Here is a 57,671-nt window from a genome sequence, read left to right as displayed (position 1 = left end):
TTAATAAAAACGAAGTGCCTATCTTGACCTTCACTACTAATTCATCTGGTAGTATTTTGCCCTTTTCCACTTTATCCTTTATCGGTTACAAATCTAAAACTAATTATTTTCCCGAGTACGAGGTCAGATCACGCTTGCCATTACAAATAATGACGCGTATTTTTAGTGATGCTTATTCAGTTAGAACTGATTTTTACAAGAGCAAATAAAAAGAGTCTGGGAAAAAACTCTAACTTAACTAAAAAGGCTGACAAATCACGTCAATAAAACGTTGATTTGTCAGTCTTTTTAAATTGTGAAATTTTTTAATTTAACTTCAAAGAGCACTTTTTTCCCACACACTTTTTTAACTTCTAATTATCAAAGCTGGTAAAATTAGTCAGCAACTTCTAACTTATCACGCCAAGACTTGGCACCTTTAAGTGCCTCATTTAAATTTTCAATATTTTCTCTGCCGTGAGTTGATAGCCACTTTCTACCGGCTGTTTCACTTTCAGCAGCAAATGGCTTGATAGCTGGTTTCCAAGTAGCACGGCCGCAAAGAACGCCGTTGAAGTCAGCACCCGCTTCTTCAGCCATTTTAATTTCAGCAATAAATTCTTCACTGGTTACACCAGCAGATAAGAAAATATAAGGCAAATCAGTTATCTCTGACTGCTTTTTAAGCAGATCCTTAGCTTCTTCTTGAGTGTAAACAACGTTGTTGTCCCCATTATAGCCTTCAACAAACTTGATATTAAATGGAATTTCCACTTTAAGTACAGTTACATCATATTCAGGCTTTGAAAATTCTTTCATTGTCTTCAAGACCTTATCAGCTTTAACTTTCGCAAATTCTTCGCTCTTAGCATCAGCAATATTGGCATCATAAGTCAGAACTTCCAAAAAGAATGGTAATTCGTTCGCTTTTGCTTCTGCACCAACTCTCTCAACGAAAGCTTGTTTTTTATCATTAATTTCTTGACCTTCGTCAGGATCATAGTAAACCAAAAACTTAATGGCATCTCCGCCTTCATTTTTAATTCTTAATCCAGACTGATTAGCAATTAAGTCAGGCATTCTGCCAGGTTCGGTGGTATCATAGCCGGTTTTTTCATAAGAAAGTAATAATCCACAATTTTTGTCTCTAACTTTAGTTGCCGGCAAACCATATTCCGGGTCAGTCAAAATTGATGAAGCGTAAGGAGTTAACTCACTGGAAACTGCTTTTTTAAAATCAACAATAGTTGTTTCATCAGCAGGTTTATTAGCAGCTTCTGCTAACATCTTTTTCAAAGAGCCACGTTGATCGATTGCCAAAGCACTGATTATACCATCAGTTGTTGACAAATTTGCCATATGTTTGGCAACTGCTGCAGAAATTGTTTTCATTATATATCTCCTTTAACATTTTCTTTAATCGCACAACTATTATTATATACTGATAAAGTTGCCTTTTAAAGAAAAGCAAGAGTTTTAGTAAACTTTTTCACAACTATCATTACATCGGAAAAACTTTACCATTCTTATTTAAGGCTATTTTTGTCCGCTTTCTTAGTTTGGCAACTAATTCTTGCTCCCCAAGAAGATGCCTTTAAGTTCTTAATCGCTCTGACTTTAAAAGTATGAGCTGTTTCAGATCTTAGGTTGCTGAGGGTAAAGCTTGCCTTTTTAATATTGGTATATAAGAGATTGTCAATTTTAAGTTGATAACTATCGCAATCAGCTACAGGTTGCCATGATACCGTGATGGAATCTGCAGTAGTTTTTTCATCATCTTGTACCAAATTAGTCGGAGCTATCAAAGAATCATCTTCTGCTGGCAAACTGTTAACCGGTGTTGCACTTGTATCGATGCCAGCAATTTTAACAGTTATTTCGTTTTGGCTAGTATTGGTCTGACCTAGTTTTATTCTCAAAAATGTTTGCTTTAAATCAGTGCTAAATTCTTTTAGATAAGGGTTAACCAAGTAATTTTGATCAAAGAAATAGCAATTTTCTTGGTTGCGGAATTCAGCTATACTATTTACTTCGGTCAAAGTAATTTCTTCGCTACCAACAAAAACTTTGATCGCTTCTGGTGCCTTTTTAGTTCTGATATCAATTTCTGTTACTTTTTCCGGATCAAAACCAGCATATGTACCTCTGGTTTTAGCAATTTGGATAGTCAGGTCATCGTCCAGCAAATGACTGCTTACTTTGGTTTGAGCATAATCGCCCTGCTGGTACTTAGCAGAAAAGCCATCATCCTCATAAACTGTAAAGCTGCTGTTTCCACTTGGATAAACTATAAATTGGCGTTGTTTTTTCAGATCAAGGTATTCCTTAGGTGTATTCGTCGCTGGTGCTACAGGAACGATTGCTCCTGCTTTAACAAATACAGGCAATTTCCATAATGGTGCATCAAAGTTATTAATTACTTGACCGCCACGATATTCTTGACCAGTAAAGTAATCAATCCAGACTTGATTTTTATCTGGTAAATATATTTCGTTTCTGATATCGTTACCCACTTCATCACTGGCAGTGTCTTGGTAAATCGGAGCAACCAAGAAGTTCTCTCCCCACAAATACTGGTATCTGACCAAATTAGTATAAAATTGAGGCACATCAGGATATTCCAAGAACATTGCACGCACCATAGGTTTACTGGTAAAGGTTGCTTGCGCTGCGATGCTATAAATATATGGCATCATCATTGATTTTTGTTTGAGGTAAGCGCGGTTAAGTTTATTTGTAATACCACCAAATACAAATGGGTTTTTAGGATTCTTGCCCCAGCCATCCATATTTAATTGAATTGGGGTGAAAGCTTTCCACTGATAATCTCTAGTGTTAATAATTGGCTTTTGACCTCCAAAAATGCCGTCCATGTCTGACGCCACATTAGGCTGCCCTGAAAGTCCTTCGCCGATATAAGTTGGTATTTGGAAGCGGATATATTCCCACTCACCACCTACTTCGTCTCCAGTCCAAACCGTACTGGTATTTTGAGTTCCTGCCCAGCCATCAACAGTAATAATAAATGGTCGCAGTTGGTCACCTTTAATTTTGGCAATCATCTTGGCAGTACTTTGAGTAGCATTTAAGCCGAACGAATAACCATGGCCAACCCATGCCTCATCAGTCTTAAGCGCAGTGACGCCGGCTACCAATTCTTTTTCAAAATCACGGTCATCTGGTTTAGGATTTTCAGGATCTACTGGAGCAAGATTTTGCTGGGTCCAAAGTCCTACTTGAACACCTTTGCTATTAGCATATTTAACAAACTCAGCTAAATTCTTAAGGTTGCCTGCCAATGTATCAGTTTGACCATATCCAGCTCCATAACCATCATTAGGCAAAAACCAGCCTAAAGGCATATCATTTTGCAAATATTGTTCTAGCATGGCTCTTGCACTAAATTGATAAGAAATACCACCGTGTTCGCCATTTAACGTTTCTCTGATTGACTTTGGTTTTAATTCTGCCGGTAAATCTTTTGGCTGATATTCACGATAATACTTGCCATCAGGATATTTGATAGCTCCTTTTTCATCAGATTTGACCTCAACCCAATAATCACGGTTATATGCATTTAGATGAGCTTCATAAAAGCCGAAAACTGGTGTCAGGGCAGGCCTGCCAGTTAGCTTATGATATGCATTAATTAATTCATATGCTGAGTCGGCAAAGAAATAAATGGCATCAAAACGATTTTCTTCATGAGCAGTCGTAATCTCGTTATTCAAATTGCTATTAAAGTCATAGTGTCCGGGCTTAAAAGTATTGCGAATTACACCGTAACCAGCAGTTGACCAGTAAAAAGGATTAGGTGAAGCTACACCTTGATCAACCCAGTTATTAGTATTAACAATTTCGATTTTTTCTCCTGCCAGGGTGAAACGACCGTTTTGGGTACCTCCACCAAAGTAGTTACAATTATGATCAACTAAAGTTTGAACAGTTGCTGAATTTGTCAGTTTAATTGGCCGTGCCTCTTTTAATACCGCCTTACCGTTTTTAGTAACGCTCATTGTAGCGTCATTTTTAACTAAATTGATTGCAATTGCACCCGTATCAATTTGCCAGCCGTTTTTGGTTACATGGAGACTGGCATCGTTCATCCCTTTAGCACTATAAATATCTGTCAAGAAAATTTGCGCATGCAATCCTTTTTCAGATTGTTCTGGTTCTTGAAATTTCTGGCTGGGATCAATATATAACCTGAATGTTTTTGAATCTAGTATATAGAGACGGCCAGTTAGTCCATGTGCATAATGAATTTCAAAATAACCAGTTTGTCTAGTTACTTCAGTGATATGTTGCAATTCTAAATTACTAGTTTCTGTTTTTTGATTTGAGTTAGTTGCTTTATTAATTGTTCTCTCCTCCTTCATATTAGAAGAACATTAATCTTTCTTAAAATATTTGATAAAGCTGATTATATGCTAAATTTGCGAAAGGATAAATAGCTAATAACGAAATTATTGTCCAACCACTTATTTGCTTTTCTTCCTAAATCTCAGGATAAGCAGTAACATATTATGCTAAAATTAAGACAAAATGAATAATGATTTTTACACAGGAGCAACTACAATATGACTTTTATTTACACTTTAAGATACATGCTTGATCCCAGAGCAAACACTCCAACTAAAGACGAAAAACTAATTGAATTTGTTAAAAAAGGCAAAATTGACGATATTGCTTTTTTTATAAATGGTGAAGAATTAAACCATAGCCACTTAACTAAAGCTGAGACTCAATTATGGTTAGATGCAATTAAGCCGTTACAAAAAAAGTTATCTGAGATAGGCGTAACAACTAGTTTAAATCCCTGGACGACCATTATGCATTCAGATCGAGGCTACCAAGTTAATCCTGAAATTGGCTTTAATACTTTTGTTGATCTTGATGGTAATAAAGCCAAGGATATGGCTTGTCCAGCGGATCCAACCTGGCGGAAATATTTAGCCAATACCTATGCACAATATGCCAGCATCCATCCCCGCAGATTATGGCTAGAAGATGATTTCCGCCATTACAATCATTCACCACTTAAATTAATGTGTTTTTGTGATTATCACATGCAACTTTATAATGAGAAATTAGGTAAAAAGGAAACACGCGCAGAATTTGTTAAAAAGATGTTGCAACCGGGGAAACCTACTAAAGAAAGACAAGTTTACCTTGATCAGGCTCGTCAAGAGATGATTGAAACTGAGCATATAATTGAGCAGGCTGTTCACAAGGTTAGTCCTGAGACAGATCTGGCACAAATGACTTCCTATCCTGATTGGCATGCTCTTGAAGGTCGTGATTGGGACAATTTATTTAAGGCCCAGGCTGGAAAAGGACATCCCAAGGTGGCTCGGCCTCATTTACCTGCTTATAATGAAGTTGCTCCATTACAATATGGCAGGTATTTCGAAGAATATACCCGCATTACCGCTGCATTTTTAGGAGAAGATGCCGAACTATACCCAGAATTAGAAAGCTATATGTACTCACCCTTAGTTAAATCAACTGCATTTACCGCATTTCAAATTATTACTTCTGCCCTAATCGGAAGTCAGGGAATTTTACTTAATTTATTTGACATGATGGGCAACGGTATCAATGATAGTTGGCACTATGCAGAAATGCTCGCTCAAATTAAACCGTTTGTTAACCAACTATTAGAAAATCGCCTGCCGATAGACCATCTGCGGGGCATTAAAGTTTTAGTTGATCAAGACTCTAGTTACTATTTGCAAACTAAAACTGGTAAGAATGTCGAGGAACTGTTACCTCACGAAAAGAATTGGGCCAGTCTTTTGGGAGCCTTTGGTTTTGCTACAACAATTCTGCCTATTAGTAAAAAAACTTCATTGAAAAATGAAGTAGTTGCTATTTCTGGCCAACTTTTACGCAACTTAACAAATGCACAAGTCACTGAATTAGTTAAAAACAATTTTGTGTTGCTTGATGGTGAAAGTGTCCAAGTTTTATTAGACCGAAAATTAGGCAATTTACTGCATATTGAAAAAGCCGAGTGGCACCCCGTTCGTTCAAATTATCAGGTTTTTGAACAGGCAGATGGACAGACAGTTGATGGTGTTGAAAGCCCGCGAATTACAATGTTGCAGCAAACCGGAAACTATTTGAAAATTGATTATCAACCGCAAAGTTCTGTAAAAGTGTGGTCATTTGCCTATAACGCAGTTGATGAAAAATTGGGTAACGTTATGGCTGTTATCGACCAGCATATTGTTGTCCTCCCGATGGAACAAGACTTGCGCTATGGTTGGGAATCGCAATTTACTACCTATAAACAAGGCTTGTTGCAGCAAATGCTTGATAGTATCAAACCAGTAGACTATTTAGTAGATATGCCTAATGTTAAACTGTTAGTTGAAAAGAATGGTCAAAAAGTTTGGCTAGCCAACTTTACTTTAGACGACTATCAACAAATAAAATGGCACTTAGGAGAACCATTAAAGAGTAATGAAGCTACAATTATTAGAAAGGTCAATAATACGGTCAAGAAAACTCAAGTTCAGATTCGTGTTGAAAATGACATTGCTTTTATTGATGAAGCTCTAGCACCATTAGAGACAATCCAAATACTGTTTTAGAATCTATGTAAAATTAGAAATCAACATTTATAGATACTGAAAAAAGAACTGTAATATAATAGTGTTTACAGTTCTTTTTCTCTTATTTTTTATATTTCAAATGAATTTATTACGCGTAGGTTATTAAATTTCAATATCAATATCCAAATTATCATCAATTGTCTCATCTTTTTCGTCTTGCTTAAGTTTTGGTTTAATAATTGAAAGAACTATGCCAATTATTAGAGCACCAATTAAGAGACCACCTAAATATAACAATGGTTTATTAGCTACAGGAATCGTAAATATACCCCCAGATAGTAAGGGGACAGTTACTCCCCATGACAACATTAAACCATCAGCTACACCGGAGCCGAGAACTACGGCAGGTACAACTCTTAATGGATCTTTAAAAGCAAATGGTAAAGCTCCTTCGGTAACTTGGCACATTGACATAATAATTGCAGCTACAGCATTTTGTCTATCTGCTTCATCATATTTTTTTCTGGCAAAAATTAAAACTGAAAGAGCTATTCCAAGAGGAGGACACATAGCTGCTACATTCTTACCCGCAGCAGGCCCCCAAATACCGGAAGCAGCAAAAGCTGTTACAACCGCAAAAGATATTTTATTAACTGGTCCACCCATATCAAAACCGGTCATGCCACCTAATAGAAATCCTAATAAAAACTTTGATCCAGTGTTCATACCTATAAAGAATTTCACAGCAGCATCCGTTAAAGCGGCTAGTGGTGGACCTACAACATAATCAATCATTAAAACTTCTAAAATGCCACCCACTAGTGGAATAACAACTAGAGGGACAATAGATTTGACGTTTTTTGGAAGTTTCAGATTAAAAAGCCACAATGCAACAATCCCAGCTAAAATGCCGGCAAATATTCCTCCAAGAAAGGAAGCATTTACTTGTGTAGACAACCATCCGCCCATTAGTCCTGGTGCGATGGCAGCTTTGCCAGCAATAGAATAACCAATCCCAGCAGCTAAAACAGCAATCATAATAGACATGCCACCGTTACCAGCTGTTAATAAATAATACCCTAAAGTGCCTTTAATTTCAGTATTGCCGATAATGCGACCAATTGCAGTACAAAATCCTGACATAATAATGACTGGTATCATAAAAGACAGACCACTAAGGAAATGCTTTTTAAGATTTTGTAACTTAAATATATTTTTATACATATTATTTTCCTCTAAAAACACTACTAATTAAGCTTTCCAGCTGCTTTTAACTTCTTTTCAACTGTTTTAAGTAAACTTTTCGGCTTTTGAATTGCCATATTCGTATCTACACTTATGACAGGTTTCCCCTTGAAGCGATCTTTATCAGCTATAGCCACATCTGCTGCAATAATTACAGCATCTGCATTTCTAATATTTTCTTCTGTCAATTTATTTTCTACTCCTCCACTTCCTTGAGTTTCGACAAAGCCATTCATTCCTAATTCTTTTGCAGCTTGAAGTAATTTTTCTCTAGCCATATAGGTATGAGCAATACCTATAGTACAAGATGTAACACCTACAAAATTCATATTTATTTCTCCTCATTTTCTTCTAAAATTTTCTTAAACCTATTTCTACTTGTTTCATTAAGCAATTTTGTTTGAACCTCTGGGTGCGTTAGGGCTGCTGAAAGATGAGAAAGCATTTTTAATTGTTGAACATTCCGATTAGTTGACGGTACAACCATCAAAAAGATTAAATGTATTGGTTTCTTATCCAAGCTTTCCCAAACTAAATCATTTTCTGTCCTTAAAACTGCTATAGTAGCAACCTTAGCTACTTCAGATTCGCCATGTGGAATTGCAATACCATTCTCCATTCCGGTTGGGCCTATAGTCTCTCTTCTTAATACATCTTCCAAAAAAATATTTTTATTAGTGATATAGCCATTCTCTTCAAGCAGATTGCATAAGTATCTAAGTGCTTCTTTCTTTGACTTTACGGTGGCATTCAGAACTACATTTCTTACGTCTATAATGCTATTATTTTTTACACTCAATTCAAATTACCTTTCTCAGATAAATAGTTAGTGGATTGTATAGAGAGTACCTGTAACCTGTTATTTTTACCAAGTTATTTTCATTATTTAGTATTACTATAAGCTTATGATTTTGCTTAGCATAAGCAAAGTAAAAAATCCCCAAACATATACAATCAATAATAGCAGCTAAAATGTTATTTGTTATGCAAAAAACTACACCTATCAAAATAAAAAGCAGTCTTAAATAACTGACACATGTATTCCATTCGTATGAATTCTTTTTTTTATCAAATTTGTACCAATAAAATATTTTATTATTTCTTTTCATTGTAGCCACCAATTTCTTTTCTTAACGAATTAATTACTCTGGCACTATATGTATCAGTAGTTTGCGTTCTTTGCCTCATAGTAAGAGTTACACCAAACATCGGAACAGGAACATTTAAATCAAAAGCTGACTTCATTGCTTCTATAGCAGCTGAACTTGAGTGTATAGTAGTATTTACATCGGAAAGCTTCGCATCATTTTTAAAAATTTCACTCATCAACTTCATTAGCCAACCTCTAATAACTGCTGATTTATTCCAAGCAGAGGCAACTTCTTCTAAATTGTAATTAAACGGGCTGGCATGAAGCAGCGAAAAGCCCTCACCTAATACTTCTAATTCTGAATGTAAAATTGCATTATGTATAATCTTTAGATAGTGACCGGAACCAGATTTTCCACAATAAAGTAAACCGTTAGTAGCTGAAATAGATTTCAATAGAGGTGCAATTTTTTTATATGCACTCTCACTCCCACCTACCATAAAATTTGCTCCGTGTAATGCACCATAAGTTCCACCTGAAGTACCAATATCTAAAAAAGGGATTCCTTTTTGCTTAAATTCATCAGCTCTTTTTATTGAATCATGGTAATCAGAATTTCCGCCATCAATTACAATATCGTCTTTAAATAAAATACTTTCTAATTTTTTTAAAGTATCATTTGTAATTTCTCCTGGTGGAAGCATTACCCAAATTACTTTTGCTTTTTTATCAGTGGCAATTAATTTAAGATCAGAAATAGTATTAATTCCTTTATTATTTGCATTACTTAATGCTTTTGAACTAATATCAAACCCAGTAATTTGATAATGATTTCTTTTCATATTCATTGCTAAGTTCAGGCCCATTTTCCCTAAGCCAATCATATAAATTTTCATAATTAACCTCTATCTATTTTAAAAATTGATAAATGCTTTTATAAGCTTCCTGTTTAGTCTTAGAAGACAACAATTTAACTCTTAATTCATCGGATGAAACCATTAGATTAAAGCCATGATATATATCGTCAAAAGGTAAAACATTAATATCCGCCTTTTTGTAAGACATTAAAAATATCAAATTAACTTTGCTCTTTCCCCACTTTATCTCATGCTTCGGTATGTAAATGGCAATATTGGTTTTTCTAACCGTACCAGGTTCAGGATGGGGTATTGCAATATTTAATTTAGCCAAAGCAGTAGATGCCATTTTTTCACGACTATTGATAGAACCAATAATTTCAGGATCAGCATATCCTAATTCAATTAATTTATTACCTAAATATTTAATTACATCTTTTTGTGAGCTTAGATTTCCAATAAAAATAGTTTCAGGAGATAATAGTTTTAAAAACTCTTTTTTAGTTTCCCTATCCTTCATTACGTGTACAGCTTGTTTAATTTCTTTAATTTCAACCGAAGTAATAATTGGATCAACTACGATTACACGAACCGAAACAAATTGTATTGGCACAGTACTAACTATAATATCTTCACTTATTGAATTACTTAATAATTCTTCTACTGAAACTACTCTTGTAATAACCGCATCATCTTTAATACACTTTCTAATATGTTGAACTATTATTCTTGCGGTACCTAACCCTGTGCTACAAACCACTACAATTTTTATTTTTTGATTTTTATATTTTTTCTGTTTTATTCGCTCGTCATATGCTTCGATGTGTATAGCTATATATGCAATTTCATCATTGTTAAACTTTAAGCCATAATTACTTGCTATCTTTGAAGCCAATTGAATTGCTTCATTTGTAGCAACAGGATACAAATAAAATATTTGATTTGTATAAGGATTAAAAATTTGTAGATTATTTTCCGCTCTATAAATTGCATCATCAAGATGAATTGTTAAATCTTCAATTAGTTGTTCATCCCAATTATCAAGATTATCTTTTAAAAAATTTGATAAATCATTGTCTTTACAAAAATAGTCTTTTGTGATCTGTCCCTGAATATTCTTCTTTACACCTATAATATGGATGTTCAAATATTTTTCTTCACTTGTTGGCACTTTAACATGAAAGGCATCTTCAATGTAACTACATAATAACTGCGTTTCCTTTAATATTATTTCATTCTTAATTGGTTCTTCTTTTAAATATTTTTTCTGTTTTATTCGCTCAATCATTATGCAAATATGTATAAAAAAAGATTGATATTGGAATTCCGTGAAAACTAGATTAGTAGAATTAGTTAATTTTAGTAGAATTTCTTGAACCATTCTGATCGTACTTTCTTCAACCAATTCTCTTAGTTCCATAGGAATACTAATTTTTCTTACATTGTTATCAAATGTTTCCATCCAATACTTATTAATTATTTTACTAGCCTGATTTCTCTTTTCTTTTTCATCACCTTTAATCTTTAGTCCCTTTCTAGTACCGATAATTTTTAAGGTGGGATCTAATTCTTTTTTTAACTCTTTTATATCCCTATCTAATGTGCTTCTGCTAACATAATATTTTTCACATATACTCTCCAGCTTTATACCATCATCATTATCTAAAAGAAGAGAAAGTAAAATTAAATTTTGTCTATTATTAGTACTCAAAGTTATTTCATTACTTGTTTGAAATACTCTATAAATTTGATTAATATCACCTTCAAAATATATACCTACATTTCGTTTACGAACTAACTTCATATCTGTATTCTGTAATCTTTTACTTATAATATTTAAATATTTTACGACCTCTTTTCTCGAAACTTGTAAAAATGACATTATCTCAGGATAGTGTACCTGTTGCCTAGTAGCTATGAAACTTACCAATTTCTTGATTTTTTGGTTTACAACTTTATTATTTTCTTGCAACATTGATCACCTCACTAAGTAATTTTATCTTATAATGAAACCGCTTACTAAAAAACACCAAAAAAGATACTTAGATTAGTTTCGCTTTTTAAAAATATTGTACACAAAAAGCCCTTTAAGTTAGGATTACTAACCTAAAGGGCTATAAAAATTCATTTACATAAATTACTTTTTCATACTAGACAACATTTCGTTAACATCGACAATTCCTGCTTTACCAGCAGTCACAAAATCTGATTCTGCACCGCTCATTTGACTGTTAAGCCACTCGATTACAAGTGGTAAATTCATTCCCGAGATTAAGTGAATCTTTTGACCACCCATAATCATGCGACTAACAACATTAGCTGGGGTTCCACCCATTAAATCGGCAAAAACAGTGATGTCTTCAATATTCATTCCTGAAATCTGCTCTTCAAATTTTGACTTAAAATCATCTGGGCCTTCAGATGGAAGCAAGCAAACTGTGTGCACATGTTCTTGCTTACCCATAATTAATTCGGCACTGGCTTTTACGCCCTCTGCCATTTTACCATGACTAATTAAAATTAATTCTTTTTCTGCCATACTTTATCTTTCCATTTAATACTCAATATTATTTAGCTTAAAGCTACTACCAAATTTAATTATATCTTAGCAATAACTCCAAGGCCACCTAAAATAATACAAAGTACTAAAACAATAAAGATTGCTTTGGTTGAAGTCATACCCTTCTTACCCAGAAGCCAGTAAACAAAACCTACGACAGCAGCTGGTAAAAGCTTAGGCAGGATCATATCCAAATTATTTTGAACATTCATAGTAACTTTGCCAATTTTAGGTGCCCAAGCAAATTTAATGTTTACCATAGTGGCGACAAGAGCACCAACCATAAATACACCCAAAACAGTAGCGGAATCAGTTAAAGCGTTTAAGCGATCTCTCATATCAGTAACAAGGGAAACACCTTTATCATAAGCAAAATGAAGTTGCTTCCAACGAAAGACACAGATCAATAGGCAGGCAATTACCCAAATGATAACCCCAACTGGGTTACCTTGAGTAGCCATGGAAGCGGCCAAAGCACCAAAGATAGTTGGAATCAAAGAGGCAAAAATCGAGTCACCGATAGCGGCAAACGAACCCATCAAACCAACTTTGATACCGGTAACGGTGTCTTTTCCTTCAATACCTTCGTTTTCCTCAACTGCAAGGTCAAGTCCAGTAATAATTGTATTAAAGAAGTTAGAAGTGTTAAAGAACTGCATATGCGTCTTCATCATTTCTCTTAACTCTGGAGTATCGTCACCATATATTTTTCTCAATTGCGGCAAAATAGTGTATAGATAACCACTATTCTGCATTCTTTCATAGTTCCAGCCTAACTGGAAACCAAACAAAGATCTCCGGTTAATTTGATTAAAGTCTTGATCGGTTAATTTATATTTAGGTTTAGAGTTCGTCATCAGTAATCTCTCCTTCATCGTCATCAGAGCTTGAACTTGCATTATTACTTTGACTTTCAGTACTTTGTGTTTGAGCAGTACCTTTATTTATAGGAATATTCTTGTAGTGTAAAATTGCAAGAGCTAATCCTAACATTGCAATAGCAAGCATTGGCAAGCCATTGAAAATAGTGGTGAAACCTTTGTTAACAGCCGACAGGCCTGTACCCAAAGCTTGCATTCCACTAAACAGAACTGAGAACAAAGTCGTAATTGTAAAGCCAAGAATCAAATATGCTGCATGTCTCTTAACTGGTAAGTACCGAAGCAAAACAGCAAAACCAACTGCTGGTAATGTAGCACCAGCAACAGTCAAACCATTACCAAGCCACAACAAGTCTCCATTTAAGGCATTTGCAATTTGTTGTACTAGCCCTTGGCCAAAGGCCAATGCGATAAAGACAGGGACTGCACGTGAAAGTGACCACGGAATTGCACCATACAAAACATTTCTTTCGACAGCCTTATAGTTAATTTTGTCTTGATCAATCAAGTGATCAATTCTGTGTGAAAAGTAAGTATTGGCAAATCTTGCCAAAACATCCAGTTCAATCATAATAGCAGCAACTGGAACAGCAATTGAAGAAATAGCTGTTTGAGGACTCATACCTTTAATACTAGTTGAAAATGCTGTAGCCAAAACTGTACCGGTAGTAGCATCAATTCTTGAAGCACCACCAAAAGTACCGATACCTAAAACTGTCAACTGCATTGACGCACCAATGAATAGTCCAGTTGGCAAATCGCCCATAATCAGACCGGCTATCAATCCAGCGCCTACTGGTGTGTTTAACGATGAATAAATTTGCAATTCATCTAAAATTTCTAATCCTGCATATAAAGTAAGCAGTAATATTTGCCACCAAGCCATTTTTCTCCTCCTACTTCATCTTTTCATTAATCAATTTCATTAAATCCCGTGACTCAACACTAGGATTTAATTGGGCAATTAAGTTAACGCCTTTGCCAGAAATCTCTCTAAAAATATCGGCTTCATGCTCATTGATATTAACTTGCTTAGTCAGTTCAGTAGTGTCATCTTGTTTAGACATATTACCAACATTGATGGTGTCAAGCTTGATACCCATGTTAAGCAAATCGAGAAACTTATCAGGTTTTTTTGCTACCAGAAACAATCTTTGCTTACCGTAACGGTTTTTCTTTAAATGATCTGCAGCAACTTCTGTTGGTAAAACACTCAGCCTGGTAGACATTGGAGTAGCCATTCTAAGGCCACTCTTTTGAATATCATCTTCAGCTGCTTTTTCGTCCAGAACAATAATCCGTTCTACTTGCAACTGAGGAGTCCACAAATTTGCTACCTGTCCATGAACCAAGCGTTCATCAACTCTTGCTCCCACAATATTCATAATTCTTCCTCCATATCTTTTAAGGAAATCTAAACATTACAAAAAACGCTTTCACATCTTTATGATAAGGTACCAACCAATTTTTGTCAATATGTATTTTTTATATTTAAAAAGTTGATTATTAAAATCATAGTGATATCTTTGGTACCCACAACAAAAGCATATTAGTTGAATTCGTGAATGGTAACACCCTTGACCACACGATTGACCGTACCCGTTGGTGAAGGTGTATCTGGCTTATTGTTAACTTTGATTGACGTGAGCAATGCAATTGTTTGACCAAACATGACATCGGGCAGGGCTAAGTATGCATCTGGTAACAATTCTTTGTTAGAAAACATGAATGATTCACCTGAGAAATCCTGCCCCTCTTTTTCCTGACCAACAGCCATCACGAGCGGCACAATTTGATCATCCCTGATTTCGTTTAAAATATCTAAGTCGTATTGCCTGGTATAAGTATTGTTGGAGACAAAATCAAAGACGATCGTCTTCTTGTCAAGGAATGATTTTGGACCGTGACGCAAGCCCATTGAAGTATCAAATAATGCGGCAACTTCTCCTGCAGTTAATTCCAAAATCTTGAGCCGTGTTTCTTCAGCCAAGCCACCTAAACTGCCGCTACCTATATAGGTAATTCGATTAAAGTCAATGTCAACTAAAGATTGAATTTCATCTTCACGCTCAATGACGCTCTTACCCATTTGAGCAATTTGACTAACAATATGTTCTTTCTTTTCGTCAGATAAAGTATCAAACACAAGTAGTGCCATTAAACTCATGCATGAAAATGAACCAGTCATTGCAAAGCCCTGGTCTAAAGATTTTTCGGGCATCAATAAAACAAGGCCGGTAGGATCACCTTCTAGATCCTGCGCCAAATGTCCTTCTGGTGCACAGGTAATTGCTATTTGATATAAGTTTTTAACTAACTTTTTAGCTAATTCAACTGTTGCTACCGATTCTGGTGAATTGCCACTACGAGCAAATGAAACTAAAATTGTTGGGGTATCTTTTGCTAAATAATCTTCAGGAGTAGACACAATTTTGGTCGTATCAATTGCTTCAAAGTCATATTTTTTTCTATCACCATGTTTTTGTAAATACGGCATAATCGTATTGCCAACATATGCACTAGTACCAGCACCGGTAAAAATAACTCTAACTTTACCCCATTTTTGATTTATCTGGCTGAGAAAATCAATGATTTTGGACTTGTTATTCTGATAAATGGACCAAGTCTGCTGCCATAATTCAGGTTGCTGCTCAATTTCACGAGTAGTAATTTTCGCACCCATTTTTTCTAATTCTGCGTCTGTTTTTGAAAACATTAATTTTACCTTCCTTATATTATTTAAAATAAATCATTATATTGACGTGAACGATAAACAAATTTATCGCCTCTAGCCAAAGAAATCGTAAACTCGATTGGTACATTTTTATCATTAATAGTCTTCCGAAAAATTTTTAAGCTTGGTGCACCAACTTTTTCCGCCAGATTTCTGCTTTCTTCTTGATTAAGACAAACAGCTTCAACATCTTCAAAAGCCATTACGCTGATTTGGTCATATTTTTCTTTCATGACATCATAAAGCGGCTTAGCATTTAAATCGTTTAGATTGAGTTTGGGAAATAATTTTTCCGGTAAATAAGTTCTACTAAAAATGCGTGGTTGGTTATCAGCAAGACGCAAACGAACTAGCTCGTAGGCTTTTTCTCTCGGCCCCAAATTCAATTGTGCAGCAATATTTTTATCTGGAGTAATTAAGTCTAAACTTAAATTTTTAGTTGAAGCTTTTTGCCCAGTTCGTTTTAATTCTTCTGAAAAAGAATACATCCCACCAATATTAGGTTGATCAAGAAAAGTACTTGAAACAAAAGTGCCTTTACCATGAAGACGGTATATTAATCCTCTTTCTTCAAGATTTTGTAACGCCAATCGAATTGTATTGCGACTTACACCGTATTTAACTAATAACTGTCTTTCACTTGGCAATTTAGCATTCGGCTTCATATTCTTTATTTGTTTTTCCAAGTCTAGAATTACTTGGCGATAAAGTGGTTTTGCCATGAATTCCCCCTCCTTAGCTAACTGGTAGATACCACTTAAGTGTATCAGAGAAAGCGGTTTATTGCAATTTGATTTTTACAAAATATTGCTAATTAAAACTATTTTTACATAAAAATACCATTGAGATTGAGTTTCCCAATGGTATTTAATAAATTTATTTACTTAGCTTATTGCCTTTCCAATCATAGTATTTTTGACTAAGGCGATTTTTAGGATTATCAAAAACAACGATTCGATATAAGGCATAGATTGTACCAACCATGGCAATTAGACTTGTTATCCAATTCTTAAATAAAATCTGTAGCAAGTTAACCACAATTACAACAACTGCCCAAAAAAGGATACGATTCCTTCTAGCCTTTTCTTTATCTGATACTTTTGTTTTCTTCAATTTGATCACCCTTAAGCCAATACATTCCAATGATTATTTAGCCTTTTTTGCTGCAGCATATTCTGCATTTCTCTTCTTCATTTGTTTTGCATACCAGATAAATAAGAGCAAGTAAGCTGCCAGAGCGATTAAGGCATAAACAATAAACATTCCTTGTTGTTTCCAAGCATTTCCTACTAGGTATGCCAAGAATTTTTCAACTGGACCTTCCATAGTAGTGTCTGAAACCAATGTATGTGCAGGAATAGCAGCACCTACTGAGTGAGCCATGTTGGTAACAAATGGACCAACCATAGTACCTGCCCAAAGGAAGATAGGTAATTCAACTGTTCCAATGATAATCATCCGAATAATTTTACCACGAGTAACAACTAGCAAAGCCGGAGTAACACCCATAGCGATAATACCACCTAAAGGCATTAATCTGTTACCAGGTAAAACCATTGCCTCAAGCATCATAATCGGAGCCAAAACATTTGCGGCTGCCCAAATTTCAGAACGACCAGCTAAGAATGGCCAGTCAAGTCCGATATTAAAGGTACGACCAGAAAACTTCTTGGTAGCAAAATCAGCAATACCTTGAGACAAAGGCTCAACGGAAGCGATGAACCATGAACCAATTACAGAGAACAGTTCAATACATGAACCACCAATAAATGATAGTGTAAACATATCTTTCCATCCTTGCTCAGTAGCAAAATTATTGCCAGCTAGCAAGGAAACAAACACACCAAGGTAAACACCGATAGCAAATCTACTGCCCCAAAAGCCGATTTTTTCGTTCAGCTTCGTAGAGTCAAAGTCAAATTTATCAAGCCACGGCAGGCACTTGTCAAAGAACTTGTTAAACACCATGATAATTGGGTTCATCATATAGTTCATATGAGTAGTAGTCATAGGATTGCCTTCAGGAGCATCTAGTAAGTCATTAAATGTCGGCTTCATTAAGTCAGAATTAATAATCTTCATCGTACCAATGAAAAGAACTAACAAAGTTGATAGCCACAATGGTGCACCAACATAAACACAGAACAAACCATCAAATGCCAGATGCCAAACATCAAAGATATCTACATCAAGCGTGTTAGTCTTATTTAATACCAGTAGAACAACGTTTAAAATAATTAAAACTAACAGATAAAACAAGGTATATGGTGATCCCCAGGTTATAGTAGCAAGTGGGGCCCAACCCATATCCTGCATATCCATGTGGATGCCAGTGTGCTTAACAAATTGCATCATTGGCTTTTGAAATGCTGTAGTCAGCATATTCATAACATTACCTATCGCTGTAATAGCAATAGCTAATTTCAAACCACCTTCTAAGGCCTTAGTGAACTTGACTCGAAACAGTACAGCGATTAACGTCAAAACAATTAACATTATTGTAGCTGCACCCATATCAATCAAAGGTTTAAAAAGTGAGTTAGCAAAACTAATTATCCCATTCATTTTTTATTTCCTCATGAAATCTTATTTAGCATTAATTTCTTTAACAACTTTTTCCACATTGTCATAAACTGGTTTAGCCATAGCAGGTATACGGTATAAAATTGCTCCTGCATCAATTAATGGAATTTTTGGTTTAAAGGAAAGATCAGTTTTGGCAATTGTCAAATAACCATCATAATGTGATAAAAGATCTTCATTGACATCCTTAATCATATAGGCATCAACTTTGACGTTATAACCACGCTTTCTCATTTCTTCTTCAACTGCATCCTTAATTTGATGAGATGAATTTACCCCAGCACCACATGCAGCTATAAATTTTACTTCTCTGCTCATAAAAAGCCCTCCTACTGTCGACTAAAATTCTCACTTAAGAACTGATAAATTTTATCAGTCTCAGTAAGATTGAATAATGTTTGTAACTTTGAAACGGACGTAAGTCTAAGAAAGTCCATAATTTGTGCTAAAATGTTTGCTTGTCCTTCTGGATTATCATTCAAAATCATAAACAGAAATTTTACCGGCAAACTCTGATCAGGTGCAATCATGTTTTTAAAAGATACTGATGCTTTTAAAGCAACAGGAACTATCAAACAAGTATTAACAAACTCTCCTTCAGTATGCGGTACAGCAATGTTTGGTAATTCCTTTGCAATAGGTGAAGTATCTATTCCGGTCGGATACTGTTGTTCACGCTGGTTAATTCCATTGAAAAAACCATCGTTGACCAAATCAAGAGCAAGTAACTTATCCGAAACTTCCTTAAAAATTGTGGTTGGATCTGATGCATCACTTACAAATACTGCATTTGCAGAAAACAAGTTATTTTCTTTCACAAATTAGGCCCTCCTTAACAATAGACAAGTTTTTCGCTTTTGTTTGATTATGTTAGTTTTTGTTCACTTGTCTATTGCTATTATATTTAATGGCAAGGAAAAATGCAAACGCTTTTTTAAAAAATAAAGCAAAAAATTCATCAAGATTAATTATATTCTTAGCCAATTAAAGTGATTAACTTGCTATAAACAGTTAATCAGACAGCATTTATAATTTGTTTCTATTCTGATTTTTACTAATTAAACTTACAAAAAATAAAGCCATGACTTTCAAATCATGGCTTCAATGTGCGATTAAATTTTAATTCTTTATTTTTATATTATTTTCCCGTCTTAGTCGTGGTATACGCCTTCAGCCCACTTCTTATTTTCTTCATCAAAGAAGTGTACGTTATCCTTTTGATCAGGATTTGGTTTGGCAACACCGTCTATTTTGGCAATTAACTCTTGTCTTTCTGGAGTAGACTCATATTTGGCATTTAAGAAGGAATCAACAATGTCAAAAATAAAGTCACGTCCTAAAACGATACCACCAAAGCCTAAAACATTGGCATTCAATTCACGTCGAGCATATTCAGCTTGAGCAACATCACCAACCATAGCTGCACGAACTCCCTCATTTTTATCTGCAGCAGTTGAGATACCGATACCAGTACCACAAAGGACAATACCTAAATCGGCACGACCATCGGCAACATCTTCAGCAACACGTTTACCGTAAATTGGATAGTGGGTTCTGGTATTATCATGAGTACCTTCATCAATAACCTGATATCCCTCTTCTTTTAAATGATCAGAAATAGCCATTTTGACAGAAGTAACGATATGATCATTTCCTAAAGCAATGACCATATGCTTATCATTTTTAGGATCAACAAACTCGGGTTGTGGTCTATCATTATCTAGCATTAGTAAGCCTCCTTAAATCATTTCTTCAAGCATATTCAAACGCACTTGATGGCGGCCACCAGCATATTCAGTATCCAAATAATGTTGCACGATTGAATAAGCCAGTTTTTCACCCACAATACCACTACCTAAAGCAATAGCTTTTGCACCATTGTGCATAGCAGTCATATGTGCAGTTCTTTCTTCATTAACATTTGCGGTAACCATACCTTTAACCTTATTTGACGCCATGGCAGATCCTACACCGTATTCGTCGAACATAATAGCCTTTTTAATGCCATTGTCTAATACTTCATGAGTTACCTTTAAACTAGATTCCACAAAATCCTCAGCGGGTTCCGGTGTAACATCCAAAACATCATATTGATGTGCCTTCAGGTAATCTTTCACTTTTTCTTTTAAGGTAAAACCTGCCTTGTCACTACCAATGACAACCTTCATAGCCAAATCTCCTCTCAAAAAACTACTTATAAATAGTCGTAAATTGACTGTAATGCTTTTCCAACTCAGGCTCAATTCCCCGATTAGTAATTAAACCATCCACATTGCGCAAATCATAAAATTGGTGAAAATCACTATGATCCAATTTAGTATAATCAGCAGCCACAAATTTTATTTGCGAATGATTCAGTCCGATACCTTCGGTTTGACCTTCTTCTAAGTTAGCAGTTGTTAAAGAATAATCTTTAATGCCATTAACACCGACAAAACCAACAGAAAATGACATAGTTTTTAATTCGTTATTGGCTAAAGCACCTACAAAAGCACCGCTGATTCTTCTATAAGAACCGCCAACCATAATTAAATCGTAATCATTCATATTATTTTTGGCAGCTTCAAATACAGGCAATGAATTAGTAACAATGCGCAAATGTTTAACTTTGAGATTAGCTACCAGTAATTCTAACGTCGTCCCCGGTCCAACATAAATCGAATCATTTTCATGAATTAAGTTACACGCTCTTTTTGCTACTTCATATTTTTCTTTACTATGGATTTCACGTTTTTGCTCATAACTTTTTTCAGTGCGAGTTTGATCAGACAATAATTGCGCGCCACCGTGGACACGTAGAATCTTACTTGCCTTGTGGAGCTCATTCAGATCTCGTCTGATCGTCATATCAGAAACTTTTAAAGCTTGTGCTAATTCGTCAACTGTGACAAATTTCTGTGTTTTTACAACTTGTAAAATAGTTTTCAGTCTTTCACTCTTTAACATTAGTAACCTACTTCTTAAACTAGATTATGCAACTAACTTAGTTCATTTTAATTATAGCTGTTCCATTTTGTTTGTCAATGTTTGAAACTGTTCGATAACTTGATATAAACTTAAAAAGGTGCTTTTTAATTAAAATCATTAAAACAATCTTTTTCTATTTGCTAAAGCAATAATTGCAAATTATTATAAAAACTTATTCTTAACCATGTTAATTCTATATTTTAAGTACAAAAAATGCATCTTTTCCTGTTCAAACAACAAAAGATGCACTTTATAGTAATTATTTATAAGCTTAATTACTTTTTAATTGACTCAGCAATTTTTTCATACTTACGAACAGTGTCATAGTCACTATCTTTAGCTTTGACATATCCTTCATGTGAATAAACGCGTTCTATTACTTTTCTACCTTCTTTAGATTTACCAATAGCAATAAATGCATTAGCTAACTTTTCCCGGAAGGATTTTGACAAACTTGGAATGACAGAAATAGTATCATTAGGAATTTCTGTTGTGTAATAAATTGGCACTACTTGCGATTTAATCTTAGGGTTGTCCTTAATAACATTATTACGGGCATCCTCAAAAACAAAAGCTGCATCAGTATCTTTATTTAAAACATTCAGAACTGCCTGATCATGTCCAGTTGTAGTAACCAGCTTGCAGCTACGAGGAACATCCAGTCCCTTTTGCTTTAATTCGGCAACTGGGAAAATATAACCAGAAGTTGAAGTTGGGCTTTGAATTGAAATTTTCTTACCTTTAAGATCCCTCCAGCTCTTGATACCAGAGTCTTTTCTAACTAGAATTTCGGAATGGAAAGTATGAACTAACTTTTTAGTCCAGTTACCATCTGGTCTAGTTAAGCCAAAACGCTCTGACTGTAATAAAACATCAGCTGCATGCTGTTTATGCGCCTGCACATAGTCATCACCTGGTAAAAAACCGACATCTATTTTTTTGGATTTCATTGCTTCTACCAGTGCATTACCACTTGTTGAAACTGAAACGTGAACTGGAATTCCCAGACGCTTTGATAGCATTTTTTCTAATGGTTTGGCCTTAGTCTCCAGAGTATTAGCAGAAACGCTCGGTACGAACTGCACGTTGAGAGACTTTGGTGTACCGCTATCAGCTTGTTTTTTAGCTGAGTTAGAGCACCCAGCAAGTAAAGCAGTGCCCAAAACTGCAATAGCACCAACTAAAAACTTCTTAAATTTTGGCATGATTTCCTCCTGATTTGGAAATATAGCAATCAAAAAAGACTTAGCATTTCACGTTGCGTGATATGCTAAGTCCATTAATGATCATATTAAAAAACAGCAACAACAGATTGTTCAGATAAGAAAGCCGCACTTTCCCCATAACAAATCGCTCATAATTTTGAGTTAATACATGCATATGGAGAAATCTGCCTCTCTTTCTTAGTCTATGAAAATAATAGCACAATATTGAGAGTTATTACAGTAGTTTCATTATCAAAAATTGTTCTTTTATTCATTTAAAACAAGAAAGCGCTTTCCAAATAAATTAAAAGCTAAAATTTTGTCCACCTTATTTAAGTTGTTTATTTTTGTAACGGGATTTTAGAAACTGTCGAAGCCATCTCCTTTAATTGTTGATGGCTTATTAATAAATTCATCGAAATTTATTATACTTTTTCTTGATGCTGTTATACTTTCATTTATCCTTTTAGATAAATCACTTTCAGTTGAAGTTAAAAATTCAAGTATAAAAGGCAAATTTATACCAGCTATCAAATGTAGTCTATCATCCGATGCAACAATCTTTTGCAGTTCATTATTTACACTACCTCCTGCAATGTCAGTTCCAAAAATTATTTTATCTTTCTGACTATTATTAAGAATTTCTTGTATAGTCCTAGGGAAATCTTTACATTCTGAGGTATACGCACATATCGCATATAAGTTTTTTTGCTTTCCCATAATAAATTCAGTTGACATTTTTAATCCCTTAGCAAAATATCCATGTGTTGCAATCACAAATTTTATCATTTTTTTCTCCTTTATATTCTGTTCAGTTACAAAAATTTTAAAAAATTAACATCAAAAATTGCTATAACTCAAGTGTTAAGATAAGATTAAGTTAATTAATTATTGACAAGGAAGAGCTTATAATGGTTAACATTATCAATAAAAGCGAATTAATAGCCAAAGATATTGAATATCAAATTTCAAAGAATATTTATTTGAAAACAATTCCTTCAGAAAGAGATCTAGCTAAGATTTATTCTGTTTCAAGGGATACAATTAGACAAGCTCTAAAATATCTTCAAAATATTGGAATAATTTCATTGAACACTACAAAATACGAAATTAACCAACCTAAAAAAGATTATGATTGGTTTGAAATCTTTGGTAAAAACAGTAATCTTAATATTTCAAATCACGTTTTAAAAAATAAAATTATAGAGGCAGATAAGAAATTATCCTTAAAACTTGAAGTCCCACTCGCTACTCTAATACACATTTTAGTTTACAAAAGAATTTTAAAAGAAAATTCAATTTCTAAAATTTTGTCACTTGATTATATATTTTTCCCCGATAACTTTGAAATTGGATTTTCAATAAAAGAAATTGGAAAATGCTCTTTTTGGGAACTAATATCGAAGACAAAAAAGGGTATGAAAATAAAGGATTATCAAAGTGTATCAGTTGACCTACTAAGCGACAAGGAATGTAAGGAACTCATGGCTCCTCTAAAGTCATATATTTTAAAGCGAACTTCATTAATATTTCTAGATAAGACACCTATATTATTTATTTCAAAAAAAATACCAGAAAATAACGTATTAGTATAAAAAGTAAAAGTAGTCGTTGAGGATTATTAAAAATGAACAATTTATTCCACGCCCCCTTATATATTCAAATTGAAAATGCTCTGGAAAAGAAAATTTTAAATAAAGAATTTCTTCCAGGGGCTAAAATACCTAGTGAACGCGTGCTTGCAGAAAAGTATGGCATTAATCGTATGACTGTAAAAAAAGCTATTGATGCCTTAAAAAAGAAAGGTTTATTAACTCGTAAACAAGGTAGCGGAACATATGTTACCTCTAATAACAAAGATAAAAACAGTATTTATTTTAATTTGTCATTTACAGATAAAAATGAAAATTTAGGTATCTCTGAACTTCTAACTAAAAAAGGTATAAAATTATTCAGTGATGTGATAGGAAAAGAAATTATAAGTAGCAACTTATTTCTTAATGATAAACTTAAACAAAGTAGAAATGATAAAGTCTTTGCATTACATAGAATTCGTAGAATAAAAAACAAACCTTTTGCTATAGAATACAATTATTTACCAGACAAGCTTTTTCCGGATGCTGCAAAAATAGATTTTAAGAATATTAGTCTTTATGACTATATGGAATCAAAACAACATAGACCAATTGATGTTTCTCAGTCAGTGCAAGTTATTCCTGCTTTAGATAAAGAAGCACGCATACTAAAAGTTAAGAAGGGTAGTCCTTTGTACTACATTGTTTATCATGGCTTTGATGAACAAAGTAATGCTGTTGAATATACGGAAAGTTATCTTATATCAGAAGAATTGAATCTTCAATTTACTCTTGGTGGTATTTTAGGTGAGAAAGAAACCTATTGAGTATAGCTACATAAATTTACAAAAAAATCGTAAAAAGATTATGACTTTTTACGATTTTTTCTTTTGCTTTAATAATCAAATTGACGATAGTAGCGACGGAAATTGAGGTCATGACCAGTATATTGTTGATACCATGATGCTAAACGATCAGTTAAAAGCGATGTTATAACCATCGGGGAGCAAATTTGCCTAAAATCATCATCAATTCCTTCAAATACAAAGTCTTTAGTATCAAAGACTTCAAAACTCTTTGTATGCTTTGGCAAAAAGCGTTCTACTCGTTCATCTAACGCACGATATTCGTCTTCGCCTTTGATTAAGTACACTGGTAAAGTATCATCAACTAATTCTAATGCACCGTGGAAAAAGTCAGCTGAAGTAACAGGGCGTGTGCGGACCCATTGCATTTCTTCTAAAATACACATTGAAAACATGCATGTTTCACCCCACAGCATCCCTGAGCCCACAGTCATAGTTAATGGGGCATTGTAATATTTACGAGCAATACTCTGAGCTCTTGGTTCAAATTCTTCTCTGAATCTTAATAGGTTAGGATAAAGTTGTTTCATTTGATCTGCCCAGCGGTCGTAATCTTTATAGTAACCCCAATTTTGATAGATACGTAAAGTTAACATAAAGTACATCAAATAGGCATTTTCACATTCAGCTAGTGAACCATTAATTGATTCTTTTAACAATTTTCCTAAGGCAGATTCTGGATTTTTGGTAAAACCATAAACATCAATTCCTTTTTGATTGCAGTATTTCACCGCTGCTACAATTTCTTTGGTATCACCTGAATCCGAAGAAGTAAGAACCAAAGACTTATTAGTGAGATAGTTAATATCCTTTTTAACCAATAATTCACCAGCATTTTCCAAGTAAACTGGAAAATCAGACAAATGATGCAAGTATTCTGCAACTGGATACCATTCCATCCACGTTCCACCGATACCAATCATCACAATGTTTTGATACTCTTTTTTAGATAATTTATCGGCTAATTTTTCAATATTCTCTCTTTGAGCATATACATCTTTACCATTTTGCAAATATTTTTCTACATCAAAATTTTTCATTATTGTCATTATTATTCTCCTTTTAAATCTAAGCTCCTAGGATCTTGAAGTATGCTGCCGCTATACTTACCACCAAAATAATAAACATAATTAGCAACGGATTAAGCTTCTTCTTGAGCATCCAATAAGTTACACCAAATAAAGCAAGAGTAGCAATTCCAGGGAAAATGCCATCTAGTAGAGACTGCACTGTTGATGCACTCTTGCCAACACCAATCTTGGTAATGAAATTAACACTGACCATTTCTTGAGTCATGGCACCTACAACCATCATTCCGATCATTGAGGCATATTTGGTGATCTTATCCATCAGTCCTGAATTTTCGACATTATTAATTACATTCGACCCCAAACTATAGCCTAAAAATGTACCATAATATCTCATAATGTAATGTGGAACATTGAATACTAAGAAAAATAGTATTGGCCCTAAAATACTGCCTTTAAGAGCTAATGTTGTTCCAATACCTGTTGCTAAAACTCTGAGAGTACCCCAGAAAAATGAATCACCAATACCGGATAGTGGACCCATCAAGGCTAATTTAACCGCTGAAATAGAAGTCTCATCAAAATCTTCATTGCTAGCATTGGCTTCTTCCATTGCCACAGAAATTCCAAGTGGTAAAGTCACAATATATGGCGTCATATTGTATAATTCCAAGTTACGTTTTAAAGCATGAATGAATTTATCTTTTTGGGGATATAATTTTTTCAAAATAGGCATGATTGCCCAAGTAAAACCAACATTTCCCATTCGTTCATAATTCCAAGAATGTTCATAAGGAATACTGCGCCAAAATAATTTAACTAAATCGGATTTGTTTATTTTCTTATCATATTTAGGTTTAATATTAAAACTCATCGAAACCATCACCTTCCTGTTCTACACTTGGTTGAGCATCTTTACCCTTTTGACTCTTATCATCTCTATCAAAGAAAACGTACATTATGGCAGCCATTATTACTGCAAAAATAGCTACACCGGTAGTTGATATTTTGCCGTATGCTACTAAGAAAAAGCCGAAGAAAAAGAAAGCTATCACTTTTTTGTTCATCATCATTTGTGCTAGCATTGCAAAACCCAAGAGTGGTAATAGTCCTGCAGCAACGTTCATTCCATCTTGGACAAACTGAGGTATTATATTAAGCAACTTTGCCACGGTTGAAGAACCAAAGTAAAATGCTAAAGGTATGAAAACCAGTCCGGGCCAGTCTTGAATATAACCAGCAATTAGCATATTTCGCGTAAGTGCTTTCGTATTACCCTTTTCTGCAGCACTATCACAGCGGTGAATGAAAGCCAACATTAAGGGTTGACCAGTTGCAAGTCCTAAAGCCTGCATAATGGCAGCGATTGGAATGCCCAATGTTAGTGCTGCACCTGGAGCAGCATGGGTCTCAATAGCTAAAGAAATACCAATTATTGAGCCAGAAACCAAATCAGGTGGATCATAAGCACCAATTGAAACCGCACCGATCATTGCAAGTTCAAGAGTTGCTCCCATAATTATTCCACTTTGCAAATCACCTAAAACTAGTCCCACTAAAGGGCCGAGAATGATTGGTCTTTGCAAATAACTAGTTCCAAGCAACCATTCTGAATATCCCAATAATCCAACAAGAAAAATTAAAAAAGTTTTTAGTATCAATTTTTACACCTCCTTTAGAAACTTTTTAGCATCGATCTTGTTTTCAGTCGGTACCATTTGAATAAAAAGCTCAACTCCTTGATCTACCAGTTTTTGCATTATTTCTACATCTTCATGATCAATAAAAATACTCTTAGTCACTTGCTTTTTACTATCTTTAAACGGCATATTGCCCAAATTAATTGCTTTTTCACCAATAGCTTCAACAAGTTTGGCCGCAATTGGTAGAGTTTCACATATGACGAACAGCTTATATTTATCTGTAATCCCACTTTTTATTTGCTCAATAGCCTCATCACAAGTTTTAATAACTACTTTAGTTCCAGCTGGCTTTGCTAATCTCAACGCTTTCATGCGTAGCGGATCTTTTTTAACAGTATCACTTACTAGAAGTAATGCGTCTGCGCCTAAAGCTTGCGTCCATGAAAAAGCAACCTGGCCATGTAGCAGCCTATAGTCAACACGAATCATCTTAATCATTTTTAAGCCTCCTAAGCTAATTTAACTTTTATGATCTGAATCCCACTTTTGCTTGATATTTTTGATTTCTTCGTCATAATCATCTGTTTTAATTGCAATTTTTTGATCAAACTTGTCAAAATAAGGATGTGTAGCCCAAGCCTGAAGCTCGTCAGTCATTTTTGCTGCCACTAATTGCACTACTGGCAATGAATAATAGGGTTCAAAAAACCAGTTATTCACAGCTTGGGTTTTCAAGATTCTCTGATCTTTTTCCAAATGATTTGAACTAGTAATAAAAAACACATTTGGCGTTATTTCTTTTAATGCTTCAAAAACTTCTGGGAATCTAGTTTTCCCAGAAACAGGCATATCATCAATTAAAAAGACGGTATGATTTGGCGTTAATTGCATATCCGGCCCATGAAGAAATTCTTCAAGTTCGTAATACATTGCAGGTCTTTTTAGCGTTTCTTGAAACTTCAATGCACCTTCCCTTGCAACTCCATAATTGGGTCCATTGCCACAGAAAAAAGTAGGGTTTTTCATTGAAAGGGCAAAATAATTATTTTGAATAAATTTTTCTGTTTCCGCCATCAACTCCTTTTGGTATGAAATAGTTTGCTGTAGTTGCTTATAAAAGTCTTCTTTTTGTTGTGAATCTAGAATGCTAATTTCACAGCCCAATAACAAAAAGAACTCGACAAGTGTTTGTACGCCGACAGTTACATAATCCACGTACTCATTACCAGGTCCATAATCAAAAATTTCTTGTGAGTATTTGCTCATTTGACTATCAAGATTGCCAGTTAAAGAAACTGCAAATATGTCGTTTTTTTGTAAATACTGCAAGCAATTAATGATATTGGTCGAAGATCCACTCTGTGACACAACAATAATAAATGTACTTTCCTGGGCTGCAATGCCAAATTGCATAACATATTCCGGTGTATGAAGATACACCGGCTTTTTTGTCATCTCTTGCAACGAATCCTGAATCATTGATAAAGCATTATAAGAAGAACCCGAAGCAATTAAGGCAATACTCAAATATTTCTTTTTTAAAAACAGATTTGCTACTCCGCTAATTAACTCATCCCTTTTTTGAAAATTCTCACCTAATTTTTCAGATGAATATTTCACATAATCCTGCATTCGCATTTTCAGCATCTCCTAAGTGGTTTCTTATATATACCATTTATTAATTTAACTATACCACTATCAACTTCTTTTGCAAGCGGTTTCTAAAAATAATGTTTTAGAGTCAATTCTTTTTAAAATGGGAAAGAAATTTGGGTCAAAATAAAAAAGACTGCTAAAACCCGTTAAAAAACTAATTTAGCAGTCTTGAAAATTGAGAATGTCAAAAAGCTAAAACTAAATACCCCCGCTTGCTTTAAAATTGTCATCAAATATTTAAATTATTTCTGAAACACCCACTATATTTAGAATCATTGCAATTTTGTACAGATTGAATATGATTCAGTAACTTTATCGCAGATAATTAATAAGTCTATATGAATCATACATGACCACATTCCTTCTGGGAACTTGTGTAGTTTGCGTTTTAAGCCATAAAAAAGCCTCCAAATTTTTTCAAATTTGGAGGTGCTATCAAAAAATTTACTTTTAAAAACAATATTAATTATCGTATTTTTTATCACTAATTATTTTGCCGTTACCAATTGACTTAATCTTTTGATTGTTGTCATCGCTGTCGCCAGTTTGTTTGAAAAGTCCGCCAGTGTATAACATCACTTGCTTATGTTCAAAATCATCATGTTCGAAGGTGTAAGTAATCTTGTAAGTTACGCTGCTACAGTTATTTGGCGCCGGAGTAATCGAAACTACAGAACATTCCATATTATAATCATTAATATCGTCATCATTATCAAAACCAGAATCTTGAGAATGCAGTTCCTGATAGCCTTTATTTTCAGCTCCACCCACAAAGTCATCCTCTTCTGGAGATGTAAAGTCTTTTTCTAAAAGTTCTTCAGCATCATCTTTACTAATTAAGCCGGGCCATTCGGGTTTAATGACATTACTGCTGCTATCATCGTCATCTTCAAAGCCCATATCGTCATAATCAACAGACTCTGATTTGATAGATTTACCATCAACTTTAGTAACCACATAGATCTTCATATCATCAGTTACAGGGTAATCTTTAAACACTTTCGCGCCCCTTTTATCAAGATTGCCTACTTTTTTATCATTGATGTAAATCGTGGCAGAAGGGATACTTTTAATCATGAAATTAACAGTTTTAATGTTCATGTTAATTTCTTTATTAGAAAAAATAGTGGTACTTTTATCGGCAGATAACTGGTGACCAGAGGCAACTGATTTTACTTCAATGTGGTATTTACCCGGAAATAAAGGAGCAATTTTTTTATAATAGTCCTCACCGCTGCCGTCAACGCCACCAAATTTTTTATTGTTGACATAAATAGTAGAATTGGCGTGATTAGTTCTAATCTGCGGTGTATAAGTCTTTAATTGCAAACAATATTTGGGGAATAAAAGCAAATAACGACCGCTTTGGACCAAGCTGACGTTTTCATATTCATTACCGTATTTAAAAGCATCTGCCATTTTATCTGCTTCAACGTAGTGTTCCGCATAATATTCCTGAGTCGGCTTTAAAGCTGCCGTTGTCACACGAGCATTAGGATTTTCAGAAACTACGAATTGGGCTAAATCAGAATGAGGATTTTTCAAACTGGCTGCAATTTGATTAATCTGATTATTTCTTTGATAGTGATTAGAACCCCAAGCATAAAATGCCGCAAATGCGACAATCAAAACTCCCAAGCAGATTAGCAAGACCTTATTTCTTTTTTTCATGGGATGATGGACTGAGCTCGCCGTGGCTTGTGGCTGATTGACAACTGGTTGTGTTGCAGTATTTTTCTGCTGACTGCGATATTCTTTTCTACTATGCAGGGTCTGAGGTAATTTTTGACCACAGTTAGGGCAAAATTCCACATTCGGTTTTACCTCTTTACCACAATTAGGACAAAATTTTTTATCATTCATTTCCTTCACTCTATCTACATTGAACCATTTTGCATTGACATAATTTGATTGATGATTGAATGGACCATGGAACTATAAATAATTGAATCTAAAATCATCAGACACACAAAGATAATGGCAAAAGCAATTAAGAAGCCAAAAATTTTATCATGCACTGCTCCCTGATCGCCAAATAATATAATATGCTGGCTGGCAAAGAATAAAGCTAGCATTATGATAAATACGGCAATTACGAATTTAATACTATTTAGTCCTAAAAGCATTAGTAAAAAGAATGCGGCAGAAATAAGCAGATTGAAGTTGAACGCATGGGCACCACGATTAATAAACTCAAAAAAGCCCAGCTGTCTGTCATAGACATACCGATAACCAGCATAAAAGCCGCCAATGACTATTGCTTCAAATATCACCAGCACCACAAATATTTCCAGCATAATGTTAAAGGGAACATGAAAATTTTCCCAGCCATTAATGTTGGCTCCCATGCGGTTAGCCCAGTTAATCAAAGTACTAACAATAGTATTGGCACAATAATATAGACCCAACACCACAAAGGCATCTTCAATCAAAATGGTCAACCAACCGTACCAACTTGCCACATTAGGACTACTAGTACCTGGATTGCGCCAGGAATCAACACACCATTGCAAGTAATTTTGAAATTGATCTCCGTAATTAACTGGCTCACTGGCAGCTGGAGGCTGAGGTTCGGTCTGTTTTGGCTCTACTTGGGCAGTATTTTCAACTGGATTAGTAGGCGCCTCTTCTACTTTTTGTATACTAACATTACGCAAATCATAACCGCAAGACGTACAAAAATTGACGTCTTTTCCCATTATGGCGCCACATTGTGGACATTTTTTCATTGATAACTCCTTCTTAATTCCACTATTTTAGATATTTATTTACTACTTTAATTTTATACCACTATTTATGGATTATTGCATAGCATAAAATCTATGAAGAAATAACATACTACCACTATTTAATTTGCTCATTGCTAGTAATTGTAAGATATTACTAAAATGCATAATACAGGGTAATTTTAAAATTATTTATGAACACTGTCAAATGCTCTTTTAATCACCATCTTACTACAATCTTATAATATATAGTTACGCCGGCAATATGTAGTAAACTATAAGATATAGATATATTATATGTGAGGTTGAATTATGAAAATCGTTAATTTGGATAGTTATGCCCTAAATCCAGGAGACCTAGATTGGTCACCTCTTAAAAAACTAGGTGAATGCAAATTTTATGATCGTACCCCAGTGGACGACGATGAGGAAATTTTAAAGCGGATTGGGGATGCTGAAATTGTTTTAACTAACAAAACGCCACTTGACAAACATGTGCTTGAGGCCGCTCCCAACATTAAATATATTGGCGTGACTGCTACTGGTTATAACATTGTTGACACGACTGCAGCTCGCGAAGCTGGCATCCCTGTTACTAACATCCCTACTTATGGTACTGATGCCGTTGCGCAATTTACTTTTGCATTGCTACTTGAAATTACCAGTCAAGTTGGCCTACATAATCAGTTAGTCCATGAAGGTCGCTGGAGCAGCAATCCTGATTTTACTTTTTGGGCAAAACCGTTAATGGAATTGAAGGGTAAAACATTAGGACTTATTGGCTTCGGTCATATAGCTAAAAAAGTGGCAGAAATCGGTCATGCTTTTTTTATGAATATAATTTTTTGGAACCATCGTCCTAAATCAGATTTACCTGATTACGTTAAGCAGGTTGAACTTGATCAACTTTATCAAAAAGCAGATATCATCAGTTTACACGTGCCGCAAACACCGGCAACTACTGAAATGATAAACCAAGAAGCAATTAGTCAAATGAAGGACGGCGTCATTTTAATTAATACTGCTCGCGGCGGTTTAATTAATGAAGAAGACGTCGCCGATGCTTTAAATGAAGGTAAGATTGCTGCAGCGGGGATTGACGTTGCCCAAAAAGAGCCTATTCCTGCTGACAGTCCACTTCTTTCTGCTAAGAACTGTTACATTACCCCTCATATTGCTTGGGCACCGCGCGAAACTCGCAATCGTTTGCTGGGTATTGTCGTTGAAAATCTGCAGGCATTTCTAAAAGGTGAAAAATTAAACGTCGTAAATTAAACATCATAATCAAAAATCATTTTCCGTGCTTGACCTTGACGCTGCGTCAACCAATATACTAAATTTTGCAAGTGAGGAGATTTTAAACATGTCGTATTCTATCAATGAACTAGCAAAACTAGCTGGCATTTCAACACGAACTTTACGCTATTACGATAAACAGGGACTTTTAAAAGCGCGCAGGAATCCCGAAAATAATTATCGCTATTATGAGGAAAGCGAAGTTGATCAATTGCAGAAAATTCTATTTTTAAAGCTATTTGACTTGCCACTGGAACAAATAAAACAGGTAATGCAGACTTCAACGGAAACTCAATATCAAGTTTTACGAAGTCAGCGGAGCAAAGTAGTTGCGCAAGAGCAATATCTAGATGATTTGATTAGGAATTTAGACAAGACACTTGCAACAATGAAGGGAGAAACACAAATGACTGACACGGAAAAATTTGCCACATTAAAAAAAGAAATAATTAACAAAAACGAAAGACAATATGGCGCTGAAATCAGGGAGAAATATGGTGATCCTCAAATAGATCTTAGCAATCAAAAATTTAGCTCTTTATCTGAAAATGGATTAGCACATTTCAAAAAATTGTCCGCTGAAATTTTAACTGAATTAAAAGACTTTGATAATACTGCTGGTGTCAAACAAGCTGCTGCCAAGCACATTTTCGAATTACATAAAGAATATTTACTGATAATTTGGCCTAAAAGCCAATATTCGGCAGAGGCGCACAAGAATCTCGCCCAAATGTATGTCTGTGACGGACGTTTTAGCAAATATTATGAAGAAGCCACGGGCAACCCTGACGCTGCGAAAATATTGAAAGCAATCATTGACTACTATGCGTAAGACTCTTTAATCTATATAAAGTTAGTTGCAAAATAAAACCTTTCAAATACAAATTCATTAAGAATTGTTTTGAAAGGTTTTTTGTTTAAAGTGATTTTATATTATTATATCAACTTTATCTGAGGCCTAGTCGTCATCTTCATCATCTTCATCAAAACCAATAATTTTGACTTTGGTAGTATCAAGGCCATCAAATGTATGATCTGTCAGCTTTACTCCCCAGCCAGTCAGATTGATTTCAATTAAAGATGTATCACCTGAAAACATACCTAACCTGTCAGCATAATAATCAAAAGAACTTTCATCCCAACTACTTAGGTCAAGCCGAGTCAGTTTTCTGTCGTTAAAAAACATATAGCTAACATCTTCAGCTTTACCAGTATCTACCTTATCAAGACCAGCAATGTCCTGTAACTTATATAATCTGGCAAATAAATATTCGGAATTGCTTGATAAAGCAATATTGCTATCAATACTTATATGTTCAATATCAGAAGGCTTAAACATATTTTTCTTAGAAACATGTTTCTTAGCATTATAAACGGCATCATAAATCGGAGTGCTACCTAATTTATTACTATTTACACCTTCTTTAATATGCAAGGTTTTAGTACTAGGATCGAACTTCAAAATACAATCATTACCATATGAATAATTACTAATATCAACCTTTTTATTAACATTGGCAGTTTTATGGCTAGTTACCGCCTTCTTGACCTTTTTCTTTGCTTTTGCGTGTTTTTTCTTTTTGGCTTGAACATTTTGAACAAGATCTGCTTTCTCAGGAATCACATTAATAGCAACTCCGCCCAAAATGCCTGCAATTGCAGAACTAACTAGCAACTTACTGGTGAATTTTTTGATATTATGATTAACTTTCATTTTTTCTTTCCTTCATAAAAAAACTATTTCTTTAACCATAACTAATTTTAGATCTTTTATACATTTATTTTCAATAAGAAAAGACATAAAGACAATTATTTCGTACCTAGTTTTACTCTCAACTGCAAGAATCCAAATCTTTAAAATCATTCCGGCTCCATAACCACAATGGATTTTGCAAGTCGGTTGGCACAAATTCTGTTCCCTGCAGTTCTTTTGCCCAAGCACTAATCACAAAGGTCTGCACTTTAGAACTTTCCATTTGTTCTTTAGTAATTAAGCCTAATTTGTAACTTGCTCTGATTACATGCCTGTCTGCAGCAATATAAATATTATTAGAGTTTTTTAAGGGAATTGCAGTGTATTTACTGAGAACATAGAGCCAATAGTTACAAAGCTTATTACCAGACAAATACGGAAATTTTTTCTTGGCATCTTTTTGCATAAAATGCCTTATTTTATTAACATCATTATCCAAGCTGTTAGCGAATTTAATAACACTACCATCAGAAAGCTCTGTAAATGTCTGACATAATTTAAGCCAAATGTCTGTCTGCTTGTTCTTTTGCAAAGCAAGCCGATACTTAGTCAAACCTTTTTGCACTGCTTCATACTCAGCATTAATCACTTTTGCCGGTATAAAAACAAAATTAGTTTCTGGATCTTCATATGTCTTCAAGGCACTTTCCCACAAAGTATAGGAATTTCTCTGATAGTTTAAGGCCATTGGCAGCGTGAAATAAAGCGCATTTTCATTGGAACTTGGATCTAAGTTGGGGTTGCTATCTTCAGGTAAAGCAGTATCACCTAAATCGCCATTTTGGTACATTTGATAAATTTTTCTTGCTTTTTTAAGAATTACATCAGACATAAATTGCTGACCTCACTTATTTTTCAAACTAACGCTTATTATTTATACATCAAAGCATCCAAGTATTTATGCAAATATTTCTCTTTTTCTTCAGGATGATATTGTGTAATAAAACGCGGATGCTCAAGTGGAACTATTTTTTGAAAAAAGCGCCACTTTTTATTAATTTTGCTCAGTTCTTGATAATTTTGACTACTGCCTATGCAGTAACAAATAGAAGTATCAATTCCAAAGTTAATTTGCGCTTTAAGCGCAGAAATTATAAAAGAAGTTAGTATTCCTTCAACTCGCTTGTTTTCATAATAATTGCAATTTATCTGGTTACCTTTGGAATTGGTCTTGCAAATACCCAAGGGACAAACAAAATTGAGATAAAAATCATGATAAAACTTGAGCCTTCCACCGTATTTATCTATGACTTCATTTAAAAAATTAGAAGCTGCATTATTAACATGAAAATTTGCTATTGAAATTCCTGTTTCTTTTTGGAGATTTAAAGCATCTTCAAAGGGAATTCCAGTTATTGCCGATCTTTTTCTCGCTGGACAACTGCCCAATATTAAGCGTCGCCTGTTAGTGTCATTGAAATATTTGTGATAGAAAATTTGGATCATTTGTAAAATTTGTTTTTTATTTCTGCCACTATAAGGATTAATTAATTTATAAGGAGCCGGTAAATCAATTTTTACATTACCTAATTCCTGATCAAATTGAAAAACTTTATCTGAAAAAGTTTGTTTTTGCTTCATAAATGCCAGCTACCTATCAAGTTACAAAAACCTATAAGCAAATTATAGTACATACGTTAGTAGCAATGCTAATTTTTTTTAAGATTTTGAATTAAAATAAAGGATTAGTCCTACGCTTTTGGACTAAGTTCTAAACCTGTAACCAACATTGGGATGTAATGAACTCTTGCCAACGGTTTTTGTTTTTTATCAAAAGTTAAAAGTATGTTAGAGTCAGTGAAAATTAATGCAGCTCTATTGGTTACATTCGCTATTAACAAAGTTTGGTAAGATACTAAAGTTGCTATATTAGCAGCAGTTGAGACAATTCCAGAAATAATTCTCATAAAAATCAAAAAAGTCAAAGCTAATAACTACGACTTCCTTTTTTACTCAATTAATTTTTTAAAGTAAGTGATCTCTAAACATTCTTTTGGCATAACACGGAAATACTTTGCAATTTCACTTCAAAACGTGTTCCGTATCGTGTGCATAATTATCTTTAATAAACAAAAAATAACCTTAATTTACCAACAGAAAACGCTGATATATCAAGGTTGTTTTACCAATTTTATTCTTCTGAATGCTGATTGCCAGTGTAGCATTAACCTTTTAAGCCTTGCTAATCTAGCATTTACAACTATTGTATCTAATTTTGTGTGACTAACTGTGAGCTAACGACATTTAACATATCTTCGTTCTTATCTTGGTCAACATGAACATAAACTTTCATAAACGTTTTTAGTGAATGTCCTAACCGATAAGCTGCCCAAGGGTAACTCATACTTGGAATATTAGCTAATTTAGTTGCTATAGTATGACGACAAGTATACATACTAACACGCAAGCCACGATTATTAACGCCTATCTTTTTACAGATTTTACGCATCATGTCATTTAAGCCACGTTGATCTATTGGCATCCCTAACGAACATAAATTATAAGTAGTTAATGCTAATAAAATATAATCCTGTTCATTATCTAAACCATATTCTTGCAATACATCTGTTTGCTTTTCTTTAAAAATCATTAATATTTGATATAAGTTTTCAGATATTGGCAAAGTTAATCTTTTAGCCCCTTTAGGTCTAGTTTTCAAATGACCATTTAGCTTCTTTGCCTTGCTATTCCAAGAATCGTTAATTTCAAACACTACTTTACCATGATCTTTAGTCAAATTAGCCCATTTCAAAGCTTGAATTTCTTGCGGTCGCATTCCTGTCTCTAAAGCAATCCAGATTGCCAAGCGACTACACCAATAATTAGGTTTTATTGACTTCAACCGCTCCTTAATATCAGTGATAATGGCAATAATTTCTTTATCAGAAAAAACATATTTTTCATCTGGTACAGTCATTTCATCATTACGAAAGAATTTATACAAGGCTTTTATAGGAACAGGATTTTTTACTATCTTGTCCAGTGAACTAAAGTAACATCTAATATTTTGTAATTGGCGGTCAATTGTTGTATGTGGTGCTACACTGGCATGATGTTTTTGCACATAATTACGGGCAAACTGTCGAATATCAGTTTCAGTAATATCTTTTACTTTTTTATCACCAAAATAGTCTTTTAATAGCCTAATTGTATAAGTCCATGCTTTATAAGTAGTTGCCGATTGCCATCTACCTAACTTATGCTCGCTTTCGATAAAACTTTTATATGATTGCACTAGCGGTTGACTCAGTTCTTGGTAATTGCCGTGCGGATTAGAACGGAAATCTACCCACATTTTTTCATATAAAGCCTTAGCTGCCCGATAATTGTCGGCAACTTGACTAGGAACAGGAATAACTTTCCCAGTATGCTCATCTCTTGGTTGTATTCTTACTCGATACTTACCAGCTTTCTTTCCTTTATTAATTTTACTAATTGGCATGTTTATTCTCCTTTTACTTTTAGGAAGAACATACCCTTGATTACTTTAAATTTTACCACAATAATCACCGCTTTCTGATCCAATTTACTACTTCATCATAGTTATAAAATTTCCTACCCCCTGGCGTTATGCGGTGAAACGGCATACCTAATTTAGTTAATTTGAAAAAATAAGTATTAGAAATTTCTAACTTTTTTGCTATTTGTCGGGCATTTAATAACTCATTGCCAAACATTTTTACATCTTCTTTCATTGTTTTATCTACCACCAAATAACTCTTCAAATTCAGATTCATTATCTTGAAAAACTTCCGCAATAAATTTTGGTGTAATATGAATTGCATGAACCCGCCTTTTAAGCTGTTCAAAGGTATCTGTTTTTTCATCAGCAATTTTCACATGTTGATAAAATTCAAACGGACTATAAGGAGTAGTAATAATCAACATTTCAACATTTAATTTCACATCATGGTAGCGTCTTGGTGCTACTTTATCATGCTCATAAGGATCTAGTAGCCTTAATAAGTCGGCATATCTAAAATCATTGGGACGCAAATCATTCAGAATTACATAATGTTCACCATGATAATCTTGAAAGTAATCCCGACTGCTGCCTAAGATAGCAACTTTTTCACCACGAACTAGCTTATTTGCATAACGTGTTTTACCAACTCCAGCTTCGCCCCATAACCAAATTGTTTCTGCTTTGCGATCATGATATTCATGTAACCATTCCTCATGCTTTTTATCCGCAATTAATTTAGTAATATTGTCAATCACGCTTTTTCTTTTAGCAACTTCAGCTAAACCAATAATATCCGCTAATTCTTGATAATCAATTTCTTCATTAGCATATTGCGTTAAGAAATTAGCCACTACTTTAGAATTTAACCTGCTTTGGTTAACACTGCTTTGTATTTCAGTAATCCTTGCGGGAAAATCAAATGAAGCCACCACACTATTAGGATCGTATTGATACTTATCTTTAGCTTCCAATGTTGCATGAATTAGATAGCTATAAGCATTACTGATTCTTCCTTGCCAAACTTCTAAATATTGCGGTTTATCATTAAAAAGCCTTACAACATGAGAAAGTATTTGCGGATTAGCATATTTTAAGACCACATGTAGATGTTTCCTAATTAGCCTATTACCTTGATCCAAATCTTGGTCATGAATGATATAAGCCCACTCTTGAATATTAGCCTTAGTTAAAATATTGGTTAGTTCAGTAAAATCTATCTTTAAATGGGCAAAATCTTGCATATACATAAACTGTCTAGCTCTAATCTCTGCCATATAATTCCCTTCTGCACAGTTTGCACACTTTTAACATTTGCCATAACAAGCCCAGCAAATGTTGTCACATCAGTGCTTAGCACACTTACACAGTAGAATATTTATAAATTATGCAAGGTGCCATTCTTTTTGTCTTGAGGACAAAGCTGGCACCTTGCTTCTATTAAATTCTTGTACCGGTTAAAACAAACTGATCATGATAATAGTCTGGTCTACTTACAAAACGATAATTGTCTAAATTATCCATTAAAAATAATCTAAAATCTTCTGAACTAAGCATTTCCCTAATTCGCTTTTTAACTTCTAATTGTGATGATAATTGAAACCAGCGTTTAGTTGGAACTATTATCTGCACACGCCCCTTATTATCAAGGTATTTAACACTAGCCCAACAAACCACTTTGTTAACAGCAGAAATTATTTTATCTGGTTTTTCTGGTTCCATGAGCTTCAATGTTTGTTCTAAAGCAATGGTTTTAGAAATTGATTTACCATAAAATTTCAGAAAATAATGTACGATTAACAGAATTACTAGAATAATCAGCAAAATTACGCTGATCTTGCCAAGCAAAGCAATTAATTTATCAAATAACTTATTAATTAAGTCTATTCCCTTCATGATTCTTCTCCTTTGGTTATTGTCGGCATGGCAAGTGGTTCAATCCCGTAATGTTTACCATCATTAATCTCAATTATTCCCGTTCCTAAGCCGCCAATAGGGATAGACAAGCCATCAATCATTGACGGGAACAAATACTGAACGGTTGCCTTATCTATTCGTCCTAGCAAAATTCTAACGTTCATCTGTGAGCGAATTGGAATAGGCACAATATCATTTCTAGCAATTTGACTAGTAATAATTAAATTAATTAAGCTTTCTCTGCCAAGTAAGGCAATTAATTCTAATTCGCGGTATAAATCTTTAACTTGTCTTGAAGTTGACGCTAAACCCAAAGTTAAGCTGGCCATTTCTTCCAAAACAACAAAAATTGGTGGCACATTGATTTCGTTAGCGTCAGTGCTAATCTTATTTGAAACTTCATAAAGCTTACTTTGCCTTAACTGCATTTCATTAACCACAGCAGCCAATTCCGCATTCACCCTAGTTAGAAAATCTTCTGGTCGATCGCTATCTTCTGGAATTAATAATTTAATTTCAGAGTGTTTTTTAGCATATCTCGCACCATCAGACTTTTTGGGATCAATCATAATAACTTGTGCTGGTTCATCACCATTTTGATTAGTTAAACGACTAATTATTTCTTCTAAATAACGTAAGGCATAGCTTTTACCGCTACCTGTATTACCGCTAATAATCCAAGTGGTGGCATTCCTGCCAACAGTTAATCCCCGCATCAACGGTATTTCCTTATTTAAATCATAGTCAGCCACAATTTTAGTAATTGTGCCGACGAAACGTTGTTTCTTACCCTTGTAACCTGGAAAATAAAAACCCCTAGCTGTTGCTAATTGTTCACCGTCCACTTCTACTAATTGCATGGAAGTAGGTCTAACACAGGTATATTCAGGGAAAACAGCTGCCGAAATAATATCGTAAATACGATAATAAGTATCAGTATTTAATACCAAATTTGTTGGGTAGCGCGGAATAAACAAGAAACCATACGGCTCCTTAATTACTTCTAAGACCAGATAAGATTGCTTAATTGTACTTGCTTCATCAGATAAGACACTATCAAGCACATTTTCAATGTAATTACAGATAGTTGTATGCTTACCCTGCAATGATCTCATCTCCTTTAATGGAAACCTGAACATAGCCCCGTTGATTAGCCCACAGATTGACTTGATCATTCTTAATAGAACTCTTATCAAAATCGATCATTTTACCAGCTTTCAAATCACCAACTTTTTTAAGCTTAAAGTTTAGCATTTGGCCATTATTAACATTATTTTTATCAACCGTGATTGCCATTCTTACTAGATAAGGATATTCAGCAACATCTTTGGCATTATCATACTTTTCACTGGCTTTACGTTCGCTTATACCTGTAATAATTGCGGTGATACCAGTTAATACTTGTTTTGCTGTTAAATTTATTTTGATTGTCATACTTATCTCCAATCTAATCGCTTTTTTACATGCGCTTACATAATTAGGTGTAAAATTTTATTTACACCCATATCAAATACTGAAGATGTCTTTGATTGCAATCAGATTTAATCTTCACAATTGAGTATATGCCTTTTAATCAAGAAAAAGGTTCCCGAAAAAATTCAGAAAAAAACGGAGTAAAAAATGCCTAAACTACCAAGAATTCCAAGTACATTAGCCGAATTAATCAATAGTTATAAAAAAGAAAAACATATTAGTGATATTCAAGTTATTAAAAAAATCAACAGTCTAATTGAAAACGAAAATGATAAGATTCAATACAAAGTAGATAGATTTCAAAAATTGGGAAAAGCAAAGATATTGATTCCTTCAACTTTTTCAGATTGGACTAATTTAACCTCCAAAAATCCTAAACGTCCTATAAATGGTGTTCAGCGACAAGCTATCGCAAATTTATTAAACAAAGATTATATTGAAACAATTTTCGCTAATGGAGCAGAAATTATTCCATTTATGGATAAAGTCTTTTCATATATCTGCGATGTTTTGACAAAAATTCGCGATACACCAAAAAAACGTAAATTTCCAGAGTTTAAATCTCTTAACCAAGAGACTTTAAAAGAAGATTTAATTAGACGCGGTTATGAACAGATAGCTACGCTAATTGATCCAATATGTACTTATGAAATAGCAAGAAATTTTATAATGTTTGAAACAGACAGGATATTAAGTAACATTCAATTAACTTCAGTTGTGACGTGGCTAAAAATCAATTATGACACTTCTATAGGTAGAGCTGGATTACTAACACCTGAATTATTTAACACAATCAATAGTGGGGAAGCAATTTTTCCAAAATTCTATGCTTTTAACACAAAAGTACCAATAGAGTTACTAAACAAAAGTTACATAGACAATGAGTCAATATATAATTTCTTAATATTAGCAATCAAAAAAATTGAATCTCTTCTATTAAGAAATATCTTTGACGAAAACCAATCCAATTCACTGGACAAAAACTTTAAATTCTTAAGATACAAGAACTTATACAAAAGTTTAAGTAAAGAAATAAATCAGTTAAACACGATGCCTAGAAAAGAAACTAAAGCAATCATTAATTCTGTTATCGGACTAATTAAATCCTTAATAAGTAAAATAGCTAAAATTGGGGTTGAAAATATGGAAATAATAAACAATTCTGGCTACGCTATTCCACCAATTACTTCAATCACATCTGCACATATCATTGTAGGAAAAACACTCTTAAATTCCTCAATTAAAGAGACAGATGAAGAAATTATAATTCTGATAAATAAATTCCAAAATTCTTTTTTTAATACACAAACCCAACACACATAAAATAAAATGCACTACCCCAATAAAAAATGATCTGAACCCTGAAATTAATTTGTCCTAATTTTAGGGTTCAGATCAAAATACTATAATAGTGTATTAATAACAATGTAATTATAGAAATGTATACTTTTTTAGGCTGTACGCTAAACTGCCTAAAAGCTAAATAACTATTTGAATTTAACAAGCTTCAATTAAAAAGAGTTACAATTGATCAAAATTGTAACTCTATAAGAAAAAGTATTTCTTAACTTAACGACATTACTAAAATTAAAACATCGCCTTTTTATTTAAATCGTTATATCTTATTTGGCTTTAACAAATTCAACAATATTTTTTCTTTCTTTTCAAGATCTAATTGAGAAGAATAATTAAAAACAACAGTATAAGCCTGAATAGTCATCCAATTTTCTTCTGTTATGATTACTTTCCGATTATCGAGATAGGATTTTTTAAATAGTATCCAATTAGGAAAATCTAACATATTATTTATTAATTTTTTTTGATTTAGTGAAGAAAAACGTGGTGAAAACGAAATTGAAGTCAGTCTATTACGTAGTTTTAAATTACCCAATATTATAGCGTCTGTTGAACTAGTCAACAATTTAGCATACATTTGTTTAACATCTACATTATATTCTGCCATAATCAGTTCAGGAATATATGCTCCTCCAAATCTTGCTGCTCCCTCACAAAATTTAATTGTTCGTTTTTTAGTATCAACAAACCATTCAAAGTGAAAAGGAATAACCTCTGCATTAGTTGAAACATTGATTAAAATGTTTTTTGCCATCTTTTCTATTTTTTTTATTAATTTTGGATCTTTCTCATACAAATCAGCTGTTTTAACTTTTAAAGGAGCAGTATTTTTTTCAGAATCAGAGATTTTTTCACCATACTGATGAATAGTAACAAAAATATTGCCATTAGTATACAAGCCGTCGCTTGTATACATGCTGGTATAATTTACTTTTTCCTCCATCAAATAATTATTTAACGAGATTGGAATATGATTAAGATCTGACTCTTTATTGACATAGTATTGCCCACGGCTTGAATATAAGGCTCTCGGCTTTAACACTATACCATTCGGGTTTGTTTTTAAAAACTTCTTTGCATTTTCTTTTCCTGTATATTCTGAAAAATTAGGTTCTGGTACAATATTTCCAAGAAATGACCTCATTAATAGTTTGTCTGTCAACAAATATGAAGTAACTGCAGACAAACATTTTTTATTTGATCTAGAATTTCTGTCATTTAGTATGCCACATAATTCTACTAAATTTTCGTCAAAGGTCACACATCCAACATTCTCATTACTTATATTTTTCGAAATATTTTCAACCGCTTCAACAATATTTTCTATAGAAAAATCATCAAGTTCAATTGTGTCGATATAACTTGGAAAAGTTTTTTTCTTATATGTATGAATTATAACCTTAAGATTCTCATTTTTTCGTATAGTTTCTACAAACGTCTTAACACTTTGATAGCCAAATTCATGAATTAATATTATCATTTTTTCTCCTTAAAAATTCGAAAGTACATAGTCTTGAAATCTTTTTCTTCGCTGTAAAGTCTCTTTATCAAATACACCTGAGCTTCTCTGAGGAATAGAAAAATCTACTTTTCCTTTCCATTGCATTGCTCCAGCTGCTCCAATAGAGGTCCCATACTTAGGTTGAATTAAAATAATTATCTTTTTTTGCTTATAAATGCTTACACCATAATTGCAGAAGCAATTGTAATACTTATTTGCTACATCAAGCATTGCAAAATGAATTTCTTGAAGAATAAAAACTAATTTTTCTAAATCAATTTCACAAAACTGCTTCCATTCTGTAATTACATTAATACCAACCCCTAAGCCATATTTTTTGCTTTTTTTGATTCCTATAGATCGTTTATTAAACAAATATTTGAAATAAACACACGCCTCCTCTAGTTTTTTATCAAATTCACTTAGATTAATCTCTTTAATTTTCAATTTATTCAGTTCATAGCTAGAAAAAGTGTTAATATGTAGGTGAAAAGCTGGTAGCGACATTGCTGATTTATTAGAAATATTTGATGAAATATTATAAATTAGTTTTGTGGTTTCAGGATATATTTTAAATTTCTTTTCTAACTTAAAATTCTCTATTTTTTTTTGAATATCAATCCCTGTCTGCAAAATAGTTTTAAATTCTTTTTTATTATTAATAATTTCATCAATCCCATCTAAGCTTGAAAAGGCTAACATAATATCAAATAAAGTATGGGGATGCAGCTTGTCTATTGCAATAATTCCTCTGTGTTTTTGATTTCCTAACTTAATTATTCCTAGTCGTCCACCAAGGAACATTTCATCTTTAATTTCATTTTCTTTATTTAGATCACAAAATTTTATCTCAGGTATATCATATTGACCGATTTTTATTTTCATATTAGAAAGTTATCCTCTTATTTTTAATTTTTATAACTTTATTTGTTAGCAATGCCAAATCGTTTTTATTATGACTAACAAATATAAGTGTAATTTTATTATTTTCTATCCATTTATTAAGAAAAGTAAACAGTTCTCTTCTCTTATTGTCATCTATTCCATTAAAAGCTTCATCTAATATTAAAAGATCTGGTAAACTTAGTAATGCGACACCTACTAAAACTACTTTTCTTTGTCCTCCCGAAAGAGTGCCATATTTCTGCTGGAATAAACTGTTTAAACCTAATTGATCAATTATGAAATTTCCTTGTATATCACTGATTTTAGATAAATGTTTAGCTCTTCTAATTATATAATTAACCCCAAGCCAATTTGGGAATTCATCAAATTGTGGAACAAAAAACGTTCTATTAAAATTGTTTTCTATTATTCCATCGAATTTTTTATCTAAACCAGCTAGCATATTTAAGAACGTCGTTTTGCCAATTCCAGAGTTTCCTACAATACCCATTCTGTCCCTATACTTAATACGAAATTGCTCGCATTCAAATAAAACTTCATTACCCACATATTTTTTTAAGTCGTTTATTATTATCTCTTTTTTCTTATATTTATACATTTTTTAATTTCTTTACTAAATATCCAATACTGTCTATGAAAGCTCTTCCTATTTCACCGCAACCTATTATTATTATCAAATAAACAATCATTTGGGGAAAGTCTAAAATTGAAAAGGATTGCCACAATCTGAATCCAACACCAGTTGTTCCTGACAGAACCTCAGCAGTTACAACAGTAGTCCAACTAGATGAAAAGCTATACGATATTGAAGTCGGGAGATAATGTAAAAAATAAGGTATCGAAACTACAAAATCGCTTATTATATTTCTTTTATAAAATAATGCAATATAATATTTATTCCAAGAAGATATTTTTCGGATAATTGATATATTATAATCAAACGTTCCAAGAAAGCTAGATATAGATATTATCAATAAAATACTCGATTCTGTATCAGGAGTAATTAAGATTACTAAAGGAATTAAAGCAATAATTGGAGCATGTGCAAAGATTCCTACGATTCCTTTTAATACCTTTCCAAAAGCCTTTAATTTAACTGCTAATAATGAAAAAAAAATGCTAAATATTTCGCCAACGCTACCACCAATTAAAATTCTTGTAAACGTACTTAAAAGATCTTTATTAGTATCTTTCACAAATTGCTTTTCTTTTTCATTATTACTATTTTTTTCCTTAAAATTACCATATGCTGTTTCTAAGCCACCATATTGATTTGTATAAATTTGTTCGGCTTCTTTATTAGTAATCAACCCTTTTCTTTTCTTTTCAGAGAGAGAAACTTTCAATTCAATTGCATCTGTTAAAATAGAGTGTGAGTCTCCCAACAGCCAATTAAATGCATCAGTACCAAAGTTTTGTTCACTTTGAAGAAATTTTTTAATGGCATAATGTAGACCTTCTTCAATTTGAACCAAATTTATACCATAAATTTCATTTAAAGCACAAAAATGTAATTTAATTAATGTATGACATAATATTTTAGGACTATCAGAGTTCAAGTCCCGTTGAGCTATCGATTTTAGAAGTTTTTTTAGTTCTGTTTTGGGAAATTCTATGTAATGATTCAATCCGATTAAAAAAGATCTATCTTTTTCAAGAAATTTATTACCTACATATTCCTGGAGAAAGTTCCACTCTTTTTCCGGTGCATAAGCTTGAAAAATTCCATCTCTGTAAATTGAAATAATATTTCTAAACCGTACTGGATTAATTTCTAAATCAACTTGACTGTACAGATCTTGTAAAAATTCCACATCTATCATTTTGTCCACATTTCTGTGATTAATAATTTTATAATTATCATTTACTGTATTTGAAAATAACATTATTTATCCTTTCACTTAATCTAAATGATGTGAGTTAAAAAATATAAGACCAAACTTCATCAGCACAAAAACAATAAACTCTCCAAAACCGATTATAATAAAAGCCGACCAATCTAAAATATTTAAAATTGAAAAAGTATATGTACCTATTGGTGCAAAAAGTGTGGATATTGTAAAAACAGCACCAAAAACCCTACCCATAAATTCATCAGGTATTTCAGATTGAATACCTGAAATCATTTGAATATTAAAAAATGTAAGGCAAAGCATAGCTAATGAAATCAGTAGTAAAATTAATATATTACTAAATTTGAAAATAGATACAAGTAAAGTTGCTAACGACATACCTAATAGGAAATTACTATATCTTTCAGGTGTCAGACTTTTTTTAGATATACCATTCAATAAAGCACCCAAGATATTACCTACTGAAGAGGCAACCAATACATAAGCGTATAAATTTTTGCTGTTACTTATTTTATTAATAAAAGGCAATGTAAAGTTATAACCTGCCAAGAAAAAATTTATTAAGCTACTGGAAATTATGATAATCAGTAACTTTTTATTGTTCCATATATATTGGCTTCCTTCTATAAAAGAACCTATTAAGTTATCTCGTTTTTTTAAATCAATAGCTCTATCATTTACTATAAGTGTTAATCTACATTCAATTAAAGCTGACACAAAAAAACTAAGCGAATTTATAAGCATTCCAATTTTAAAGCCAAATCCATTAATAATTATCATTCCTAGTATAGGAGACAAGACATTTATTACTTCAGAAACTGATTTAGAATACGAATTATATTTATAAATGTTTTTTTTGGATAATAGATCTTTAATAATTGCTTTATATGCAGGACTGTTAAAAGAATAAAGAATTGCAAGAATTATGTTTACAACTATTAAATTCCAAGCTTTTTTAGATGAATAGTTTAAGTAGACTATCAATGTTACAATTCCTGAAAGGATATCTGTATAAATTAATAATTTCTTTCTGTTTTTTTTATCTGCAAAAACGCCACCCACTAAATTGAATAGCAGACCAGCTATTGCTTCCCCCCCTTGATACAATCCCATATAAAGATTTGTGTTATTACTTAATCCTGAAATTACAAGTTGATTAGCGTAATCAAAAATTTGTGTACCAAAACTATTTGTTTGTCCACTTATCAATAAGTTTATTATGTTTGCTTTTTCTATATTTGTTTTCTTTTTCATCTATTTCTCCTTAGTAAATACTTAACAGAGTATAAATTAAATTAATTAAAAAGTAAATGATAACTTTCATATTTTTATAAAATATAATTTACCATTTTTATAATTATTTGTAATGAAATTATTAACAACTGATAACACATACGAAGCTCAATTGCTAATATTTCAGAAAACAAATTTTATAAAGCTTAATTTAAATACTGGTAACATCTAAAACTATTTTCAAAAAAATAAAGATATATCTTAGATTTGAATGAAACATTTTGGTGACATATACCTATTCTATGAGTACGGAATACTTGCCTGCTTTTATAATCATAAAAAGTACAAATATGTTAGCAACTACTGTGCTATTGTTTAAAAAATTTCACAAATAAATTGATAAAAATCAAGACAGTATAAAAACTATCACATTGAATAGTGATCTAGAATTCACTGATATGGTCAAAATACAAAATTTATTTTATACACTCATATTACTCATAGGAACTAAGAGATAGCTAAAACTATAATTTTATTTTATATCAAACTAATTCATTTATTATGATGCTCTCTCTTTTTATTTTGTTTATACATTAAGAATCTTTAGAGAGATTCCGTAAATCTCTTCCAACTATTTATCTTAGAACTTAATTCAGCCTCATTAGCAACTTGTTGCATAACTAACTTAATATTGTTGAACACGATGCTCATCAAAATCTATTAAATAAACATAACATGGGTATAACTCTATAACTTAGTCAAAAAATAAGGCTAGTGGAATCCATAATAAATAAAAAATATTTGGAAAGCAGCGATCCTTATTCTTAGCGATTTAATAATTTTTTACTTAGTTATTACTACAACAACTTTAATTGCTGCTAATTTTGTGAGAAACATAAAATTGCGATCGAGCTAAAACAGATAAATTATTAAAGAAAAAGTAATATATCTCCTTAGTCACACTCAGTCACACAAAAAAGCAAGCAATTAAGCCTGCTACATCAAGAGTTATGTTCATTCCTGAAAAATTAATAACGACAAATTTTCAACTTATTTCACATTGTGTGACTAGCAGTGTGACTGACCACAACATTTCACATTAATTTACAACTATTTAAAACACTTCATAACAAGCAAAAGCCCGTCATATCAAGATTGATACAACGGGCTTTAATGCTATATTTGCCTTTGTTATGCTGATTGCCAGAATCGAACTGGCGACCTTTTCTTTACGAGGGAAACGCTCTACCAACTGAGCTAAATCAGCAACTTTCACAACGTTTAAATTATACCAAAACAAAAAAAGTCGTGCAATCGAATGCGCGACTTTTATTTTATTTCCAATCTAGGCAAAGCTCTTGCTTGTGCAACAATTCTGGCAACTCGTCACGATCAATTCTCTTATCGTTTAACTTGTCACCAGTTATTTGCTTGGTAAAAGAATCAATACGTCTATTAGCATCCCTCAAGTCATAGTAAGTGGTAACGACTTGGTCATAGTCTTTCAAGTCTACCACTTTAAAATCACGCGGATACTCATTTTCAAAAGTTGTAAATGCTAGTGGCAAGCGCGGTTTCAATTGCGGCTCTTGATCAGGAATACCCACTTGCATCCCTAACGCTGGAAATGTCAGCTTAGGCAAGTCTAATACGTCTAGCATTTTTAACGGGTGATCATTAATGGTGCCAAGAGGCACATAGCCTAAATTCATACTTTCAACAGCATTAGCCACATTTTGCCAAGCAAGTAATGTGTCATCCATCCCCTGAAAGAAAATGTCAGTGGTATGAACACGTCCGTCATCTTTACCTAACTGGCGGCGAATTTGTTGGTTGCGGTATAAATCCACTACAAAGACAAACAAATCACCTTCAGCACCAACATATTTTTGTCCGCACAATTCTCTGATTTTTGCCCTTTTACCTTCATCAGTAATATGAAGCATTGTTGCATTTTGCATAAACATGCTGGTCGCTGTATGTTGAAAAACGGTGTACAAAGTATTTAATTGTTCTGCACTTAGTGTTTGATCTTTAAATTTTCTGATAGAGCGATGATTAATTTGCTGGTTAATTGTGGAATTATGAATCATTTTGATACTTCTTTCTTGCTATCTTACTAAAAGTAACTTTATTGCAAAATGATTTTACTGTCAATAATTGTCTTTTAAATTAACAGACTGTGCTAAAATTTAGACAGAAGATCATTACCATATAATAATTGGAGGAATTTATGCGCGTTTTAGTTATCGGCGGTGCCGGGTATATTGGCTCAGTAGCTGTAAAGAAATTAATTGAACAAAATAATGATGTTGTTGTCCTTGACGCTTTGTACACTGGACACAGAAAGGCAGTCAACCCTAAAGCCAAGTTTTACCAAGGAGATATTGAAAACAAGTTTTTAGTCAGTCAAATATTGCGTCAAGAAAAAATTGAGGCAGTTATGCACTTTGCCGCTTATTCTTTAGTGCCTGAATCCGTGCAAAAGCCACTGAAATACTATGATAATAACGTTTCAGGTATGATCGCACTCCTGGAGGCCATGAAAGATGCCGATGTAAAATACCTCGTCTTTTCTTCTAGCGCTGCCACATACGGCATCCCTAAGAAATTGCCAATTACTGAAGATTCACCGCTTAATCCGATTAGCCCTTATGGCGAAACCAAAGTAATGATGGAAAAAATCATGCATTGGGCAGATAAAGCTGATGGTATCAAATCAATTGCACTGCGCTATTTCAACGTTGCTGGTGCTGCAAGTGATGGGTCAATTGGAGAAGATCACTCTCCGGAAACGCATTTAATTCCTAATATTTTAAAAAGTGCTGTCAGTGGCGATGGTAAATTTACTATTTTTGGTAATGACTACGACACTAAAGATGGCACTAATGTCAGAGATTACGTTCAAATCGAAGATCTCATCGATGCGCATGTACTGGCACTAAAATACTTAGTTAAAACCAACAAATCCGATGTTTTCAACCTCGGAACTGCTCACGGTTATTCCAACTTAGAGATCTTACAGGCGGCTCGTAAAGTTACCAATATTGAAATTCCATATACTATGGGACCACGACGTGCAGGAGACCCTGACAGTTTAGTTGCCGATTCAGCTAAAGCCAGAACTATTTTAGGCTGGCAGCCACAACACGAGAACGCTGAAGATGTAATGGCAAGTGCATGGAAATGGCACCAAACACATCCTCAAGGATATGCAGACAAATAACAAAATTGCTGGTAAATTTTACCAGCAATTTTTTTGATTAGTTTTTAGGGTTAAATGTAATATATAACTCCATATCACAGAACTTGCCGTGATACTTGACTTCATCTTTAAGCCTGGCCACATATTCAAATTGCAGCCTCTCTGCAATGGCTCTACTAGGTTTATTATTATGATCTGCCAGTAATTTAATACTGTGTAATCCAAACTGGTTGAATGATACGTCTACTAACTTTTTAACGGCCTGAGTCATGATTCCGTTACCCTGATATTTTTGCCCCAGCCAATAGCCAATTTCGCCGCTTTCATTTTTTAACTTAATATTGTGCAGGTCAACCATTCCCGCTGGTTTGCCATTGACAAGAACAACTAGTACCAGTTTCTTATAATTAGCGGTGTCAACTCGCATTGCCTTAATAAAATCAACTTCATCTTTGACACTCGTAATCTTACCTGCCCAAGGTAAAAAATGTGCCAGCTGATCACGGTCATGGACAATAATTTCGTATAAAGCTTCCGCATGACTGACTTCCGGTAATACCAAACTAATATCCAAGTTATTAACAGTAAATTGGCCAATGGTAAACATTAAATCTTCCTCCTTAATTTATTTTTAATAAAATATATGATACTACAATTTGTCTTTAAATAAAGCCCTTTTTAACATAACAAAACTTACAATTTGACCAAATTTTATTTTGTTAAAAACATACGCTTTTGTATAATGCTATAATTTAATAATGTAACTAATTTTTAAGTATTTGGAGTGATTTAATGAGCGAAGAAGAAGAAAATAACGGTTCTGGTTACGAACGAACCTTGACAAACGCGCATATTCAATTGATTGCCCTGGGTGGGACAATTGGTACAGGTTTATTTCTAGGTGTAGGTAATAGCATTAGACGAGCCGGTCCTAGCGTCATTTTAATTTATGCCATTGTCGGTATTTTCTTATTTCTACTTATGCGAGCTTTAGGTGAGCTCATAATTTCAGACTTATCTAAGCATACCTATATTGACTTTATCGAAAAGTACTTGGGTAAAAACACCGGATTCATCTCAGGCTATCTTTACTGGATTAGTTGGGTTACCTTGGGTATGGCAGAAATGACAGCCTTGGGAATATATTTTCAATACTGGTTTCCCCATTTGCCTACGTGGGTACCTGGTTTAGTAACCATAGCTGTTTTGCTATTTATCAATTTGCTTTCTGCCCGTCTTTTTGGCAATCTGGAGTTTAGTTTTGCCATAATTAAAATTGTGACCGTTATTGCCTTCGTGATTTTAGTGGCCTACTTGTTAATAACTGGTGGCAAGACCTCTTTTGGACCCGTTACTCTTGCTAACCTTTCCACACATGGTGGCTTTTTTGCTAAAGGCGGCACCGGGTTCTTTTCCGGTTTTCAAATGGTTATCTTTAGCTTTGTTGGCGTTGAATTAGTCGGATTAACTGCTGCCGAAGCGCAAAACCCCAAAGTAACAATTAGAAAGGCTATTAATGAGGTCCCAATGCGTATCATTTTATTCTATGTGCTGGCCATTATTGCTATTTTAGTAGTGATTCCCTGGAATAAAGTGGCTACTAATTCTAGTCCGTTTGTGCAGACCCTAGCGGCAACTGGCATCCGCAATGCCGGCTCAATTATCAATTTTGTGGTTATTTCTGCTGCTGTTTCCTCGACTAACAGTATTTTATACAGTGCAGGCAGATTGCTATTTTCTGTTACTTTTAACGGTAAGGGCAAATTTAACCAGACATTTGGTCATCTGAGAAGGCAATTGCCCCAGAATGCTTTGACCTTATCAGCCTGCCTAATGGCCTTAGCACCATTTGTTATCATTGTCATCGGCAATGAGGCATTTAATTTTATTTCTTCAACCTCTACCAGTATGTTTTTAATTATTTGGTGTCTAATGCTTTTAACCCACATTGCCTACCGCAAAAAAACGCCAGCACAAGAATTAACAGATTTTAAAATGCCAGGTTTTCCTTTTTGGGACTACATAACACTGATCTTTTTTATTTTAATGATCATATTGTTGTTAATCTTACCTGAAAACAGAGTATCAATGATTTCAGCACTGTTAATCTTTATAGTCTTGTCAACCCTATCTAAAATTTGGCACGAAGAAAAGAAGGCATAGCAATGCAAGCTTTGAAACAGAAATTGTTGGTGAATTGGGTGTTGTGGAAAAAATAAATATTAAAAGCAAGAATTAAGTAAAAAAATTCCTAGACAATTGATTTTGTCTAGGAACTTTTTTATTTATGCATTATTCTTCTTTTGATTTTTTGCCACAATCCCAGTGCCTGCCGCATTCTATTGGCAGGGACATACTTACGAATAGCGCGCAAAGTTTTTTTATTATTACGTGTTGTAAAAATAAATTTTCCGTTTGCACGAGTGCGAATTTCAAAACGAGGTATATAACGTCCATGGAAATAAACATCCGCCACCACATAAGTAACTTCTGGCCACGGAATCTGAACATAATCAGAGATGTTGCGGTCATTATAGAATTCAAATGCCTTATCTCCGACCATTACTTTACCGTATGTAGATAACGAGCGAAACCAAGTCGCATTTGTCGTTAAATCAACTTTGGTGTTACTTGATTCAACCATTTTAGATTAAAGCACATGCAGAACATGCAAAACGACACCAACAATGAAGATGGCAATAATAATTACGATTGGTGAAACTTTCTTCTTTAGCAGCCACATGCAAAGGAAAGTCAAAAGTAGTCCAGCTAAACCAGGGATTAAACTATCCAAGTTGTTTTGCAAAGTAGTAACTTTAAACTTGGTTAAAGACAAGCCATTTGCCTGATCAATTAAAGCTTGTTGAATACCTTTAGCACCGGCTGGAAGTGAGCCCCAATCAATATAGCCACCCTTTTGGACAGGCGTCTTTGAAACAATCGGAGTGAACTTAATGTTAACCCAGCGTTCAATCAGGGAGCCTAAAACAAACATACCCATCATCGAAGCTCCACGGGTTACCTTTTGCAATAGACCACCAGACATATCATTAGTAATCGCAGAACCAGCCTTGTAGCCAAATTCCTGTGTGTACCACATGAAGGCCAATCTAATTACGTTCCAAATAACGAAGAACAAAATTGGTCCTAAAATGTTGCCTTGAATAGCCATTGAGGCACCTAGAGCACCAACAATTGGCCGTACAGTGTACCAGAATACAGGGTCACCGACACCGGCTAAAGGTCCCATCATTCCAACCTTAACACCTTGAATAGCTTCATCTTCAACTTTGGCTCCATTAGCTTTATCCTCTTCTAAGGCTAAAGTAACACCTAGAATTGGCGATACTAAGTAAGGGTGAACGTTGAAGAAGACCAGGTGTCTCTGCAAAGCAGCTGCCATATCTTCTTTTTTAGGATAAAGTTTTCTCAAAGCAGGAATAAGTGAATATGCGTACCCACCGTTCTGCATTCTTTCGTAGTTCCATGAAGCTTGCAAAAATTGTGAGTGCCACATAACTTTGAAGCGGTCGGCTTTAGTTAATTTTATTTTTTTATCAGCCATTATAAAATCCTCCTCTTAAATATCACTCTAATAGTCATCTATGATATCGCCGAGTGGATCGCCGGTACCCTCATTATCAGAACTTGAACTGCCGTTATTGCCACCTTTTGACTCTAAAGCTAAGTACATGAGCGCCATCGCTAAACCGATTGCACCCAAAGCAATCAAAGTTAGATCTTTAATAGCTGCCAAAGCAAAACCGATGGCAAAGAACGGCCAAACTTCACGACTAGCCATCATGTTGATTACCATTGCGTAACCAACGGCAACAACCATGGCACCACCTATTGACATACCATCACTAAGCCATGCTGGCATTAAGCCCAGCCAGTATCTAACTTGTGAAGCAGGAATAGCTAACAGCAGTGCAGCCGGAATAGCGATTCTCAATCCCTGCAGACAAACATCAAGCCATTGCCACATATTAATTTTACGCCAATCGCCTTTTTTAGCATCGGCATCCATAATGTGGACAATACCAGTAGAAATTGTCCGAACGATCATAGTCAAAAATAGTCCGGCAACGGCCAGAGGCATGGCAATACCAGTAGCCATACCAATGCCCTTTGTTCCTTGACCACTTTGAACCAAAATAATAGCGGAAGCTACTGAAGCCAAGGCGGCATCAGGCGCAACAGCAGCACCGATATTAGCCCAACCCAAGGCTATCATTTGTAAATAACCACCTAGGATAACACCTAAAACCAGATTCCCGGTTACTAGGCCAATTAATGTACAAGCAACCAATGGTTGATGAAATTCCCATTGGTCTAAGATGCCTTCCATACCTGCAAGAAAGGCAACTATGACAACTAAAATCATTTGAATAGCGTTCATTTTTTACTCCTATTCTCTTACTTGTTTTGCTCGTCAAGCAAACTTTGAGCTTTATTTAAAATAGCTTCCATATTGCCTTCTTTATCAGTTGGAACTTTCCGCACATCGTACTTAACTCCCATTTTTTCAAGTTCGTGGAAAGTATCAACATCTTCTTGATTCATAGACAATACATTGTTAGCATTGACATCTCCAACTTTATAGGACATTGAACCAACATTAACTGTTTTAATGTCTACACCTGCTTTTATCACTTTTAAAACATCTTCTGGATTTTCAAAAAGTAGTAAGGCGTGCGTGTTACCAAAACGGGGATCCTTAGCTATCTCAACTAACTTGTTCAACGGTACAGTGTGCGCTTTAACACCTGCAGGTGCAGCTTCACGAATCATGCTTTTACGCATTTCGTCTTTAGCTACATTGTCTGAAACTACGATAACCCGGTCTGGATGCATAGTTGGTATCCAACCAGTAGCCACTTGGCCGTGTAATAATCGTGAATCGATCCGAGCTAAAACAAATTTAATGTGACCATCACCAACAACAGTGCCTTCCGGGATAGTCTTCTTTTTAGCTGAAGATGCTGTTTGTGCCTGCGGTTTTGTACCTGCAGTTTCCTTTGGCATTAATTCTGCCGGCTTGGTTTTAATACCATCTTTTGCTGGCTCAACAACAGCTGTTGCAATTTGATGAGCGGTAATGTCAGGGTTTGTCATCCTCTGAGTTAGAGCTTCAACAACCATTGGTAAATTCATACCAGTGACAACTGCCCAATTAGGATGCTTTTCAAGCAGAGTATTAGCTTGATTAAACGGCGTACCTCCCCACAAATCAACTATTAACAGTACTTCATCCTGATTTTCAAATGAAGTTATTGCTGTTTCCATTTTGCCCCTTATATCATCTGGCCCTTCATCAGGCTTTAAAATGACATGAGCAAAATTGTCTTGTTCGCCAAACAGCATTTGCGCAGACTGCGCAATTCCATCGGCAAATCCACCATGGCTGGCTAAAACAATTCCTACCATGAGATTTCCTCCTTTAGATAAAATGTATCCGCTAATATTGTACCGTGAAACAGGCTCTGTGTCACTTTCTCTAACTATTGCCTAACATTTTTCTAATATATTAAAACTAGCCTTTTATGGTTAATGAATAG

At 34.0% G+C, this 57,671-nt stretch carries 58 protein-coding genes and 1 tRNA gene (1 of these 59 cut by a window edge); 9 read left to right on the top strand and 50 right to left on the bottom strand.

What is annotated here, in order from left to right:
* Positions 1-209, top strand: partial view of a MurR/RpiR family transcriptional regulator gene (locus JF75_RS02200; RefSeq protein WP_045927632.1) — the final stretch only. The gene continues 553 nt to the left of window position 1, outside the view; 209 of the gene's 762 nt are visible here — the last part of the coding sequence; its start codon lies beyond the left edge, outside the window; its stop codon occupies positions 207-209.
* 166 nt (positions 210-375) lie between these two features.
* On the opposite strand, the gene JF75_RS02195 is transcribed toward JF75_RS02200, so the two are convergent.
* Complete coding sequence (locus JF75_RS02195; protein ID WP_046331665.1) at positions 376-1,371, bottom strand: tagatose 1,6-diphosphate aldolase; 996 nt, start codon at positions 1,369-1,371, stop codon at positions 376-378.
* A gap of 134 nt (positions 1,372-1,505) precedes the next feature.
* The gene (locus JF75_RS02190; RefSeq protein WP_052726855.1) at positions 1,506-4,358 is read right to left on the bottom strand and encodes a TIM-barrel domain-containing protein; all 2,853 of its coding nucleotides are present in this window, start codon (positions 4,356-4,358) and stop codon (positions 1,506-1,508) included.
* A 201-nt stretch (positions 4,359-4,559) separates the two neighbouring features.
* On the opposite strand from JF75_RS02190, the gene JF75_RS02185 reads away from it, so the two are divergent.
* On the top strand, positions 4,560-6,578 hold the full coding sequence (locus tag JF75_RS02185) for a hypothetical protein (RefSeq protein ID WP_046331664.1): 2,019 nt from the start codon (positions 4,560-4,562) through the stop codon (positions 6,576-6,578).
* 123 nt (positions 6,579-6,701) lie between these two features.
* Here JF75_RS02185 and JF75_RS02180 read toward each other — a convergent pair whose 3' ends face one another.
* From JF75_RS02180 to JF75_RS02080, 20 genes are all read right to left on the bottom strand, one after another.
* The gene (locus JF75_RS02180) at positions 6,702-7,763 is read right to left on the bottom strand and encodes a PTS fructose transporter subunit IIC (protein WP_046331663.1); all 1,062 of its coding nucleotides are present in this window, start codon (positions 7,761-7,763) and stop codon (positions 6,702-6,704) included.
* 23 nt (positions 7,764-7,786) lie between these two features.
* Complete coding sequence (locus tag JF75_RS02175) at positions 7,787-8,113, bottom strand: PTS fructose transporter subunit IIB (protein ID WP_046331662.1); 327 nt, start codon at positions 8,111-8,113, stop codon at positions 7,787-7,789.
* A gap of 2 nt (positions 8,114-8,115) precedes the next feature.
* Entirely contained in the window at positions 8,116-8,583 is a 468-nt protein-coding gene (locus JF75_RS02170) for a PTS sugar transporter subunit IIA (RefSeq protein ID WP_052726854.1), read from the bottom strand.
* 296 nt (positions 8,584-8,879) lie between these two features.
* On the bottom strand, positions 8,880-9,770 hold the full coding sequence (locus JF75_RS02160) for an NADP-dependent phosphogluconate dehydrogenase (RefSeq protein WP_046331660.1): 891 nt from the start codon (positions 9,768-9,770) through the stop codon (positions 8,880-8,882).
* A 13-nt stretch (positions 9,771-9,783) separates the two neighbouring features.
* Positions 9,784-11,706, bottom strand: a complete 1,923-nt coding sequence (locus JF75_RS02155; RefSeq protein ID WP_046331659.1) for a BglG family transcription antiterminator — start codon at positions 11,704-11,706, stop codon at positions 9,784-9,786.
* Between the two features lie 162 nt (positions 11,707-11,868).
* Positions 11,869-12,270, bottom strand: coding sequence for a PTS sugar transporter subunit IIA (locus tag JF75_RS02150; protein ID WP_045927627.1), 402 nt, complete (start codon positions 12,268-12,270; stop codon positions 11,869-11,871).
* Between the two features lie 59 nt (positions 12,271-12,329).
* Positions 12,330-13,148, bottom strand: coding sequence for a PTS system mannose/fructose/sorbose family transporter subunit IID (locus JF75_RS02145; protein WP_045927626.1), 819 nt, complete (start codon positions 13,146-13,148; stop codon positions 12,330-12,332).
* Positions 13,135-14,058, bottom strand: a complete 924-nt coding sequence (locus JF75_RS02140; protein WP_046331658.1) for a PTS mannose/fructose/sorbose/N-acetylgalactosamine transporter subunit IIC — start codon at positions 14,056-14,058, stop codon at positions 13,135-13,137. Before JF75_RS02140 ends, JF75_RS02145 begins: the two co-directional genes overlap by 14 nt.
* 10 nt (positions 14,059-14,068) lie before the next feature.
* Positions 14,069-14,557 (bottom strand): PTS sugar transporter subunit IIB, encoded by a 489-nt coding sequence (locus JF75_RS02135; RefSeq protein WP_046331657.1) that lies wholly within the window; start codon positions 14,555-14,557, stop codon positions 14,069-14,071.
* A 164-nt stretch (positions 14,558-14,721) separates the two neighbouring features.
* Complete coding sequence (locus JF75_RS02130; RefSeq protein WP_046331656.1) at positions 14,722-15,888, bottom strand: SIS domain-containing protein; 1,167 nt, start codon at positions 15,886-15,888, stop codon at positions 14,722-14,724.
* 23 nt (positions 15,889-15,911) lie between these two features.
* The gene (locus tag JF75_RS02125) at positions 15,912-16,628 is read right to left on the bottom strand and encodes a GntR family transcriptional regulator (RefSeq protein ID WP_046331655.1); all 717 of its coding nucleotides are present in this window, start codon (positions 16,626-16,628) and stop codon (positions 15,912-15,914) included.
* Between the two features lie 154 nt (positions 16,629-16,782).
* Positions 16,783-17,028: a hypothetical protein gene (locus JF75_RS02120; protein WP_046332906.1), complete on the bottom strand. Its 246-nt coding sequence runs from the start codon at positions 17,026-17,028 to the stop codon at positions 16,783-16,785.
* 24 nt (positions 17,029-17,052) lie between these two features.
* Entirely contained in the window at positions 17,053-18,471 is a 1,419-nt protein-coding gene (locus JF75_RS02115) for a PTS transporter subunit IIC (RefSeq protein WP_046331654.1), read from the bottom strand.
* 21 nt (positions 18,472-18,492) lie between these two features.
* Positions 18,493-18,807, bottom strand: coding sequence for a PTS sugar transporter subunit IIB (locus JF75_RS02110; RefSeq protein WP_045927619.1), 315 nt, complete (start codon positions 18,805-18,807; stop codon positions 18,493-18,495).
* 11 nt (positions 18,808-18,818) lie between these two features.
* Positions 18,819-19,307, bottom strand: a complete 489-nt coding sequence (locus JF75_RS02105; RefSeq protein WP_046331653.1) for a PTS sugar transporter subunit IIA — start codon at positions 19,305-19,307, stop codon at positions 18,819-18,821.
* Positions 19,308-19,640: 333 nt separating this feature from the next.
* Entirely contained in the window at positions 19,641-20,159 is a 519-nt protein-coding gene (gene lacB, locus JF75_RS02100; RefSeq protein ID WP_046332905.1) for a galactose-6-phosphate isomerase subunit LacB, read from the bottom strand.
* 69 nt (positions 20,160-20,228) lie between these two features.
* The gene (gene lacA / locus JF75_RS02095; protein WP_046331652.1) at positions 20,229-20,657 is read right to left on the bottom strand and encodes a galactose-6-phosphate isomerase subunit LacA; all 429 of its coding nucleotides are present in this window, start codon (positions 20,655-20,657) and stop codon (positions 20,229-20,231) included.
* A gap of 22 nt (positions 20,658-20,679) precedes the next feature.
* Positions 20,680-21,435, bottom strand: a complete 756-nt coding sequence (locus tag JF75_RS02090) for a DeoR/GlpR family DNA-binding transcription regulator (protein ID WP_046331651.1) — start codon at positions 21,433-21,435, stop codon at positions 20,680-20,682.
* Between the two features lie 296 nt (positions 21,436-21,731).
* A complete protein-coding gene (gene phnD, locus JF75_RS02085) occupies positions 21,732-22,661 on the bottom strand; it encodes a phosphate/phosphite/phosphonate ABC transporter substrate-binding protein (RefSeq protein WP_046331650.1) in 930 nt (309 codons plus the stop codon).
* Positions 22,662-23,021: 360 nt separating this feature from the next.
* Positions 23,022-23,450 (bottom strand): PTS sugar transporter subunit IIA, encoded by a 429-nt coding sequence (locus JF75_RS02080; RefSeq protein WP_046331649.1) that lies wholly within the window; start codon positions 23,448-23,450, stop codon positions 23,022-23,024.
* Between the two features lie 122 nt (positions 23,451-23,572).
* On the opposite strand from JF75_RS02080, the gene JF75_RS02075 reads away from it, so the two are divergent.
* A complete protein-coding gene (locus JF75_RS02075) occupies positions 23,573-24,256 on the top strand; it encodes a GntR family transcriptional regulator (RefSeq protein WP_045927613.1) in 684 nt (227 codons plus the stop codon).
* A 32-nt stretch (positions 24,257-24,288) separates the two neighbouring features.
* Positions 24,289-25,062, top strand: a complete 774-nt coding sequence (locus JF75_RS02070) for a GntR family transcriptional regulator (protein WP_045927612.1) — start codon at positions 24,289-24,291, stop codon at positions 25,060-25,062.
* Positions 25,063-25,130: 68 nt separating this feature from the next.
* Here the strand turns inward: JF75_RS02070 and JF75_RS02065 are convergent, their stop codons facing one another.
* From JF75_RS02065 to JF75_RS02035, 7 genes are all read right to left on the bottom strand, one after another.
* A complete protein-coding gene (locus JF75_RS02065; RefSeq protein WP_052726853.1) occupies positions 25,131-26,150 on the bottom strand; it encodes an SIS domain-containing protein in 1,020 nt (339 codons plus the stop codon).
* Positions 26,151-26,169: 19 nt separating this feature from the next.
* Complete coding sequence (locus tag JF75_RS02060; protein WP_046331648.1) at positions 26,170-27,003, bottom strand: PTS system mannose/fructose/sorbose family transporter subunit IID; 834 nt, start codon at positions 27,001-27,003, stop codon at positions 26,170-26,172.
* Positions 26,993-27,790 carry a PTS mannose/fructose/sorbose/N-acetylgalactosamine transporter subunit IIC gene (locus tag JF75_RS02055; RefSeq protein ID WP_046331647.1) on the bottom strand — a complete coding sequence of 266 codons (798 nt, stop codon included), beginning with the start codon at positions 27,788-27,790 and terminating at the stop codon, positions 26,993-26,995. The genes JF75_RS02060 and JF75_RS02055 overlap by 11 nt, the downstream gene beginning before the upstream one ends.
* A gap of 3 nt (positions 27,791-27,793) precedes the next feature.
* Positions 27,794-28,270, bottom strand: coding sequence for a PTS sugar transporter subunit IIB (locus tag JF75_RS02050; RefSeq protein WP_045927611.1), 477 nt, complete (start codon positions 28,268-28,270; stop codon positions 27,794-27,796).
* Positions 28,271-28,291: 21 nt separating this feature from the next.
* The gene (locus tag JF75_RS02045; protein WP_046331646.1) at positions 28,292-29,410 is read right to left on the bottom strand and encodes an SIS domain-containing protein; all 1,119 of its coding nucleotides are present in this window, start codon (positions 29,408-29,410) and stop codon (positions 28,292-28,294) included.
* Between the two features lie 480 nt (positions 29,411-29,890).
* Complete coding sequence (locus tag JF75_RS10095) at positions 29,891-31,291, bottom strand: zinc ribbon domain-containing protein (protein WP_052726852.1); 1,401 nt, start codon at positions 31,289-31,291, stop codon at positions 29,891-29,893.
* 14 nt (positions 31,292-31,305) lie between these two features.
* On the bottom strand, positions 31,306-32,157 hold the full coding sequence (locus JF75_RS02035; RefSeq protein ID WP_046331645.1) for a zinc ribbon domain-containing protein: 852 nt from the start codon (positions 32,155-32,157) through the stop codon (positions 31,306-31,308).
* Positions 32,158-32,466: 309 nt separating this feature from the next.
* Between JF75_RS02035 and JF75_RS02030 the strand changes: the two genes are divergently transcribed.
* Positions 32,467-33,429: a D-2-hydroxyacid dehydrogenase gene (locus JF75_RS02030; protein ID WP_046331644.1), complete on the top strand. Its 963-nt coding sequence runs from the start codon at positions 32,467-32,469 to the stop codon at positions 33,427-33,429.
* Between the two features lie 88 nt (positions 33,430-33,517).
* Positions 33,518-34,282: a MerR family transcriptional regulator gene (locus tag JF75_RS02025; RefSeq protein ID WP_046331643.1), complete on the top strand. Its 765-nt coding sequence runs from the start codon at positions 33,518-33,520 to the stop codon at positions 34,280-34,282.
* Between the two features lie 126 nt (positions 34,283-34,408).
* On the opposite strand, the gene JF75_RS02020 is transcribed toward JF75_RS02025, so the two are convergent.
* The 9 genes from JF75_RS02020 to JF75_RS01975 form a co-directional block, all read right to left on the bottom strand.
* Positions 34,409-35,164 (bottom strand): BspA family leucine-rich repeat surface protein, encoded by a 756-nt coding sequence (locus JF75_RS02020; protein WP_046331642.1) that lies wholly within the window; start codon positions 35,162-35,164, stop codon positions 34,409-34,411.
* Between the two features lie 118 nt (positions 35,165-35,282).
* The gene (locus JF75_RS02015) at positions 35,283-36,035 is read right to left on the bottom strand and encodes a hypothetical protein (RefSeq protein ID WP_046331641.1); all 753 of its coding nucleotides are present in this window, start codon (positions 36,033-36,035) and stop codon (positions 35,283-35,285) included.
* A 38-nt stretch (positions 36,036-36,073) separates the two neighbouring features.
* Positions 36,074-36,784, bottom strand: a complete 711-nt coding sequence (locus tag JF75_RS02010) for a uracil-DNA glycosylase family protein (protein WP_046331640.1) — start codon at positions 36,782-36,784, stop codon at positions 36,074-36,076.
* Between the two features lie 628 nt (positions 36,785-37,412).
* Complete coding sequence (locus JF75_RS02000; protein ID WP_046324378.1) at positions 37,413-38,645, bottom strand: tyrosine-type recombinase/integrase; 1,233 nt, start codon at positions 38,643-38,645, stop codon at positions 37,413-37,415.
* 64 nt (positions 38,646-38,709) lie between these two features.
* The gene (locus JF75_RS01995; RefSeq protein ID WP_046324377.1) at positions 38,710-38,913 is read right to left on the bottom strand and encodes a hypothetical protein; all 204 of its coding nucleotides are present in this window, start codon (positions 38,911-38,913) and stop codon (positions 38,710-38,712) included.
* Positions 38,903-39,943 carry a Rep family protein gene (locus JF75_RS01990; protein ID WP_046324376.1) on the bottom strand — a complete coding sequence of 347 codons (1,041 nt, stop codon included), beginning with the start codon at positions 39,941-39,943 and terminating at the stop codon, positions 38,903-38,905. The genes JF75_RS01995 and JF75_RS01990 overlap by 11 nt, the downstream gene beginning before the upstream one ends.
* A gap of 163 nt (positions 39,944-40,106) precedes the next feature.
* A complete protein-coding gene (locus tag JF75_RS01985) occupies positions 40,107-40,562 on the bottom strand; it encodes a hypothetical protein (protein WP_046324375.1) in 456 nt (151 codons plus the stop codon).
* The gene (locus JF75_RS01980; protein WP_052724623.1) at positions 40,559-41,698 is read right to left on the bottom strand and encodes a P-loop NTPase family protein; all 1,140 of its coding nucleotides are present in this window, start codon (positions 41,696-41,698) and stop codon (positions 40,559-40,561) included. The genes JF75_RS01985 and JF75_RS01980 overlap by 4 nt, the downstream gene beginning before the upstream one ends.
* Complete coding sequence (locus JF75_RS01975; protein ID WP_046324373.1) at positions 41,679-42,017, bottom strand: hypothetical protein; 339 nt, start codon at positions 42,015-42,017, stop codon at positions 41,679-41,681. Before JF75_RS01975 ends, JF75_RS01980 begins: the two co-directional genes overlap by 20 nt.
* Before the next feature lie 186 nt (positions 42,018-42,203).
* Between JF75_RS01975 and JF75_RS01970 the strand changes: the two genes are divergently transcribed.
* A complete protein-coding gene (locus JF75_RS01970) occupies positions 42,204-43,379 on the top strand; it encodes a hypothetical protein (protein ID WP_046324372.1) in 1,176 nt (391 codons plus the stop codon).
* Between the two features lie 292 nt (positions 43,380-43,671).
* Here JF75_RS01970 and JF75_RS01965 read toward each other — a convergent pair whose 3' ends face one another.
* The 7 genes from JF75_RS01965 to JF75_RS01935 all read right to left on the bottom strand — a co-directional run bounded on the left by JF75_RS01965 (position 43,672) and on the right by JF75_RS01935 (position 50,998).
* Positions 43,672-44,892: an ATP-grasp domain-containing protein gene (locus JF75_RS01965; protein ID WP_046324371.1), complete on the bottom strand. Its 1,221-nt coding sequence runs from the start codon at positions 44,890-44,892 to the stop codon at positions 43,672-43,674.
* Positions 44,893-44,901: 9 nt separating this feature from the next.
* Complete coding sequence (locus tag JF75_RS01960) at positions 44,902-45,798, bottom strand: hypothetical protein (protein WP_046324370.1); 897 nt, start codon at positions 45,796-45,798, stop codon at positions 44,902-44,904.
* A 1-nt stretch (position 45,799) separates the two neighbouring features.
* Positions 45,800-46,417, bottom strand: coding sequence for an ATP-binding cassette domain-containing protein (locus tag JF75_RS01955; RefSeq protein WP_046324369.1), 618 nt, complete (start codon positions 46,415-46,417; stop codon positions 45,800-45,802).
* Positions 46,410-47,705, bottom strand: a complete 1,296-nt coding sequence (locus tag JF75_RS01950; RefSeq protein ID WP_046331638.1) for a hypothetical protein — start codon at positions 47,703-47,705, stop codon at positions 46,410-46,412. Before JF75_RS01950 ends, JF75_RS01955 begins: the two co-directional genes overlap by 8 nt.
* Before the next feature lie 15 nt (positions 47,706-47,720).
* Positions 47,721-48,926: an MFS transporter gene (locus tag JF75_RS01945; protein ID WP_046324364.1), complete on the bottom strand. Its 1,206-nt coding sequence runs from the start codon at positions 48,924-48,926 to the stop codon at positions 47,721-47,723.
* Positions 48,927-50,099: 1,173 nt separating this feature from the next.
* Positions 50,100-50,172: transfer RNA gene (locus JF75_RS01940), tRNA-Thr, on the bottom strand.
* Positions 50,173-50,239: 67 nt separating this feature from the next.
* Positions 50,240-50,998, bottom strand: a complete 759-nt coding sequence (locus tag JF75_RS01935) for an NADPH-dependent oxidoreductase (RefSeq protein ID WP_046331637.1) — start codon at positions 50,996-50,998, stop codon at positions 50,240-50,242.
* A 140-nt stretch (positions 50,999-51,138) separates the two neighbouring features.
* Between JF75_RS01935 and galE the strand changes: the two genes are divergently transcribed.
* Positions 51,139-52,131: a UDP-glucose 4-epimerase GalE gene (gene galE / locus JF75_RS01930; protein WP_046331636.1), complete on the top strand. Its 993-nt coding sequence runs from the start codon at positions 51,139-51,141 to the stop codon at positions 52,129-52,131.
* Positions 52,132-52,168: 37 nt separating this feature from the next.
* Here galE and JF75_RS01925 read toward each other — a convergent pair whose 3' ends face one another.
* Positions 52,169-52,717 carry a GNAT family N-acetyltransferase gene (locus JF75_RS01925; protein WP_046331635.1) on the bottom strand — a complete coding sequence of 183 codons (549 nt, stop codon included), beginning with the start codon at positions 52,715-52,717 and terminating at the stop codon, positions 52,169-52,171.
* Positions 52,718-52,902: 185 nt separating this feature from the next.
* On the opposite strand from JF75_RS01925, the gene JF75_RS01920 reads away from it, so the two are divergent.
* Positions 52,903-54,273 (top strand): amino acid permease, encoded by a 1,371-nt coding sequence (locus tag JF75_RS01920; protein WP_046331634.1) that lies wholly within the window; start codon positions 52,903-52,905, stop codon positions 54,271-54,273.
* Positions 54,274-54,391: 118 nt separating this feature from the next.
* Here the strand turns inward: JF75_RS01920 and JF75_RS01915 are convergent, their stop codons facing one another.
* From JF75_RS01915 to JF75_RS01900, 4 genes are read right to left on the bottom strand one after another with little or no spacing between them, the layout of a single operon-like run.
* Positions 54,392-54,754 (bottom strand): DUF956 family protein, encoded by a 363-nt coding sequence (locus JF75_RS01915; RefSeq protein WP_046331633.1) that lies wholly within the window; start codon positions 54,752-54,754, stop codon positions 54,392-54,394.
* A 6-nt stretch (positions 54,755-54,760) separates the two neighbouring features.
* Positions 54,761-55,675 carry a PTS system mannose/fructose/sorbose family transporter subunit IID gene (locus JF75_RS01910; protein WP_046331632.1) on the bottom strand — a complete coding sequence of 305 codons (915 nt, stop codon included), beginning with the start codon at positions 55,673-55,675 and terminating at the stop codon, positions 54,761-54,763.
* A 27-nt stretch (positions 55,676-55,702) separates the two neighbouring features.
* Positions 55,703-56,512: a PTS mannose/fructose/sorbose transporter subunit IIC gene (locus JF75_RS01905; RefSeq protein WP_046331631.1), complete on the bottom strand. Its 810-nt coding sequence runs from the start codon at positions 56,510-56,512 to the stop codon at positions 55,703-55,705.
* 17 nt (positions 56,513-56,529) lie between these two features.
* Positions 56,530-57,540, bottom strand: a complete 1,011-nt coding sequence (locus JF75_RS01900) for a PTS sugar transporter subunit IIB (RefSeq protein WP_046331630.1) — start codon at positions 57,538-57,540, stop codon at positions 56,530-56,532.
* Between the last annotated feature and the right edge of the window lie 131 nt (positions 57,541-57,671).

It is taken from the genome of Lactobacillus kimbladii (genome assembly GCF_000970755.1).
In the GTDB taxonomy this organism is placed as follows: domain Bacteria; phylum Bacillota; class Bacilli; order Lactobacillales; family Lactobacillaceae; genus Lactobacillus; species Lactobacillus kimbladii.
The sequence above is the reverse complement of the archived record's forward strand: the minus strand, read 5'-3'. Positions and strand labels throughout refer to the sequence as shown.

Excerpts from the sequence above, each read along its gene's own strand:
- JF75_RS02195 (WP_046331665.1), bottom strand. The coding sequence starts at position 1,371 with ATGAAAACAATTTCTGCAGCAGTTGCCAAACATATGGCAAATTTGTCA.
- JF75_RS02190 (WP_052726855.1), bottom strand. The coding sequence starts at position 4,358 with ATGAAGGAGGAGAGAACAATTAATAAAGCAACTAACTCAAATCAAAAA.
- JF75_RS02185 (WP_046331664.1), top strand. The coding sequence starts at position 4,560 with ATGACTTTTATTTACACTTTAAGATACATGCTTGATCCCAGAGCAAAC.
- JF75_RS02180 (WP_046331663.1), bottom strand. The coding sequence starts at position 7,763 with ATGTATAAAAATATATTTAAGTTACAAAATCTTAAAAAGCATTTCCTT.
- JF75_RS02175 (WP_046331662.1), bottom strand. The coding sequence starts at position 8,113 with ATGAATTTTGTAGGTGTTACATCTTGTACTATAGGTATTGCTCATACC.
- JF75_RS02160 (WP_046331660.1), bottom strand. The coding sequence starts at position 9,770 with ATGAAAATTTATATGATTGGCTTAGGGAAAATGGGCCTGAACTTAGCA.
- JF75_RS02155 (WP_046331659.1), bottom strand. The coding sequence starts at position 11,706 with ATGTTGCAAGAAAATAATAAAGTTGTAAACCAAAAAATCAAGAAATTG.
- JF75_RS02150 (WP_045927627.1), bottom strand. The coding sequence starts at position 12,270 with ATGGCAGAAAAAGAATTAATTTTAATTAGTCATGGTAAAATGGCAGAG.
- JF75_RS02145 (WP_045927626.1), bottom strand. The coding sequence starts at position 13,148 with ATGACGAACTCTAAACCTAAATATAAATTAACCGATCAAGACTTTAAT.
- JF75_RS02140 (WP_046331658.1), bottom strand. The coding sequence starts at position 14,058 with ATGGCTTGGTGGCAAATATTACTGCTTACTTTATATGCAGGATTAGAA.
- JF75_RS02135 (WP_046331657.1), bottom strand. The coding sequence starts at position 14,557 with ATGAATATTGTGGGAGCAAGAGTTGATGAACGCTTGGTTCATGGACAG.
- JF75_RS02130 (WP_046331656.1), bottom strand. The coding sequence starts at position 15,888 with ATGTTTTCAAAAACAGACGCAGAATTAGAAAAAATGGGTGCGAAAATT.
- JF75_RS02125 (WP_046331655.1), bottom strand. The coding sequence starts at position 16,628 with ATGGCAAAACCACTTTATCGCCAAGTAATTCTAGACTTGGAAAAACAA.
- JF75_RS02115 (WP_046331654.1), bottom strand. The coding sequence starts at position 18,471 with ATGAATGGGATAATTAGTTTTGCTAACTCACTTTTTAAACCTTTGATT.
- JF75_RS02110 (WP_045927619.1), bottom strand. The coding sequence starts at position 18,807 with ATGAGCAGAGAAGTAAAATTTATAGCTGCATGTGGTGCTGGGGTAAAT.
- lacB (WP_046332905.1), bottom strand. The coding sequence starts at position 20,159 with ATGGTCATTGCTTTAGGAAATGATCATATCGTTACTTCTGTCAAAATG.
- lacA (WP_046331652.1), bottom strand. The coding sequence starts at position 20,657 with ATGAAGGTTGTCATTGGTAGTGACAAGGCAGGTTTTACCTTAAAAGAA.
- JF75_RS02090 (WP_046331651.1), bottom strand. The coding sequence starts at position 21,435 with ATGTTAAAGAGTGAAAGACTGAAAACTATTTTACAAGTTGTAAAAACA.
- phnD (WP_046331650.1), bottom strand. The coding sequence starts at position 22,661 with ATGCCAAAATTTAAGAAGTTTTTAGTTGGTGCTATTGCAGTTTTGGGC.
- JF75_RS02080 (WP_046331649.1), bottom strand. The coding sequence starts at position 23,450 with ATGATAAAATTTGTGATTGCAACACATGGATATTTTGCTAAGGGATTA.
- JF75_RS02075 (WP_045927613.1), top strand. The coding sequence starts at position 23,573 with ATGGTTAACATTATCAATAAAAGCGAATTAATAGCCAAAGATATTGAA.
- JF75_RS02070 (WP_045927612.1), top strand. The coding sequence starts at position 24,289 with ATGAACAATTTATTCCACGCCCCCTTATATATTCAAATTGAAAATGCT.
- JF75_RS02065 (WP_052726853.1), bottom strand. The coding sequence starts at position 26,150 with ATGACAATAATGAAAAATTTTGATGTAGAAAAATATTTGCAAAATGGT.
- JF75_RS02060 (WP_046331648.1), bottom strand. The coding sequence starts at position 27,003 with ATGAGTTTTAATATTAAACCTAAATATGATAAGAAAATAAACAAATCC.
- JF75_RS02050 (WP_045927611.1), bottom strand. The coding sequence starts at position 28,270 with ATGATTAAGATGATTCGTGTTGACTATAGGCTGCTACATGGCCAGGTT.
- JF75_RS02045 (WP_046331646.1), bottom strand. The coding sequence starts at position 29,410 with ATGCGAATGCAGGATTATGTGAAATATTCATCTGAAAAATTAGGTGAG.
- JF75_RS10095 (WP_052726852.1), bottom strand. The coding sequence starts at position 31,291 with ATGAATGATAAAAAATTTTGTCCTAATTGTGGTAAAGAGGTAAAACCG.
- JF75_RS02035 (WP_046331645.1), bottom strand. The coding sequence starts at position 32,157 with ATGAAAAAATGTCCACAATGTGGCGCCATAATGGGAAAAGACGTCAAT.
- JF75_RS02030 (WP_046331644.1), top strand. The coding sequence starts at position 32,467 with ATGAAAATCGTTAATTTGGATAGTTATGCCCTAAATCCAGGAGACCTA.
- JF75_RS02025 (WP_046331643.1), top strand. The coding sequence starts at position 33,518 with ATGTCGTATTCTATCAATGAACTAGCAAAACTAGCTGGCATTTCAACA.
- JF75_RS02020 (WP_046331642.1), bottom strand. The coding sequence starts at position 35,164 with ATGAAAGTTAATCATAATATCAAAAAATTCACCAGTAAGTTGCTAGTT.
- JF75_RS02015 (WP_046331641.1), bottom strand. The coding sequence starts at position 36,035 with ATGTCTGATGTAATTCTTAAAAAAGCAAGAAAAATTTATCAAATGTAC.
- JF75_RS02010 (WP_046331640.1), bottom strand. The coding sequence starts at position 36,784 with ATGAAGCAAAAACAAACTTTTTCAGATAAAGTTTTTCAATTTGATCAG.
- JF75_RS02000 (WP_046324378.1), bottom strand. The coding sequence starts at position 38,645 with ATGCCAATTAGTAAAATTAATAAAGGAAAGAAAGCTGGTAAGTATCGA.
- JF75_RS01990 (WP_046324376.1), bottom strand. The coding sequence starts at position 39,943 with ATGGCAGAGATTAGAGCTAGACAGTTTATGTATATGCAAGATTTTGCC.
- JF75_RS01985 (WP_046324375.1), bottom strand. The coding sequence starts at position 40,562 with ATGAAGGGAATAGACTTAATTAATAAGTTATTTGATAAATTAATTGCT.
- JF75_RS01980 (WP_052724623.1), bottom strand. The coding sequence starts at position 41,698 with ATGAGATCATTGCAGGGTAAGCATACAACTATCTGTAATTACATTGAA.
- JF75_RS01975 (WP_046324373.1), bottom strand. The coding sequence starts at position 42,017 with ATGACAATCAAAATAAATTTAACAGCAAAACAAGTATTAACTGGTATC.
- JF75_RS01970 (WP_046324372.1), top strand. The coding sequence starts at position 42,204 with ATGCCTAAACTACCAAGAATTCCAAGTACATTAGCCGAATTAATCAAT.
- JF75_RS01965 (WP_046324371.1), bottom strand. The coding sequence starts at position 44,892 with ATGATAATATTAATTCATGAATTTGGCTATCAAAGTGTTAAGACGTTT.
- JF75_RS01960 (WP_046324370.1), bottom strand. The coding sequence starts at position 45,798 with ATGAAAATAAAAATCGGTCAATATGATATACCTGAGATAAAATTTTGT.
- JF75_RS01955 (WP_046324369.1), bottom strand. The coding sequence starts at position 46,417 with ATGTATAAATATAAGAAAAAAGAGATAATAATAAACGACTTAAAAAAA.
- JF75_RS01950 (WP_046331638.1), bottom strand. The coding sequence starts at position 47,705 with ATGTTATTTTCAAATACAGTAAATGATAATTATAAAATTATTAATCAC.
- JF75_RS01945 (WP_046324364.1), bottom strand. The coding sequence starts at position 48,926 with ATGAAAAAGAAAACAAATATAGAAAAAGCAAACATAATAAACTTATTG.
- JF75_RS01935 (WP_046331637.1), bottom strand. The coding sequence starts at position 50,998 with ATGATTCATAATTCCACAATTAACCAGCAAATTAATCATCGCTCTATC.
- galE (WP_046331636.1), top strand. The coding sequence starts at position 51,139 with ATGCGCGTTTTAGTTATCGGCGGTGCCGGGTATATTGGCTCAGTAGCT.
- JF75_RS01925 (WP_046331635.1), bottom strand. The coding sequence starts at position 52,717 with ATGTTTACCATTGGCCAATTTACTGTTAATAACTTGGATATTAGTTTG.
- JF75_RS01920 (WP_046331634.1), top strand. The coding sequence starts at position 52,903 with ATGAGCGAAGAAGAAGAAAATAACGGTTCTGGTTACGAACGAACCTTG.
- JF75_RS01915 (WP_046331633.1), bottom strand. The coding sequence starts at position 54,754 with ATGGTTGAATCAAGTAACACCAAAGTTGATTTAACGACAAATGCGACT.
- JF75_RS01910 (WP_046331632.1), bottom strand. The coding sequence starts at position 55,675 with ATGGCTGATAAAAAAATAAAATTAACTAAAGCCGACCGCTTCAAAGTT.
- JF75_RS01905 (WP_046331631.1), bottom strand. The coding sequence starts at position 56,512 with ATGAACGCTATTCAAATGATTTTAGTTGTCATAGTTGCCTTTCTTGCA.
- JF75_RS01900 (WP_046331630.1), bottom strand. The coding sequence starts at position 57,540 with ATGGTAGGAATTGTTTTAGCCAGCCATGGTGGATTTGCCGATGGAATT.